Origin of the sequence: Rhizobium sp. MHM7A (genome assembly GCF_005862215.1) — a bacterium.
GTDB classification, from domain to species: domain Bacteria; phylum Pseudomonadota; class Alphaproteobacteria; order Rhizobiales; family Rhizobiaceae; genus Rhizobium; species Rhizobium bangladeshense.
Genome location: NZ_VCHT01000007.1, coordinates 168,157 through 225,827, shown reverse-complemented (window position 1 = coordinate 225,827; position 57,671 = coordinate 168,157). Strand labels below are relative to the sequence as shown.

The window sequence follows — 57,671 nt, the reverse complement described above, 5'->3', positions numbered from 1 at the left end:
CGGGCAGTTCCACCTGCCAGCCGTCGGCCAGCTGCTGGCGGAAAAGGCCGTGGACATAACGAATGCCGTAGCCATAGGCCGGAACGTCGACCGTCGCCATGCTCTCCATAAAACAGGCGGCGAGACGGCCGAGGCCGCCGTTGCCAAGGGCGGCATCCGGCTCCAGGCCGGCGATGACGTTGACGTCGACGCCGAGCGAGGCGAGAGCATCGCGCACTTGTTCCATCAGCCCGAGGTTGGAGACGGCATCGCGCATGAGGCGGCCGATCAGGAACTCGAGAGAAAGATAATAGACGCGCTTGGCTCCGGTCGCATAGACCTCACGCGTAGAGGCCATCCACTTGTCGATGATGCGGTCGCGCACCACCAGGATCGTCGCCGTCAGCCAGTCATGCGGCTTTGCCACTTTGGCGTCCTTGCCGATGCGGTAGGTCAGACGTTCGATGATTTCTTCAGCGAGAATTTCCGGCCTTGAGCTGCGGGGAGCGGGAGAGGGGATAACCGGCTTGGAAACGGTGTTCATGGTCAGATCTCGCCAATTTTAATTTTGTTTCAGGACGTTATGCCTGATTTAATCGATTTGTCGCCTGAGCTTGCGACAGTTTATGCATCGTTAGGAAGCACTTGCAACAAAGGATTTGGGCAAACGAAAATTTTGCGAAAAGCTCATATTCGCACGGCTGGGGAGGGTTGATTTCAATCGCCTTTCCCGATCTGATAGCGGGCAGCAGGAACGAAAAGCCGCGCCGGTTTGTTCCGGCGCGGCTTTTCGTTGTGTTGAAATTCGGGCTGAGCAATCAGTTGGTCAGCAGCGTAACGGCCTTCGTCGCCTCTTTTGCGATGCTGGTAAAGGACGCCACCAGCTTCTCCATCGTTTCGGCTTCATAATAGTTTCCGCCCGGCGAAGCGCAGTACTGGAGCAACTGCTTGCCCTTGTCCGGAGCCATAAAGGCAACGGTGAAAATCTTGATGCCGGCTACTTTGGTTGCGTCGCATTGTTTGCGAACGTTCTGGTCAAATGAATATTGCCATACGCCTGTGTTGCCGGTCATTTCGCCATCGGTCATCAGGATGATGTACCGAGATACAATATTGTTGCCTTTGGCCGCATGTGCTTGAGTTTCAACGTCCGAGCCGTCCGAGGCTTTGGCAATCGAAAGAGTTGCCTGCCTCATTGGTTCGGTGGCATCTGTGCCACCGCTTGCTGTAATCCCGCTCACATAAGTTGCAGTCGTCTCCGTACCCCAAGCCATGCCGCTCATGCTTTTGATCTGGGTCTTTTGCCAATCCTTATAGATGAGCCCGTTGTTGTAAGAATACGCACCTGTGCGTACGAGGCTGTGATCAGGATCGGCGGTGTCCAATGCAGCAAAGAGCGCATTGGCTGCCGCTTTGAGCGCGTCGATCTTCTTAACGTAGGTCTTACAATTTTTGCCGGAATAGGTGGCGCAGGTAGTGGTGTTTTCGCCCATCGAACCGGACTGGTCGAGGACCAATTCCATCGAGAGAGCGGTCTTGGTATCGCTCGTGCCGCTCGAAGTCGAAGTCGATGCGCCAATATTCAGCGTCTTATAGCCGAGAACGTTCATGAATGGCGTGGTGGCGATCCCGTAAGAGGTAGCAACGGTAACCTTATAACTTTTGCTTGTTGCCGTCGTGCTGACGTCGATGTCGACGCTCGTTCCAGCCTTGATGCTGTTTATGGCGTCGGTGCCGACATAATTAGCCATCTGACCGCTTACGAAATTTTTGGCGATAGTCTGGGCGTCAGCAGTGGTCGAAGCCGTTCCATTGGCAAGCGCGGTGGCGGCAGCAAGAGCACCGGCATCGGTTGCTTCCTGCAGCTCGCGCTGGGACAGCATGGCATTGGAGTAATCGATTGCCATGCCGGCGGCGCCGAGAAGAACCGGCGCCATGATCGCCGTCATAATTCCAAAATTACCGCCTCGATCGCTGAACATGCGACGCAGGCAGGGACGCATAAAGGAGGTGCGCATCATGTTCACCCAACTGGAAACCCTGTGAGGTGATTTACGCACGCGGCTTCTTTACGCCATCCTTACGGCGTCAATAGAATTTTAACGAATCGGCGGATTTTTCCAGTTTTGGGATTATTTCAGCGGGACTACGTCGACCGCTTGCGCGGCGCGCTGGCCGCCGTAACTTTTCAACACGCCGATCACGGGAACGACGTCGGAATAGTCGCGGCCGTAGGCGACGACGATGTGGTCCATGCCGGCAGGGATGTTGTTGGTCGGGTCGAGCTCGATCCAGCCGATCGTCTCGCCGCACCAGATCCGCACCCACGCATGCATCGCGTCCGCCCCTTCCAGCCTTTCCTTGCCGGGGGGCGGAATGGTGCGCAGGAAACCGGAGACGTAGCCGGCCGGAATGCCGAGGCTTCTGAGCGCGAGAATCATGATGTGGGTGAAATCCTGACAGACGCCGCGCTTCAGCCTGAACGCCTCAAGCGAGGTCGTGTCCACCGTCGTCGCGTCGGGATCGTAGGTGAAATCCTTGTTGATGCGGGCGCAGAGCGCGTGCGCGATCTGCATAACGGTCAGCTGTGGCGTAACGCAGCTTCGTGCATAGTCGCCAATCTCGCGCGCTTGCGTCAGACGCGGGCTGTTGCCGAGGAAGTGGTGCGGCGAATCCGGCGTCAGCGACCAGACGCCTGAGATTTCCTCCGGCAGGTCGGCAAGCAGCGGCGAGAAATCCGCGGAGATCAGCTGGCTTTCGACCTGCACACGAGCTTGCATGCGGATGTCGAGCGCCTCGTGCGGCGCCCGCAGCATGAAGGAGGTGGCGGGATGTTGAAAGAAATCAACGAAATGCGACTGCTCGTCCGGCGTCGGCGAGATTGTGATCGAGCCGGCGACCAGGCGTTGCCGGTTGGTCAGCGACAGCGGCATCAGTCGCATGATATGCCGAGCGCCGGAGGCCGGCACGTCGTAGCTGTAACCCATGCGGAGCGAAAGATCGTAAAGCACCGCCGTCACCCGAGATAGGTCTGGGCGAGCAGATCGGAAAGCTGCTCCAATTCGCGCTCGAGCCGCTGGTAGACCTCGACCCCCATGCCCTCCGGCGTCATCACCGCCAGACCGGAATGAAGCCGCATCGCCTCGCGATAGAAGGGCGACATCTGGCCGTTAATCAGCGCATTCGGCAATTGCTCGACCTCATGATGGATCTCGTTGACCTGGAAGAGGACCGAGCGCGGATTGAGGGGATCGAGCGCCAGCAAGTCGGTGACGGTCAACCGCGCCGTGTTGACGTTGTAGCGGCGGCGATGGGTCATGACGCTGTCGCCGATCTCCAGCAGCATGTCGAGGGCGCCGTCGGGCGCTTCCGGGCCAGACATGTGGCCGAGCAGGCGCGTCATGTGCAGGCCGCGCTCGATATAACGGCCGAGCGAGAGGAAACGCCAGCCGGTAAAGCGGTACATGTTTTCGTGCACGAGACCGGCAAAGCCCGCGAGCTTGCGCAGGAGGATCGTCATCGCATGGCTGGCATCGTCGCCGGCGGCGACGGTGATGCGGAAGCGGCGGGCTGTCTTGGCAAGATCGTTGAGCGCCAGCCATCCGTCGGGCGAGAAGCGGTCGCGGATGTTGCTTGCCGAATAGACGGCGCTGTCGATGTTGCGCAGGAGCGTTTCGGGCACGGCCTCAGCCGTATCGATATCGACGGCTGCGAGATAGGCCGAGACGTCGGCGAGCAGCGGCTGGCTTGGATCGGCGGCTTCGGCAAAACGGGAATGCCAGGCGCGCAGGATGCGCAGCGCTCCTTCGGCACGTTCGATATAGCGGCCGAGCCAGAACAGGTTGTCGGCCGCCCGGCTCGGGAGACTACCCGGCATGTTGCGGGTGAAGCTGCCCTCCGCCGGCAGCAGCGTGTGGCGCTCGACCGGCTTATCGCTGACGATCCAGACATCGGCCGCCGCTCCGCCGGACTGCATGGCGATGGCCGCGACGTCGGCGCCGGAACCGATGCGGGCAAAGCCGCCGGGCATGATTTGCCAGCCATTTGCCGTCCGGGCGGCGAAAACGCGCAGCGACATCGGCCGCGGCACGAGCTTGCCATCCACCCAGGCCGGCGTCGTGGACAGCGTGACGACCTCCTGGCCGACGAGTTTCGGGCCGTCCGAATTCAGCCAGTCGGCGATGGAATCCTTGGCCGTCGTCCGCAGCGACGAGCCGAGGACCGATTCGCCATTGTCATCAAAGAAGGGGGCGCGGGAATAGGCCGGGCCGATCACCATTTTCTCTATGTGCTTGGCAACATGCTCGCGCTCTTCCTTCTGCCCGCACCACCATGTGGCGATCGAAGGCAGTTTCAGATCCTGCCCCAGCAGATGGCGGCAGATGGTCGGCATGAAGGCCAGGAGCGCCCGGGTTTCGAGAATCCCGGTTCCGAGCGCGTTGACAATGGTGACGCTCTCGGCGCGCAGCGCTTCCACCAAGCCGGGCGTGCCGATATGCGAATTCTGGTTCAGCTCCAGCGGGTCGGCAAAGGCCGAATCGAGGCGGCGCCAGAGCACGCCGATCGGCTTCAGGCCGGCGACGGTACGCACCATGACACGGCCCTTGACGACGGCGAGATCTTCGCCCTCGAGCAGCATTAAGCCTAGATAGCGGGCGATGTAGGCGTGTTCGTAATAGGTCTCGTTGGCGGGGCCCGGCGTCAGGACGGCAATGCGGTCGTCGCCCGAATGTTTCATGCCCTGCAGCGCATCGCGGAAGGCGCCGAAGAAGGAGGCGAGGCGGTGGACCGGAGTTTCAGCGTAAATATCCGAGAAGGCCCGGGTCGTCGCGACGCGGTTCTCCAGGGCAAAGCCGGCGCCCGAGGGAGCCTGGGTGCGGTCTGCCAGCACCCACCAATTGCCGTCAGGCCCGCGGCCGATCTCGAAGGCGCAGAAGTGCAGATAGTAGCCGGATGCCGGCCGGATGCCGGCCAGCGGGCGCTGAAATTCAGGATTGGCGGCGATCAGCGCCGGCGGCAAGAATCCTTCCTCCACCAGCTTGTTCTCGCCGTAGATATCGGCAACGATCGCCTCCAGGAGGTCAGCGCGCTGGACGAGGCCGGCCGACAGCGCCTGCCACTCGCGCTCGTCGATCAGCACCGGAATATGCGAGATCGGCCAAGCGCGTTCGCCGGTTCCCTTGCTGCCATAGGCGCGGTAGAAGACGCCAGCATCTCTGAGGTAGCGGTCGGCACGGGCGAAACGCTCCGCAAGATCTTTTTCCGGCATTGCGCCGAGATGCGAAAGGAAACGCTGCCAGACGGGGCGGACCACGCCTTTATTGTCCACCATTTCGTCTGCTGTGCCGGGAAGCGGCGCATAGGCGAAGGCCGCATCCTTGCCGATGCTGCTCTCAACCTCTTCCCTGCGCTCCACTGCCGGTCTCTTACCCATCAAAACCCAAGCCTTACCCCCTGGCCTCATCCCTCGGCCTCTACCCCAGGCCTCAAATGCCGGCGGGCCGCCTCAGATCCAGCGTCAGCGGGAATTCCGGCGAACCCGTCTCGGCGCGCGGGATATAGCCGCCCGCCGTATGCCCCCACGGCTCGAACCGGGCGAGCCGCCGTGCTTCCGCCTCGTTGCCGTTGACCGGGAAGGTGTCATAGGTCCGGCCGCCCGGATGGGCAACATGATAGATGCAGCCGCCGATCGAACGCTTCGACCATGTATCATAAATGTCAAAAGTCAAAGGTGTGTTGATCGGCAGGACGGGATGGAGGCCGGAGGCCGGCTGCCATGCCTTGTAGCGGACGCCGGCGACCGATACGCCCGAAGTCCCGGTCGGCGTCAGCGGCAGGACGCGGCCGTTGCAGGTGACGGTGTAGCGGGCGGTATTGCTGGTTTCGAACCGCACCTGCAGGCGCTCGACGGAGGAATCGACATAGCGCACCGTGCCGCCGATCGCGCCTTGCTCGCCCATGACATGCCAGGGTTCCAGCGCCTGGCGCAGTTCCAGCTTCGATCCTTCATATTCGACCTCGCCGCAGAAGGGGAAGCGGAATTCGAGCTGGGCCTTGAACCATTCCGGACTGAGATCGAAGCCATTTTCGCGCAGGTCCGTCAATACGTCGAGGAAGTCGGCCCAGACATAATGCGGCAGCATGAAGCGGTCGTGCAGGGAGGTTCCCCATCGCACGAACTTGCCGTCAGCCGGATTCATCCAGAAGCGGGCGATCAGAGCACGCACCAGCAGTTGCTGGGCAAGCGACATGCGGGCATTCGGCGGCATCTCGAAGCCACGGAATTCCACCAGGCCGAGGCGACCTGTCGGGCCGTCGGGCGAGAAGAGCTTGTCGATGCAGATCTCGGCGCGATGCGTATTGCCGGTCACGTCGATCAGCAGATTGCGGAACAGGCGATCGACGAGCCAGGGGAGGGGCTGCAGGCCGCGGCCGGGGGCCGGGATCTGCGCCAGTGCGATTTCCAGTTCGTAGAGGCTGTCGTGACGGGCTTCGTCGATGCGCGGCGCCTGGCTGGTCGGGCCGATGAAGAGGCCCGAAAAGAGGTAGGATAGCGACGGATGGCGTTGCCAGTGCAGCACGAGGCTCTTCAGCAGATCCGGACGGCGCAGGAAAGGGCTGTTATTCGGATTGCTGCCGCCGACGACGACATGGTTACCGCCGCCGGTGCCGGTGTGGCGGCCGTCGATCATGAACTTGTCGGCGCCGAGACGGCTCTGGCGGGCTTCCTCGTAAATAGCTGTGGTGATGTCGACCGTCTCTTTCCATGTCGAGGACGGATGGATGTTGACCTCGATGACGCCGGGATCCGGAGCGACGCGAATGACGTTGATGCGCTCGTCCTGCGGCGGCGGATATCCCTCGATGTGAACGGCGAGGCCCAAGGCGGCCGCCGCTCGTTCGGTCGAGGCGATGAGATCGAGATAATCTTCGAGCGTTTCTGTTGGCGGCATGAAAACGCAGAGCCGGCCGTCACGCGGCTCAATGGAAAGAGCGGTGCGAACATGGCCACCGATTTCGCCGATCGACTGAGGTGCGCTCGGCTGCTGACCGGTGAAGGGCTGGAAGTGTGCTGCCTGAAGCGGGCGCCCGTCATCCTGCCCGAAATCCGGCAGCTCGGGCCGCTCCACGAAAGGATCGAGCGGATTGATGTAGGGATATTGCGAGGGCGGGATATAGGCGAGCGAGCCGAGTGGCAGCCGGTAGCCGACCGGACTGTCGCCCGGTACGAGGAAGATGCGGCCGCGCCGAGTCGACCATTTCTCGCTCGTCCAGGCGCGGCCGCTGGCACGCGCATTCCACGCCTGGACAGGCAGCACATAGCCCGTCGGGCGCGTCAATCCACGATCGAATACGCGGGCGATGCGGCTGCGCGCCTCGGCATCTTCGAGCTTGGAATTCGACGGATCGACATTTTCCGGCAGGCTCGCTTCCTTGACGAGCCATTCGGCAGGGTCTTCGAAGGCTGGCACGACGTGATCGGGCGGCAGGTCGAGCTCGCCGGCGATTGCTGTCAAAAGGCGGCCGGCATCATCCTCCGTTACCTGGTAATCGCGCCCCTCGGTGGCGACGAGATCGTCGTTGGACCAGATCGGCAAGCCGTCCTTGCGCCAATAGAGGGAGAAGGTCCAGCGCGGCAGGCTCTCGCCCGGATACCATTTGCCCTGACCGTAATGCAGGAAGCCTTTCGGAGCAAAACGGCTGCGAAGCCGGCGGATGAGCGTGTCGGCTTTTTCGCGCTTGGTCGGGCCGACGGCTTCGGTGTTCCATTCGGCCGACTGGAAATCGTCAATCGAGACGAAGGTCGGCTCGCCGCCCATGGTCAGCCGAACGTCTTCCGCCTCAAAGACACGGTCGACCCTCTCGCCGAGTTCGTTGAGCTCGTTCCAGCTTTCATCGGAGAAGGGTTTGGTGATGCGCGGATGTTCGGCGACGCGGGACACCTTCATGTCGAAGGCGAATTCGGTCTCCGCTTCGCCGAAATAACCGCCGGAGATCGGAGCGGCGTTGCGGTAATGCGGCGTGGCAGCCAGCGGGATGTGGCTTTCTCCGGTCAGCAATCCCGATGTGGGGTCGAGGCCGACCCAGCCGGCGCCGGGCAGATAGACCTCGGCCCAGGCATGCAGGTCGGTGAAATCGACTTCGGTGCCGGAGGGGCCGTCAAGCGCCTTCAGATCCGGCGTCAGCTGGATTAGGTAGCCCGAGACGAAACGGGCGGCAAGGCCGAGATGGCGAAGGATCTGGACGAGCAGCCAGCTGGTGTCGCGGCAGGAGCCGGTGGCGCTTTCGAGCGTCTCTTCCGGCGTCTGCACGCCGGCCTCCATGCGGATGACATAGCCGATCTGCCGCTGCAGGCGCGCATTCAGGCTGACGACCATATCGATCGTCGGCTGGCCGGGCGACCAGTCGAGCGTCGGCAGCAAGGCCTTCAGGCGCGGGCCAGCCGGTTCCGGCGTCATGTAGATCGACAGATCTTCGCGCATCGCTTCCGGATAATCGAAGGGCCATTTGGTCGCCTCCTCTTCGACGAAAAAGTCGAAGGGGTTGTAGACCGTCATATCGGCAACGAGGTCGACCTCGATCTTGAACTCCGTCACCGGATCCGGGAAGACGTAGCGCGCGAGATAATTGCCGTAGGGATCCTGCTGCAGATTGACGAAGTGGTTGGACGGCGTGACCTTCAGCGAGTGGCTGAGCACCCGCGTCTTCGAATGCGGGGCCGGTTTCAACCGGATGATCTGTGGGCCGAGGCGGACCGGTTTGTCATAGGTATAATGCGTCAGGTGATAGATGCTGGCTTTGATCGACATATTTCTCTTTTTATCCTGCGCGCATCGTCGTGCGGCTTGCTGTTCCCGAAGCCAGTGTGTGCAATGCAGCGAAAGAATGCAAGGGCGGAGGGCCGAGGAACCGGCGGCTTTTACGCCGCCTTGGCGAAGGTGACCGCCGCCTTCAGACCCTTGCCGCCTTCGCCCGGCTCCAGCGTCAGGGCGGCGTTGAAAAGATTGGCGATTTCTTCGACGATCGGCAGGCCGAGGCCGGCGCCGGGCGCACCGGAATCATTGCCGCGCGAAAAGCGCCGGCGGACCGCCTCCAGCTTCTCGCGCGGAATGCCGGGACCATTGTCCTCGACTTCGAGACGAACCGTGTCGGCGGCTGCGATGATGCGGACGGTGACCTCCGCCCCCTTGCCGGCATAGGCTATGGCATTGCCGGCGAGGTTGCGCAGCATCTCGCCGATCAGCAGCGGCTCGGCGCGGATCATAGCCGGGCTTTCGCCCTCGAAGCCGAGATCGATGCCGGCGACGGCTGCTGCCGGGATCTGCTCGCCGGTAATATCCTGGGCGATTGCCGCAAGGTCAATGGCGGAGGCGGTCAGCGCCTCCTTGGCCGTGGCGGCGTCGATCTTCGCCATCAGAAGAAGCTGGGCAAGGATGCGCTCGGCATGCGCCACGGCCTGGTCTCCCTTCAGCGCCGCCGCCTGGGCTTCATCAAGTGTGCCGGCGCGGGCCGACAGGGCAAGCTGGGTGCGGATGATCGCCAGCGGCGTGCGCAGCTGATGGCTGGCATTGCCGGTGAAATTGCGCAACGCATCGAGGGCCGACTGCAGGCGGACCATGAAAGAGTTCACGGTATCGACCAGCGGCTCGACCTCGCTCGGCACGGTTTGTTCGATCGGATGCAGATCGTCAGGACTGCGTTCACCGATGGCGTCGCCGAGCTTGTAGAGCGGGCGGAGCGCCACCGTGACCGATATCCAGACGATGACCGCCGCGCCCAAGATCATGAGGGCGAGACGCAGCGCCGAGCGCACGAGGATCGCCTGCGTCAATTGCCGGCGGGCGATGGTTGTTTCGGCGACGGTCACGACGAAGGGCACGGAGCGGATGCCCGTGGAGGCCGAGCGCTCGAGGGTGGCGATGCGGATCGGCTCGCCGCGAAAACTGTCGTCGGCAAAGGCTGCCACATCGCCGGGCGTCTTGTTGAGGACCGGCAGGGATTGATAGCCGGTGATGAATTGACCCGGAGGGCCGTCGACGCGGTAGAAGACGCGGTCCTGCGCCGCCGAGGTCAACATTTCGAGGGCGACATAAGGAATATCGACCTGCAATGTGCCGTCTTCGGCGACGACAACGCGCTCGGCAATTGCGAGAGCAGAGCCGGCGAGCACGCGGTCGGAGACGATATTCGAGGTCTGGACAGCCTCGCGATAAGTATCGGCGAGCGCCATCGTGCCGATGACGGCGGTAGAGATGAGCAGCCAGAAGAGCAGCCGGCGCCTGAGGGAGTAGGCGGCTTTCATGAGACCTCGGGCAGCTTGTCGAGATAGTAGCCGATGCCGCGGGCGGTCTTGACCGTCAGGCCGTACGGCGAGAGGCGCTTTCTCAACCGGCTGACATATTGCTCGATTGCGTTTGCGGAAATGTCGTCGTCGAAGGCTGTCAGCGACTGGATGATCGCCTCCTTGGCCACGACCTTGCCGGCCCGCATGAACAGGATTTCGAGTAAGCCAAGTTCGCGGGCGGGAATATCAAGAGGAGTGTCGCCTGATGAAAAGGTGCGGGAATTGAGGTCGAAAGAAATGCCGCCGAAGCCGACGGTCGCCGAACGCAGCCCGGCCTGGCGGCGCAGCAGCACGCGCACGCGCGCCTCGAATTCGGCAATGTCGAACGGTTTGATCAGATAATCGTCGGCGCCGAGATCGAGACCCTTCACCCGTTCTTCCGGTGTGCCGCGCGCCGTCAGGATCAGGACGGCCGCCTGGTTCTGCCGGGCGCGCATAGCGCGCAGCACATCCAGCCCGTCCATTTCGGGCAGGTTGAGGTCGAGGATCACGAGATCGAAATTCTCCGCCGCGATGACCGCATTGGCGGATGCGCCGTCATGGACGACGTCGACGGCATGGCCGGTGCCGCGCAGGATCGCCGACAGACCGTCGGCCAGCGCTATATTGTCTTCTGTGAGCAAAATGCGCACGGATGTTCCCTCTGTTTTCTAAGGAGATTACAGAGGTGGCGCAGCGATGTCATAGCGATTTTCAAATTCGGTGAATAGCTGGGAAGAGATTTCAGCTCCCGGTCCTCTCGATCCGTTCACGTTCCGTCATCGCGATGGCCAACAGTTTCCGGAAGCGGGGATCGTCGCGGATGTTGTCGAGATCGGAATCATTGTTGAACCATTTGATGTGATAGACGGAGCTGTGCGGCAGAAGCTTCTCCAGCAGGTCGATCGCTCGGTCGGCGTCGCCGAGGACGGAATAGACGCAGGCAAGATTATACTGGGCGACAATGTCGTCGGGATCGATGGCGATCGCGCGGGCGGCCCAGTCGCGCGCCCGTGTCGCATCGCCCAGATGGGCAAGCGCCAGCGCGCCGCGATGGGCCGGGCCGGAGTTCTCCGGATTGAGATTGAGCGCGCGTTCGGCGCGCAGCAGGCCGAGGCGCGCCCAGTTTTCCGTATCCACCGGACGGCCTAGCGAACGGTAGGCGGACATCAGATGGATCGGCGAGACGTAGTCGTCATGGCGGATTTCGGCAGCACGGGTGAAATATTGGACGGATTCGGCAAAGTTTCCGTGCATGAAGAAGAACCGGGCATAATGGAAATTCGCCTCGAACAGATTCGGGTCGAGCGTGAGGGCGCGTTCGAAAGCGGCCGCCGCCCGATCGTCGTAGCCGCTCTGATGCAGGGCCAAGCCATGCGAGGCATGGGCCTCGGGAAGATCGGGATCAAGCTGAAGGGCGCGGGCGCTCATGTCGAGGATGCGCCTCAGCGGCACATCGTCGGGCGCCCAGTCACGGATCGCCGCGTCGCAATCGGCAATGCCGGCATAGGCGCGGGCATAATCGGGGTCGAGCTCCACAGCCTTGCAGAACATGCGCCTCGCGAGATGCAGGTAGGATTTCGTCCAGGTGTGGGAGAGCTGACGGCCTCTGAGATAGTAGGTGTAGGCCTCGACATTGGCGGTCGGTTCGCTGGCAATCGCCTTCTTTTCCTCCGGCAGCAGGCGCACCTTCAGCTGACTGACGATCGCCTGGGTGATCTCGTCCTGAATGGCAAAGATGTCGGTGAGATCACGGTCGTAACGCTCGGCCCAAAGATGGTCGCCATTGGCGGTGTCGATCAACTGACCGGAGATGCGCACGCGCTTGTCGAAGATGCGCACACTTCCTTCGAGCACATAACGCACGCCGAGTTCCTGGGCGAGCCGCTTCAACTTCACCGATATGCCCTTATAGGTAAAGATGGTGTTGCGCGGCACAACATGCAGGCTCGAGATCTTCGAGAGATCGGTGATGATGTCTTCGGTGATGCCGTCGGAGAAATAATCCTGATCGGCATCGCCGCTCATGTTTGTGAAGGGCAGTACGGCGATGAAGCAGGTGTTGCGGTTCTCAGCGGCCAGCTTGGCGGAGGAGGGCGGCGCCAAGGTGACGGTGTAGACCTGAACGGGCTGCCTGATATTCTTCAGCGTGTGCTCGCCGATGAATTCGAAGCCGAGATTGAGGCGCGAGCCGACCTGGTCGCGCACCGAGGCCGACACGGCGATGCCGCCCGGTGCTGCGATGCGCTCAAGCCTTGCTGCAAGATTGACGCCGTCGCCGAATATGTCGCCATTTTCGACGACGACATCGCCGAGATTGATGCCAATGCGGAATTCAACGCGCTCATCCTTCGGCACGTTCTCGTTGCGGGCCGACATGCTGCGCTGTATTTCTGCGGCGCAGGCGACGGCATTCACCACGCTCTGGAATTCGGCAAGGATGCCATCGCCGGTGAGTTTGACGATTCGGCCCTTGTATTCCGAAATACGAACGTCGACCAGCTCGCAGCGATGGCGGTTCAGCGCCTGCAAGGTGCCCGACTCATCAATGCCCATCAGTCGGCTGTAGCCGACGACATCCGCAGCGAGAATAGCGCTCAGTCGTCGTTCCATGACCCCTCCCATGGATCTCCAGAGTGATCTAGTTTTTTATAGAGTTTTTGTCGCGCAGAGTCGTCCCCCGAACAAGAAAATTCGGGCGGGATTCGACGTTTTGACGCGGCAGCGCACCCTATATCGTCGCCAAACTTCATCAATACTCTAAACGAGCGAAGGATGATGTGAAAGCCATAATCATTTATGATTAAAGTCGTCGCCAGGCCCGCAGCTACGCTGTTGTTGCTCCAAACCAATACTTGCTATTCGCCGGACAATTCCGCGCGCGGCCGCTGTTCATCTCCTGCGCCCTTGCTCCTCCCCCCATGCTCGGGCATTGTTGCGGTATGAGGAGAATTTTCATCTTGCTGCTGGCGTTCTGGCCGGGTGGCGTCCTGGCCGATCAGACCTTCTATCCGGCGAAGTCGGGGAACACAGCCGCACCGGTGCTGACGGTCTATTCTTCGCTCGACGAACCCTTGGCACAGCCGATGATAGGCGGTTTCCAGGAAGCCAATCCTGATGTCGCGGTCAGATATGAGGATATGCTGACTGGGGAGATCTACGACCGGATCGTCAGGGAAACGGATGCTGGTGGCAAAACGGCCGATTTTGCCTTTTCATCGGCGATGGACCTGCAGGTGAAGCTTTCCAATGACGGCTATGCGCAAGTCAGCAATCTGCCGATGAGCGCCGCCTGGCCGAAATGGGCGAACTGGCGCAATACCGCCTACGCGCTCACCTTCGAGCCGGCTGTCTTTGTCTATCACAAGCCAAGCTTTGCGCATGAGCCGGTGCCGAGTTCGCGGGCGGAATTCGTCGATTATCTGAAACGCAAGGGCAACGCAGTCTACGGCCGGATCAGCACTTACGATATCGAGCGCTCCGGTGTCGGCTTTCTCTTCATGGCGCGCGACCAGGAGCAGTTCGGCGACATCTGGTCGGTTATCGGGGCGATGGGCGCGGCCGGCGTCAAGCTATACTCGACGAGCTCAGCGATTCTCGAACGCGTTGCCGACGGGCGTTTCGTGCTCGGCTATAATATTCTCGGTTCCTACGCCGCTGACTGGGCTTCGCGGCACCCCGACGTCGGCATCGTGCTGCCGAAGGACTATACGGTGGTGATGTCGCGCATCGGCCTGGTGCCGCAGGCTGCAGCCGAGCCGGAACTCGGGCGCCGCTACCTTGCCTTTTTCATGTCGAAGGAGGGCCAGACGATCATGGCGCGCGAGCTGCAGATTCCGGCCGTCAGCCCGGAGGTGGCGGGGGAGAATACCGCCAATACGCTGCAGGAGCTGCTCGGCGCCCAACTTCGGCCGGTGCCGGTCAGTCCCGGACTGATGGTCTATCTCGACCAGGTAAAGCGTGCGCGGCTGATTGCGCACTGGAACGAGGTTCTGCGGGCTCAGTGAGAAGGCCAGCTTTCGGCCGTTCATGACCTCAATAACTGTTACATCTCGGCGGGCTGTCGGCCCAATTACGGCAAAAAAGTGTCCTTCCCTTCTGGATATCTCGCCGATGTCAGCTAGATGACAGGTTGTTGTGGTGGCTTTGGCTACTTCTTCTCCGTGGAGGCGGAGAATTGAAGCCTTGGGAGGCATTCCGCTCGTCATTCAGGACAACTGCGTCCACTGGCCGGCCACCCCTCCCGATTCACTCGAGAATAACAGGCGGTTCGCTCAGCCGCCCACGGAGGACACATCGTGAAGCATACGTTCATCGCAACCATTCTTGCAGCCGCCATCGCGCTGCCGGCCTATGCGGCCGACTACACCATCATCGCGCCGGCCGCTCCCGGCGGCGGTTGGGACCAGACAGCCCGTTCGCTGCAGACTGCGCTGCAGCAGGAGAAGATCTCCGGCAACGTGCAGGTCCAGAACGTTCCGGGCGCCGGCGGCACTATCGGCCTTGCCCAGTTCAGCAGCCAGGCGGCCGGCAATCCGAACTCGCTGATCGTCGGCGGCTATGTCATGGTCGGCGCCATCCTCACCAACAAGTCGCCGGTAACGCTTAAGGACGTCACGCCGATCGCCCGGCTGACCGGCGAATATGAGGCCGTCGTCGTTCCCGCCTCGTCCGATATCAAGACGATGGCCGATCTGGTCGCAGCGCTGAAGAAGGATCCGGGAGCGGTTTCCTGGGGCGGCGGTTCGGCCGGCGGCACCGACCACATCACCGTCGGCCTGATTGCCAAGGCGTCCGGCGTCGACCCGACCAAGATCAACTATGTCGCCTTTTCCGGCGGCGGCGAGGCGCTTGCCGCTATTCTCGGCGGCCAGGTCACGGCCGGCGTGTCGAGCTACAGCGAGTTTGCGTCGCAGGTGAAAGCGGGCACGCTGCGTCTTCTTGCCGTATCGAGCGACAAGCGCATTGATGGCGTTGATGCCCCGACGCTGAAGGAAGCAGGCACCGATGTCAGCATCCAGAACTGGCGTATGGTTGCCGCTGCGCCCGGCCTGTCGGCGGAGCAGGTCGCGGCCATCACTTCCGATTTCGAGAAACTGCACAGCTCCGCCGCCTGGCAGGAAATCCTGAAGACCAAGGGCTGGGCCGACACCTATCTGTCCGGCGACGCCTTCAAGGCGCAGCTCGAAAAGGATGTCGCCGCCACTGAAGGCATTCTCAAAGAGATCGGACTTGTTCAATGAGCGGGGATAACACCTCCTCGGCAACCACGCGCCGCCCTGATTGGGCGGCGTTCACCATTGCCGTTTTCCTCTTCGCCGTCGCCGGCGTGATGGCCTGGGATGCACTGCATCTGAAGACGATCGCGCAGTACGACCGCATCGGCCCGGCCACGATGCCCCAGGTGGTGGCATTCGGCCTCTTCTGTCTTGGGATCTGGACCGTCGCCGAAGCCTGGCGTGGCGAGTTTCCGGAACGCGATCGGCAGGAAGTGGCGCCCGTCATCTGGATTATCGCGGGTCTCGTCGGACAGATGCTGCTTCTGCGCCTCGCCGGTTTCTCGATCGCGACCGGCCTGCTGTTTGCGCTCACGGCACGCGGCTTCGGCAAACGCAAGCTCTGGATCTCGCTGCCGTTTGGCATAGCCTTCAGCTTTGTCGTCTGGGCGATCTTCTCGCAGCTGCTGCAGCTGACGCTGCCGGCCGGTCCGCTCGAACGCCTGTTCTTCTGACGGCGCGCGCCGTCAGCACTTTTGATTATTGCGCAGCGCCGGATAGCGTCACGCACGGCCGGAACGCGCTTGGGATATCAAGATGAGCACATTCGAATTCCTATGGCAGGGGATCCTGGTTGCGATGCAGCCGATGAACCTGGTTTATGCGCTGGTCGGCGTGACGCTCGGCACCGCCGTCGGCGTGCTGCCCGGCATCGGACCTGCACTCACCGTGGCGCTGCTGTTGCCCGCAACCTACAAGCTCGACCCCGGCGGTTCGCTGATCATGTTCGCGGGCATCTATTACGGCGGCATGTATGGCGGTTCGACCACCTCGATCCTGCTGAACACGCCGGGAGAAAGTGCGTCGATCGTCACGGCGCTCGAGGGCAACAAGATGGCGCGCGCCGGGCGCGGCGGACCGGCGCTGGCGACGGCGGCAATCGGATCTTTCGTGGCCGGCCTGCTCGCCACGCTCGGGCTCGCCTTCATCGCGCCCTATATCGTCAAGCTGGCGCTGGTCTTCGGGCCGCGTGAATATTTCGCGCTGATGGTGCTCGCCTTTGTCACCGTCTCCTCAGCCTTCGGCGATTCAGCCCTTCGGGGCCTGACCTCGCTGTTCATCGGTTTTGCGCTCGCCATGGTCGGCATCGATCAGCAGACAGGGCAGGCGCGGCTTTCCTTCGGCATACCAGACCTGCTTGATGGTATCGAGGTGACGACGCTCGCGGTGGCAATGTTCGCGATCGGCGAGACGCTCTATATTGCCGCACAGGGCAACCGGCTTGAGGACAAGGTCGAGGCCGTCAAGGGCTCGCTCTGGATGAACGCGCAGGACTGGGCGCGCTCCTGGAAAGCCTGGCTGCGCGGCGCGGCGATTGGCTTTCCGATCGGCGCCATGCCGGCGGGTGGTGCCGAAATCGGCACCTTCCTGTCCTACGCTACCGAAAAGCGGCTGGCAAAGAACCCCGAGGAGTTCGGCCACGGCGCCATCGAAGGCGTGGCCGGCCCTGAGGCGGCGAACAACGCATCTGCGGCCGGCACGCTGGTGCCGCTGCTGACGCTCGGCCTGCCGACGACGGCAACGGCGGCGATCATGCTTGCCGGCTTCCAGCAATACGGGCTGCAGCCCGGACCGTTGCTGTTTGCCACCAATCCGCAGCTTGTCTGGGGCCTGATCGCGAGCCTGCTCATCGCCAACGCGATGCTGCTGGTCTTGAACCTGCCGATGATCGGCCTTTGGGTGCGGCTGCTGACCATTCCAAGGCCGTGGCTCTATGCGGGCATCCTGCTGTTTGCAACGCTCGGAACGATCGGCGCCAATCCGTCGGTCTTCGAGCTCGGCATGCTGCTCGCCTTCGGCCTGCTCGGCTACGTAATGCGCCTCTTCGGTTATCCGATTGCGCCCACTGTCGTCGGCCTGATCCTCGGGCCCCTTGCTGAACAGCAACTGCGCCGTGCGCTAGCGATCAGCCAGGGCGACGTCGCGACGCTTGTGATGTCGCCGATCGCGGCAGGACTTCTCATCGTTGCGGCCGCCGCCTTCCTCATCCCGCTGATCCTGCGCATTCGCGGCAGGGGCCAGGTGCTGTCGCAGTTGGCGGCAAACGAAGACTAGAAGAAAAAGACAACCTTACCCCTGCCTCGAGGCCGGCCATGGAAACATGCGCCGGCCTCTTCTTTTTGCATAGCTGAGGTGATTTTACGTGCATTGTGGATCGGCCCGCGTACTGCCATCTATAGATGGTCTATCGTAGAGAAAGAGGTAAGGACAATGTCCGCAATTCGTAATTCAGTCCGCGCCGGCTTCCTGGGCCGTGCATTTGCTACGCTGAGCGCCGCAAATGCCGTGAGCGCCGCTGTCGAAGCTGGCCGCCGTCCGCGCGCCCGCGATCTCAAGGAACTTGGTATCGACCCGGCCTCCTTCGGTCAGGTCATCCGGTAAGCCTTTCAAAGGCATGCATGAATGAGATAGCCCGCAACCGGATGGTCGCGGGGTTTATTTTTGTCCAAATGACAGCCGCAACGCCGAAACGCGTTGCGATCCTCAAATCGTCATGCCAGGTCAGGCGTGCAGTTCTTCCCGCCGGCCGGCGTGATCTTCCACCTGTGCGCGCCGGTTGTGGCGAATGGACGACCAGAGCGACAGGCCGATCAAGATCGCGCCGCCGAGGCCGGTAATCACCTCGGGAATGTGCACCAGGGTCTGCGCATACATGATCACCGAGAGGATCAGGATGGCGTAGAAGGCGCCGTGTTCGAGGTAGCGATATTCGGCGAGCGTTCCCTTCTCCACCAGCATGATCGTCATCGAGCGCACATACATGGCGCCGATGCCGAGGCCGATCGCGATGACGAAAAGGTTCTGCGTTAAGGCGAAGGCGCCGATGACGCCGTCGAAGGAGAAGCTGGCGTCCAGCACCTCCAGATAGATGAAGGCGCCGAGGCCACCCTTGGCGGCAGCGCTCATCGTCTGTTGCGAGGCATCGAGCAGCTCGCCGACAATCTCGACCGCGAGGAAGGTGAGCAGCCCGTAGATGGCGCAATGGACGAAGACGCTGGCTTCCTCGCCGCCGATCAGCCAGGAGAACACAAGCATCAGCGCCAGCACGAAGGCGATCTCGATGCCCCTGATGGTAGCCGAGCGCGCCATCACCTTTTCCAGGCCGCGAAGCCAGTGGATTTTCTTTTCATAGTCGAAGAAGTAGCTGAGGCCGACCATCATCAGGAAGGTGCCGCCAAAAGCCGCGATCGGCAGATGCGCATCGTTCATGATGCGGGCATATTCCTCGGGCTGGCGGGCAGCGAGCACCAGGGCGTCCCAGGGGCCGATCCGTGCCGCGATCGCGACGATCGCCAGCGGAAAGACAATGCGCATGCCGAAGACGGCAATGATGATGCCCCAGGTGAGGAATCGTTTCTGCCAGAGCGGCGTCATCTCCTTCAGCTTGTTCGCATTGACGATGGCATTGTCGAAGGAGAGCGAAATCTCCAGCACCGCAAGCACGGCACAGATGAAGAAGACGGTTGCCATGCCGCCGATCGTGCCCGTCGTCTGCCATCCGAGCACGGCGCCGAGAACGAGGCCGAGGGCAGTGACGATGAAAGCCCAGCGGAAATAGCTGAGCGAGGATTTATCGGTCCCGGTCTGGTTCATGGCCGCACCCCGCGGCAACAAACATTCCTGGAGAGGGTGAAGAGGGAAAAACGCGGCACACCACAATGGGCATGCGGATAAGGCATGGTGAGCTTTTTCATCGATGAAAAATCCGCCGGCTGAGCTGCAGGCGGTACCGACATCACGAGAGCGCCGTAAAAACTCTCGCCAGAGGGGCCCGGCACCAATGTTCCCCCGTAGCCGATGTCTGGAAGGCTGCGGGATAGGCTCTAGGTAATCAACTTCCCAAACCAGTCAAGGCCAATCACGACAGGGAAATCGGCAAATTTTCGGGAACCATCCGGCACCCTGCCCGTTAGAGCTTGGTTGAGCTTAAAGGAGGCCGATGATGCACACTTCGACCCATATCCCTGACAAACGCACGGAAGCGTCCGACCGCATGAAGCGGGCGAGACCGAACCGTATGCAGAAGGCGCAGGTGCTCCCGCCGCATCATGTCGACCTGACTCTGACGCCCGGCGTCATCCATGACATTCATGTGCCGGCCCATGTCACCGGTGCCGACCTGTCTAAGGGCGGTCCCGACATCAAAAGCAAGAAATGAAGCTGTCCTTTTGCACTTCGACAATAATTGAGGATGAGAAGCATATGACCGTGAACTTTGTGCCCCGCGATATCTTCATCCGGCACGAAAACGAATGGAAGGCAATCCGTGAGGCGGCCGACGAACGCATCAATATCGGCAGGCATCAGAAACAGCCCACTACATCCATGATTCACCCGGCATCGGTCGGGAAAGGTGATGCTTCGGCCGCACGCCCCGAATAGACAGCACACAATTATTCAGCATGAGCGCCCGGCATGATGCCGGGCGTTTTGCTTATCGACGCTCATCCCCATCGACACGTTGCCCGGAATTATAGCCGAGCCACTGCTCCAGCTTGCCGAAGGCGAAGAGGACGCAAATTGCGGCAAGCGTCGTGAAGAAGGCAACCGGCCAATAACCGAAGCCCATGGCGAGCCCGATCGCGCCGGAGAGCCACATGCCTGCGCCTGTTGTGAGCCCGTGGATGCGACCTCTGGCAAAGACGATCATGCCGGCGGCCAGGAAGGCGACACCTGCGGTCACCGCTTCGATGACGCGCAGCGGATCGATGCGGACCTGCTGGACATCGACGAAACCCGGCATATGAACGGCCTCGATCGAAATGATGGCGAAGAGGGCAGCGGCAAGGCTGATCAGTATGTGAGTACGGAAGCCTGCGGGGCGATCGCGCGCCTCTCGTTCGAAGCCGATAAGGCCACCGAAGACAACGGCGCCCAGCAGGCGGGCAAAGATGACGGGATAGTGGATACGCGATGCCGGTATCATATCGGCGATAATAAGATCCATGGACTCTCCTTCAGGGACGTCGGATTCTTCGCTGGCTAACGTCTGAGCCTGGGATTTGTTCGGCGTTTGCCCGCCATGCGTTTCGACCTCTGCGCTGGTCCCTGCGATCGGACCTGGCCGCTCGAGGGAAGGAGCGGTGGAGGAATGATCATCCTTTCGCCGCGCCAACCTTTCGGAAAGGATTAGGCGGCGATAATCCCGGCCTCAAGGGATTCGGACAAATGGCCAAGACAGCGACACGCGGCCGCCGCAAGGCGCCGGCGAGAGGAAAGAGCAGGGCGCGAAGCGGCGGCGGACTGCTGCCTTGGATGGTGATCGGTATTGCCGCATTCGCGGGCATCGCCGCCCATGACAATTGGAAGAATATCAAGCCGATGCTCGCCAAAGAGCCGGCTGCGACGATCCGGGAGATCGCGGAGACGAAGCCCGCGGTCAGAAAGGATTCGCCGCCGAAACAGGTGGCGCTTGCCGCGCCGGCGCCAAAAGTGGCGCTGCCTGCGCAGCTGTCGCCACCGGCGGCCATTCCCACGCCGACTGCTCAGCCGGTAAAGGCCACGCCGGCGGCTTCTTCTCCCGCGACCTCGGAAACCGGGACGGCCGCCTTCGGCTATTGTGGTCAGGGTGCTCACATCAACTGCGTCGGCGACGGCGGCGTCTTCTGGTACAAAGGCGAAAAGATTGTCATTGCCGACATGGCAGGCCCGGTGGCCCACCAGGCCCGCTGTGACGACGAACGCAGGATAGCCTTTGCCGCCAAATTGCGTCTGCTGGCGCTTCTGAACGCCGGCCCCTTCACCATGAATGCGGCTGGAAAGACCGATCCCTCAGGCGCCCCGCGGATCGTCTCGCGCGACGGGCGCTCTTTCGGCGCGCAGCTGATCAAGGAAGGGCTAGCCCGCAAGCCGGGGACGGCCGGCGGCGCATGGTGCGCCGCCTGACGGGAGCTATTTTCCCTTTTTCACTAGCTTGCCGCCGGTGCGGAAGCTGCCGGTGAAGGAGGAGTCCTTGCTTTCCGCGGTGCATTCGATCGCGATCGGCTTGCCGGCATAGGGATTGCCGAAGGTGCAGAAGCCGGCGACCTTGACCTGGCCGGTCATCCTGTTGCCGACGCCCGTTGTGACGAGGCTCAACGGCAGGCGGGCATTGCCGTTGGAGGCTGGCTTGATGCCGCTGCCATCGCCCTGGAAGCCGAGCGCCTTTCCATCTGAAGTGAAGATGAAGGTTACCGAACCGTTGGCCAGCGTGACGCTGGCAAGCTCGTTTTTGCAGCCCTTGGTCGCGTCGAACTTTGCGACGACCAGTTTGGCGCATTTGCCGGAAAGCGTGATGACGCCAGTGGCGCCGGGAAATGTCTCACGCGGGGAGGCCGGCGCGGCAGAGGCTGGCAATGCGAAGACCGCGGCAACAAAGCCGGCGGCAACAAGCGCGGATAACTTCATTTCGATCTCAAATCCCATGTCCTGGCGAGGCGAATCACCGCCTCACCTGCGATTCGCCATGGCATGGCTCTGTGTCCGAATTTGGTTCCGCTGTTGCTGCGGCGCAAAAGATTTCGCCAGGCTGACACACCGATCGGCGGCAGATGAGCGGAATATCGGTTGGACTTGCCGGCAATAGATCCAGCAACGGCCTAAGCCTGCGAACATCTGCGACGTAGCGACGTGAAGTGTCAGCGCATCGGTCCGAAAATCGGAATCGATTTGGGAAGTGCGATGCGTAGATTCATGGTGTTGGAGCGTCCTTTGTGCGTCCGACAGGATGCACGTCTGCTCAAGGGGAATGGGCCCAGGCAGGGAAGTCCAGGCCCATTCTTTCCCGATCGGAGGTCAGTCAGATCAGGAATTTACAGCTGCCGGTCCAGCCGGCAGCCTCTATTAGAACGCGCGCTGCAGGCGGAAGAAGCCCGAGGTTACGTCTTCAGCATTGTCCGGATCGAGGTATTGAACTGAAACCTTCGTCGAGAGGTTGTCAACGATCTGGTAGTCGATCGTTACGCCGGCCTTCCAGGCGCTGACGTCGTCGTTGAACTCGCCAGCGGTGACGCCATAGTTGTCGTAGTACTGAACAGCCGGAGTGATTTTCAGCTTGTCAGTCGCCTTGATGGCGTATTCGGCAGCGATCGCCCATTCAGCCTTGGTGTAGTAGGCATTCGGGTTGGATGCGTAGACAACTGCGAGGCCGAGGGTGCCCGGACCGACAGCAACCGTACCCATTGCACGGACGGCGCCTTCTTCGTTGTCGGTGTCGTAACCAGCGGTGATCTGATAGCTGAAGATGCCCGCCTTGCCGCCGAGACCGATTGCAACGCCGACATTGTTGGGGGTTTCGCCATTGTAGAACGGGCCGTCTTCCAGCTCGTCGACGCTGATGCCAGCGTAGAAAGCGTCGGTTTCGTACTGATAACGGATGGAGTTATGCAGCGTGACCGGAGAACCGATATCGTCGGTTTCGCCGGAGAGGCCGTCGTCCCACCAGCTGTAGAACAGACCAGCGCGGAAGCCCGCGATGTCAAGGTAGGCGGAGTCAAGGATAGCCTTCTGGGCCGAAGCGTTGTCAGCATTGAACTGCATGACGATGACGCCGGTCAGAGGACCATATTCGGTGTCGCTCTTGGCGGTGAACTGAACCTGGCCGCGAGTACGGGCGTCCCAGTCCGAGTCGTTGGGGACAGAACCGCCGCCACCAGCGCCGATCGAGCTGGCGTTCGGAGCAACGTCAACCTGGAAACGGATGTAGCCGTTGATCTTCAGGCAGGTCTCGGTGCCGGGGATGTAGAAGTAGCCGGTGCCGTAAGCGTCGCAGACGCGAACATATTCAACAGGTTCCGGTTCGGCGGCAACGATAGCGTCAGCAGCCTGAGCGCCGGATACTGCTGCGAGAGCAGCAGCGGAGCCGAGAAGAAGGCTCTTGATGTTCATGGAATAACCTCCAGTTCAGATGCAGAAGGATGAAGAGCGTTGCCATCGGCAGTCCCTACGGATCTTCACCCCGTGTGATCGAGGCGGCACCTTCTTTGCTCGGTGCCTGCCTCGCCGCGGAAGTTACATAAGCGATGTTGCACCGCAACGTCATTGTCGATCATGACAGCAGTCTGCATCGGCTATGTTGCTGAAATAACACGCGTTTTGTCACAAACCCGTCATCTGTTCGTCACAAAACCGCAGCTTCGGGATAGGTGGGCAACGAGGGGCTGAGCACTTAGCAATCGCATGCAATTGATGCTCGAATGAGCGCGTTCTTATATGCGAGCGCGCCACAAATGTGCACGAGTCAAAGCAAGGTCAGTAAAAAGACTGCCTGGACATGCCGATCGATCGGTGCACCGATCGCGATGATTGCCACACCCTCAACCTCGGGCGCAAAACTGTGCAGGTAAACGAAACCGAAGAGGCCAACCCAGCCCAGGGCGAGGCGATCGATTATGGATATCGCCTTACGTGTCCGCGTCCTTTCATCTGCCCCTGCTACCTGCGTGGATGGTCATCCCACAGCCGATCGATATCCCGCCCGATCTGGTCGGAGCAAATCACGCAACCCCTTTAGGATAAAGGCTGGATTCAGGCCACGCAGTCTCGATGAATGAAAATCCTCGAGTCGGAGATCTGTCAATGATGTCAGGGAGATCGGATGGTGGGCGTGACAGGGATTGAACCTGTGACCCCTACGATGTCAACGTAGTGCTCTCCCGCTGAGCTACACGCCCATCCGATGGCGGCGCATAGATCACAAAACCTTCGGAGCCGTCAATAGGCTTTTTTCAGTTTTGTGACGCGCTGCCCGGCAAGCCTTATGCGGCAAGCATTTTATTGACCTCGTCGACGAGGTCGCGGAGGTGGAAAGGCTTGGAAAGGACCTTGGCATCCTTCGGTGCCTTCGAATCGGGGTTCAGCGCCACGGCGGCAAAACCTGTGATGAACATCACCTTCAGATCGGGGTCGAGTTCGGTGGCCCGGCGCGCCAGCTCGATGCCATCCATCTCGGGCATGACGATATCGGTCAGCAGCAGGGAAAACGGCTCCTCGCGCAGCCGGTCATAGGCGCTGGCGCCATTGTCATAAGAAAGGACCTTGTAACCGGCCTTTTCCAGCGCTTTCACCAGGAAGCGGCGCATGTCGTTGTCGTCTTCGGCGAGAAGTATCTTCTGAGTCATCAATCCAGACCGCTGATCAATAGGTTTTTGGTGGGCTGCCAGCCGTTTACACTAGTCTTTGCCCGGTAAACAACCGGTGAATTGCCTGTGCGTGATCGTCATCCCTCCTACATAGTATGGACTTGAGGGCGGGCAACTGGCAACATGGACGAAGCAGCCAGTTCATGACATGGTAAAGAGGGCCGAAAGTGCCGGAAATCCGCGAATACGAGCTTTTCGAAGTCCATGAGCCCGTGTCGCAGACCATCCCCTTCGTCTACAACTCCCCCCATAGCGGCCGCGTTTATCCACCGGAATTCATCGCCCAGTCGAGACTGGAAGGCATTGCCATCCGCCGTTCGGAGGATCATTACGTCGACGAGCTGTTCGGCTCTGCCGTCGAACTCGGGGCGCCACTGCTCGCCGCCAATTTTCCTCGGGCCTATCTCGACGTCAACCGTGAGCCCTACGAGCTCGATCCCAGGATGTTCGACGGGCTGCTGCCGCCCTATGCCAACGTCAATTCGCTGAGGGTCGCCGGCGGGCTCGGAACCATTCCGCGCATCGTTGCTGAGAACATGGAGATCTATGCGCGGCGGCTGCCGGTGCAGGAGGGCCTCGATCGCGTCGAAGCGGTCTACAAGCCCTATCATGCGGCGCTGCGCCGGCTGATCGCCCGCACCCATGTGCAGTTCGGCTTCGGCGTTCTGATCGACTGCCACTCGATGCCTGGCAATGTGCGCGTCGCAGGCTGTACCGGGCGGCCCGATTTCATCATCGGTGATCGCTACGGCACCAGCGCCTCGGCTGAACTTTCACGCGTCGCCATCGCCATCCTCGAGGAAATGGGCTTCGCGGCGATCCGCAACAAGCCTTATGCCGGAGGCTTCATCACCGAACATTACGGCCGGCCCTCGCGCGGGCTGCATGCGCTGCAGATCGAAGTGAACCGGGCGATTTATGTCGACGAGGTGACGCTGGAGAAGCGCGAGGATTTTGCCGCGGTGGCCGGGGCCGTCACGGATTTCATGCGGCAGATGGCGGAATATGTCGACAAATTCGCCGGTGACCGGGCGCTGGCCGCCGAGTAAAGGCTTCAATCCTCAGAACTCGGACGGTCTCCCCGGCCAAAAAAAACCGCGCTTGTCAGCGCGGCTAAGTCTAGGGAGGAAACACCCAAGGAGGGTATTTACAGTCAGAAGACTGTAATGACGACGCTACTATTGCGTTGCACAAATGTCAAGCAATATATTGCGCTGCGATATCTTTGGGCAGTTTTCATGAAGTTGCCCGCTCCGTTTGCATTCCCGCCAGTTTTCGCTATGAAAAGCCATTCCCGCCAGCCAAACGGTGCCACCATGCTTCCTGACCGTTCATTCTTCAATCGTCTGGCGGAGGTCGCCCGCGCCGAGACGCTGCCCCGCTTCCGCTCCGGCCTCGACGTCACGAACAAACTTTCGTCCGGGTTCGATCCGGTGACGGAAGGTGACCGGGCCGCCGAGTTCGCCATCCGGGCGCTTATCGAGGAGAATTTTCCCGAGCACGGCATTCTCGGCGAGGAGCACGGCGATGTCGGGCTCGACCGGGACTTTGTGTGGGTGATCGATCCTATCGACGGCACGCGCGCCTTCATATCGGGCGTGCCGGTCTGGGGAACGCTGATCGGCCTGCAGAGGCAAGGCCGGGCGATCATGGGCATGATCGAGCAGCCGTTTACCGGCGAACGCTATTTTGCCGACGAGAACGGCTCGATCTATACCGGACCGGAGGGCGAGCGGCGGCTGGTGACGCGCCAGTGCGAGGCGCTTTCGAGCGCCGTCCTGTTCACGACCTCGCCACATCTCTTCGCCGGCGGCGAGATGGAGAAATACCGGGAGATCGAGGGCCAGGTGCGGCTCTTCCGCTATGGGTGCGACTGCTACGCCTATGCGCTGCTTGCCGCCGGCCATATCGACCTCGTCATCGAGAACGGGCTGAAGCCTTATGACGTCGGCGGCATCATTCCCGTCATCGAGGGGGCGGGCGGCATCATCACCACCTGGGACGGCGGACGGCCGGAAAATGGCGGCTCGATCATCGCTGCCGGCAGCCGCGCGGTCTATGAGCAGGCAATCGCCATCCTGCAGCGCTGACTCGGCTGATCCGGCTCACGTGCCGAGGGCGGCGACATCATGGTTTTCCTCGGCATCGCTGCCGGGAATGAAGGCGTGGAAGGCCGCCAGCGCCGCGGCGCGGTAGATATCCCGTTCTTGGAAGATCTCATGGCGAGCGCCGTTGATCGGCACGAGCTGGCCGGCGCGGAAATAACGCGAGAGCCGCTCCTGTGCCGTGTAGGGCACGACACCGTCACGCGTCGGGGCGATGACGATGGTCGGTATGGTGATCGAGAAGAGATGGTTGGGTGAGGTAACACGGTCGATCGTCCGGAAGGCTTCGGTCAGCCAGCGAGCCGTCGGCGGCCCGAGCGTCAATTCCGGATGGGCGTTCATCATCGCAACATTGCGCTCGAAGCGGGTTTCGTCCGAAGTCAAAGGATTGTCGCGGAAGTCCGGCTCCCTGAGCCTCGCGGTCAGCGGTATGAAGCCGAGGCCGGCGGCGGTCAGCGTGCCGGCAAGGGTGCGAATAACGCGGGGCGAGGCCGACTGGCCGGTCAGCCCGATGAAGGGGGCCGACAGCACCATGCGATCGATGCGGGTGGTGAGATAGGGGGCGGCCGACAGCGCGATCAGTCCGCCTGTGGAATGGCCGAGCAGGTAGAAAGGCAGGCGAGTATCCGGCAGCACTATCTTCTTAAGGAAGGTGTCGAGATCGCGCTCGTAATCGGAAAAGCGGCGGATATGGCCGTGATTGCGCCGCTTCAGGAGCCGCGATGAACCGCCCTGGCCGCGTAGGTCGAAGGTCGCGACCCAGAGGCCCTTGGCGGTCAGGTCACGGACGGTCTCAAAATATTTTTCTATATATTCGTTGCGGCCATGGATGATGACGACCGTGCCCTTGGCGACAGGCGCGCCGGAGCGAAAAACGGCATAACGCAGCCGGTGGCCGTCGTGGGTTTCGAAGAACCCTTCGGTACGGTTTTCCGGGGCAGGATTGTCCGGCGTCGAATAGAGAACCTGTTCCATGGCTTGCCAATGCGCCGCTGCTGAATGCTTCGCTAATAAAGCGCCGTGCGTTCGGACGCACAAAGGACGCTCTAATATTTGAATCTACGCATCGTGCTTTCCGAAACCGATTCCGCTTTCAGAAGGCACGATGCGTTAGGGATAGCGCATGGCGCCGGCCTTGGAAAGCGGGGGAAAAAGGGCCGGCGGGAGCGTGAGGGCGCTCACGGCCGGCCCAAGTCTAGACTGAAGAAGAAGGGACGATGCACTTCAGCCATCGGGGCCAGTGTCACCCGACACCATCATGTTTAGGCCGATATGCCTGAACGCGTTCCGAACCGGCCGTTCATGCGCGGTTCACGGCCGTTTGAGGTGATTTCGAAATGGTCTTGAACTCCACGAATCCCATCACCATCTCCATTCTGCGGGTGCCAAAGAGGGCCCGCGCAACCGTCCCGAGACTGCCGAGATGGGGTTTCAGGGCATTTTACCGCAACACGTCGCTTCCCTAGGAGGACATCATGCGTCACGTTGACTTCTCTCCCCTTTATCGCTCGACGGTCGGTTTCGACCGGCTCTTTACCATGCTCGACAGCCTTGCACAGCCGGAGCAGGCGCAAACCTATCCGCCCTATAATATCGAGCGCACCGGTGAAAACACCTATCGCATCACCATGGCGGTCGCCGGTTTCGACGAGACCGAGCTTTCCATCGAAGCCCACGCCCATGTGCTGTCCGTGAAGGGTGAAAAGAACGAGGAAACCGCTGAAGGCGGCGAATTTCTCTATCGTGGCATTGCCAAGCGCGCCTTCGAGCGCCGCTTCCAGCTCGCCGATCATGTCGAGGTGACCGCCGCGTCGCTGAAGAATGGCCTGCTGCACATCGACCTTCTGCGCAACATTCCCGAGGCTATGAAGCCCCGCAAAATCGCGATTGCCGCTGAGCCGGTCGAGGCTCCGAAAGCGATCGAGGCGCAGGTCATTAACGGTTAACAGCTGCCCCTCGGGGACGATAGACGGCGCCCCGATCGGGGCGCCGTTTTTTTGCCGTTCGTTTCATTGCCGTTCAGGCCGGACTGGCGGCGTCCTTTATCTGCTGTTCCGTCGCGCGCCGGGCTGCTGCTGCGGCATATTTCTGGGCGATAACGGCACAGACCATCAGCTGAATCTGGTGGAACAGCATCAGGGGAAGCACGATTGCACCGATCGACTGGCCGGCGAAGATGACGTTTGCCATCGGCACGCCGCTCGCCAGGCTCTTCTTCGAGCCGCAGAAGGTGATGGTGATCTCGTCGGCCTTGTCGAAGCCCAGCCAGCGGCTGCCGAACATCGTCAAAGCAAGGACGAGTGCCAGAAGCACGATATCGGCGACGATGACAACGGCGATGTCGGCGATCGAGAAGGTATGCCACAGTCCCTCGATGACGGCCGTGCTGAAAGCGAGATAGACCACCATCAGAATCGAGCCGCGGTCAACCGGCATCAGGACCTTCTTCTTTGCGCGAAGCCAATTGCCGATCCAGGGCTGCAGGATTTGGCCGACGATAAAGGGTGCAAGCAGCTGCAGCAGGATCTGCTGAAGCGCGTCGAAGGAGAAGCCGCCATGGCCGCCGACGGAGAAGAGCAGGCCGACCAGCAGCGGCGTCAGGAACATGCCGAAAATGTTGGAGGCCGAGGCAGCGCAGATTGCGGCGGGCACGTTGCCGCCCGCCATCGAGGTAAAGGCGATCGACGACTGTACCGTCGACGGCAGCACGCAAAGGAAGAGGATGCCGAGGTAAAGCGGCTTCGGCAGAACGGTGTCGGGGATGAAGCCGAGCCCGAGGCCGAGCAGCGGGAAGATGCCGAATGTCGTCAGCAGGATAGCGAGATGCAGCCGCCAGTGCAGCAGGCCTGATATGACGACATCACGCGATAGGCGAGCGCCGTGCAGGAAAAACAGCAAGGCGATGGCAAGATCGGTGGCGATGCCGAAATAATCCGCAAAACTCCCGCTCGCCGGAATCAATGAGGCGAGAACGACGGTGCAGACCAGCAGGATCGTGAACGTATCGGGCAGAAGGCGGCGCATGGCGGTCTCGCGACAACAATATTCGTCATTGTTCTGTCGCCCATTATGATACAGGATGCAAGGAATAACAGTTATCGAGATATTGGATTACCTATGCTGGATCTCTCGCAGTTGCGCAGCTTCGTCGCCGTCGAACAGATGGGCAGCTTCACGCTTGCCGCGGATAGGCTGGGCCTCGGGCAATCGACTGTCAGCCAGCACATTCAGCGCCTGGAGGCGGCCCTCGGACGCAAGCTGCTCGCGCGCGATACGCACAAGGTCCTGCTGACCGGCGACGGCGAGGCGCTGCTTTCGCATGCGCGCGCCATGCTCTCGATCGAGGGGCAGGTGCAGGCGCTCTTCAAGAGTAACAGCTTGCGCGGCAGCCTGCGGCTCGGCGTGTCGGAGGATTTCGTCACCAGTCAGCTGCCGGCGGTGCTGGAGGATTTCGTTCGTTCGCATCCGTCCGTCGACCTGGAGCTGACGGTGGCGCTTTCAGGCGTGCTTTATGAGATGCAGGACAATGGCGAAATCGATCTGGTACTCGCCAAGCGCCGGCTGGGGGATGCGCGCGGAAAACTCGTCTATCGCGAGCCGCTCGTCTGGCTGGCCCGCGATCCTGATCGAGTGCTCGCCTCCGGCCCGCTGCCACTGATTGCCTTTCCGCCGCCAAGCGTCACGCGGGTGATCGCTCTGGAAGCGCTCGGGCGAAACCGTGTGCCGTGGCGGATCGTCTGCACTTGCGGCAGTCTGAGCGGGCTGACGGCAGCAGCGCGGGCGGGAATGGGCGTGCTGGTGCAGCCGCGCAGCATGGCTCCATCAGGACTGAAAGAGATCGCTTCGGGAAAATTGCCGGTGCTCGAGGATGTGGAATTCGTATTGGTGCCGCGCAAGGGTGCGGATCAGGCGCTGGTGTCGGCGCTTTCCGACGATATTCTGCAAAAGGTGAGGGGGCTGAGGACGGCTTGAGTCATCCCTGTCACGGAGCAGCCCGCCCGCGATGCCCGCCTTGCCAGTCGACGATCAGGCGGCCAGGCACCTCAGGAAACCATCCACGTCCGCTTCCGTCGTCGCGAAGCTGGTGACGAGGCGGATCAGAGTTTCGCCTTCGGAAACGAGTTCCGACGTCGCCGCCGGCACCGGCCACTCGTAAAACTTCGCGCCTTTTTCCTCCGCGGTTTTTGCAGCACCCTTGCTGATGACGGCAAAGACCTCGTTGGAAGCGGTCGGCCAGGCGAGGCGGGCGGCATTGCTGGCGCCGATACCGGCGCGCAGACGGTCGGCCATGGCGTTCGAATGGCGGGCGAGATCGAGCCAGAGGCCGTTTTCGAAATAGGCGTCGAACTGTGCGGCGATGAAACGCGACTTGGAGAAGAGCTGGGCGGCGCGCTTGCGGATGAAAGGCATTTCCCGAGCCCGCTCCTGATCGAAAATGACGATCGCTTCCGCACACCAGCAGCCGTTCTTCGTGCCGCCGAAGGACAGCATGTCGACGCCGCGTTTCCAGGTCATCTCAGCCGGGGTGGCGCCGAGCGCGACCAGTGCATTGGCGAAGCGGGCGCCGTCCATGTGCAGCGGCAGATTGCGCCTGGCAGATATGGCGGCGATCTCGCCGATCTCAGGCAGGGAATAGACGGTGCCGATTTCGGTCGCCTGAGTGATGGTCACGGCACTGGCCCGGCCATGATGGACGGCGTCTTCGGGAAAGCCAGCGATTTTGGCCGAAAGCTTCGCCGGATCGATCTTGCCGGCTTCGCCGTCAACGGCAACGAGGCGGGCGGAGCCCGAGAAAAATTCCGGAGCCCCGCATTCATCCTCGATTACATGGGCTTCCGAATGGCAGAAGGTGATGCCGCCGGGGCGTTGAACACTCGCCAGCGACAAGGAATTGGCAGCCGTCCCGGTTGCGACGAAGAAAACCGCGACCTCACGCTCGAAGATTTCGGAGAAACGAGCCTCGACCTTCCTGTCGAGATCACCGGCGCCGTAGGCGGCAGCAAAGCCGCCCGATGCCGCCAGCAGACGCTCGGCAATGGATTTATGGGCGCCAGCCCAATTGTCTGAAGCAAAGAACATGGGAAACCGTGGCAGGAAAGGTTGGCGGGTTTGCAGCGGACATTACGCCAAAGCTTCACGGGATCAAGGTCGCCACTGGCGATACATCACAAAATTTGAACTGCGCAATCAATGAAAAAAATACGTCACTGATCGGTAATTTTATTTCCCTTGAGCGACCGATCCGGTAATCTTCCTTCGCAAATTGACGGTTTTTAACACGACGCTCTTGCGGAGCCCCATGGTTTCTGGCATAGAACGGATGAATTAGGACAGTGTTGCTGTCCTATTTTGGCCCTTGCGGCCGAAGAGGCGCCGAAAGCCCTGGCACGGGCCGGCTTTCACGCTATAGTTCTTCCGAGCGCCGACTTTCGTGGGTGGCGCGCGGAGGCGAATGGCAGGCGCGGAACGCGACGGTTTGCTTTCCTTTAAGCAGATGTCTGCGGCCGATCTTCACAATGCAACAGCGCTGTCACGTGCCGAACCTATTTTTCAGGTCGCGGCACAGGACGAAAAGCCGCCCGCGGCCCGCGGGCTTCGACAGGAGGAAAGACGATGACGAAGACGCCATCCATAGAATTTGACCGGGTTGCTGCTGCAGAGGTGCGCGCAACGGTCAATGCGTCCAAATCCGCCTCCGGCCTGCCGAAGAGACAGGGCCTCTACGATCCCCGCAACGAGCATGATGCCTGCGGCGTAGGTTTCGTCGCGCATATGAAGGGCGAAAAGTCGCACCAGATCGTCAAGGACGGTCTCTTCATCCTCGAGAACCTGACGCATCGCGGCGCCGTCGGCGCCGATCCGCTGATGGGCGATGGCGCCGGTATCCTGGTGCAGATCCCGGACCGGTTCTTCCGCGAAGAAATGGCCGCGCAGGGCATTACCCTGCCGCCGGTCGGTGAATATGGCGTCGGCCATATCTTCATGCCGCGCGACGAAAAGCAGATCGAGCACTTCAAGAAGGTGATCAAGGACGTCATCGTCGAGGAAGGGCAGGTCTTCATCGGTTTCCGCGACGTGCCTGTCGACAATTCCTCGCTCTCCAAGGCACCTGATATCGCCGCGACCGAGCCGCATCACGTGCAGGTCTTCATCGGCGCCGGTGAAGATGCCGAAAATAACGATGAGTTCGAGCGGCGGCTGTTCACGCTGCGCAAGGTCATCTCCAACCGCATCTATGACGAGTTCGACGGCGAGGAGAGCAATTTTTATCCGGTATCGCTTTCGTCGGCGACCGTGGTCTACAAGGGCATGTTCCTCGCCTATCAGGTCGGCGCCTATTATAAGGATCTGTCGGACCCGCGTTTCGAAAGCGCGGTCGCCCTGGTGCATCAGCGCTTTTCGACCAACACCTTCCCGTCGTGGAAGCTCGCGCACCCCTATCGCATGGTCGCCCACAACGGTGAGATCAACACGCTACGCGGCAACGTCAACTGGATGGCGGCCCGTCAAGCCTCGGTCTCCTCGCCGCTGTTCGGCGAAGATATCTCCAAGCTCTGGCCGATTTCCTATGAGGGGCAATCAGACACGGCCTGCTTCGACAACGCGCTCGAATTCCTGGTGCGCGGCGGCTATTCGCTGGCGCATGCGGTGATGATGCTGATACCAGAAGCCTGGGCAGGCAACCAGTCGATGGCGGCTGAACGCAAGGCCTTCTACGAATATCATGCGGCCCTGATGGAGCCTTGGGACGGGCCGGCTGCCGTCGCCTTCACCGACGGCAAACAGATCGGCGCCACACTCGACCGCAACGGCCTGCGGCCAGCGCGCTATCTCGTGACCGATGATGACCGCGTCATCATGGCGTCAGAGGCCGGCGTTCTGCCGGTTCCGGAGGAGAGAATCATCCAGAAGTGGCGCCTGCAGCCGGGCAAGATGCTGCTGATCGACATGGAAGAAGGGCGCATCATCTCCGATGACGAGGTGAAGTCGAAGCTTGCAACGGCGCATCCCTATCGCAGCTGGCTCGATCGCACCCAGCTCATCCTCGAAGAGCTGAAGCCGGTAGAGCCCCGGGCGCTGCGTCGTGACGTGTCGCTGCTCGACCGCCAGCAGGCCTTCGGCTACACGACCGAGGACACCCGCATCCTGATGTCGCCGATGGCGACGACCGGTCAGGAAGCGATCGGCTCGATGGGCACGGATACGCCGATCTCGGCGATGTCGGAAAAGCCGAAGCTGCTCTATACCTATTTCAAGCAGAACTTTGCGCAGGTGACGAACCCGCCGATCGATCCGATCCGCGAGGAGCTCGTCATGAGCCTGGTTTCCTTCATCGGCCCGCGTCCGAACATCCTCGACCATGAGGGCATGGCAAACGCCAAGCGTCTCGAAGTGCGCCAGCCGATCCTGACCAACGGCGATCTCGAAAAAATCCGCTCGATTGGCCATACGGAAGACCGTTTCGACACCAAGACGCTCGATTTCACCTATGACATCGAGCGCGGTGCGGCCGGCATGCCCGAGATGCTCGACCGGCTCTGCGAGCGTGCCGAGGCGGCCGTCAAGGGCGGCTACAACATCATCGTGCTCTCCGACCGCCAGATCGGGCCTGATAGGATCGCTATTCCGGCACTGCTCGCAACGGCTGCCGTCCATCATCACCTGATCCGCAAGGGGCTTCGTACCTCGGTCGGTCTCGTCGTCGAGACCGGGGAACCTCGCGAAGTGCATCATTTCTGCCTGCTCGCCGGCTATGGCGCCGAGGCGATCAACCCCTATCTCGCCTTCGACACGCTGCTCGACATGCATGCCAAGGGCGAGTTCCCGAAGGAAGTGGATGCCTCCGAAATCGTCTACCGCTACATCAAGGCAGTCGGCAAAGGCATCCTCAAGGTCATGTCGAAGATGGGCATCTCGACCTACCAGTCCTATTGCGGCGCCCAGATCTTCGATGCGATCGGCCTTTCGTCGGAACTGGTCGACAAGTATTTCTTCGGCACCGCGACGATGATCGAAGGCATCGGTCTGGAAGCGATCGCCGAGGAGACCGTCGCACGCCATAAGGCGGCCTTCGGCAAGGATCCGCTGCTGGCGACTACGCTCGATATCGGCGGCGAATATGCCTACCGCATGCGCGGCGAAAGCCATGCCTGGACGCCGGATGCAGTTGCCGCCCTGCAGCATGCCGTGCGCGGCAATGCCGAGGACCGCTACCGCGAATTCGCCGAGATGGTGAACAATTCGGCTTTGCGCATGAACACGATCCGCGGGCTCTTCAAGATCAAGAGCGCCGAGGCACTCGGCCGCAAGCCGGTGTCGATCGACGAGGTCGAGCCGGCGGCCGATATCGTCAAGCGTTTCTCGACGGGGGCAATGTCCTTCGGCTCGATCTCCCGCGAGGCGCATACAACGCTGGCGATCGCCATGAACCGGATCGGCGGCAAGTCGAACACCGGTGAGGGCGGCGAGGAATCCGACCGCTACATGCCGTTGCCGGACGGTTCGATGAACCCGGAACGGTCGGCGATCAAGCAGATCGCATCTGGCCGCTTCGGCGTCACCACCGAATATCTCGTCAATGCCGACGTATTGCAGATCAAGGTGGCGCAGGGCGCCAAGCCCGGCGAAGGCGGCCAGCTGCCGGGTCACAAGGTTGACGCGACCGTTGCCAAGACCCGCCACTCGACGCCGGGCGTCGGCCTGATCTCGCCGCCGCCGCACCACGACATCTATTCGATCGAGGATCTGGCGCAGCTGATCTACGATCTGAAGAACGTCAACCCGACGTCCGACGTCTCGGTCAAGCTCGTCTCGGAAGTCGGCGTCGGCACGGTTGCCGCGGGCGTCGCCAAGGCGCGCGCCGACCACATCACGGTCGCCGGTTTCGACGGCGGCACGGGCGCCTCGCCGCTGACCTCGCTCAAGCATGCCGGCAGCCCTTGGGAAATCGGTCTTGCCGAAACCCAGCAGACGCTGGTGCTGAACGGTCTGCGTTCGCGCGTTGCGCTGCAGGTGGACGGCGGTCTCAAGACTGGCCGCGACGTCATCGTCGGGGCACTGCTTGGCGCCGACGAGTTCGGCTTTGCCACCGCGCCGCTGATCGCGGCCGGTTGCATCATGATGCGCAAGTGCCATCTCAACACCTGTCCGGTAGGCGTAGCGACGCAGGATCCGGTGCTGCGCAAGCGCTTCAAGGGCACGCCGGAGCACGTCATCAACTACTTCTTCTTCGTTGCCAACGAAGTGCGCGAAATTCTCGCCTCACTCGGCTTCACCCGGCTCGACGAGATCATCGGCGCATCGGAGCTCCTGGAGAAGGACGAGATGCTGGCGCACTGGAAGGCTAGGGGTCTCGACTTCAGCCGCATCTTCCACAAGGTCGACGCCGCCAAGGAGGAAACCTTCTGGACGAGCCGGCAGCAGCATCCGATCGACGATATTCTCGATCGCGCACTGATCGAGCAGGCGCAGCCGGCGCTGACTGCCAAGACGCCCGTTGCCTTCGAGGTAGGTATCAAGAACGTCGACCGTTCGGCCGGCGCGATGCTCTCCGGCGAGGTCGCCAAGCGTTACGGCCATCGTGGCCTGAAGGAAGACACGGTCAACGTGACGCTTCGCGGCACGGCGGGACAGAGCTTCGGCGCCTTCCTGGCGCGTGGCGTCACCTTCAACCTTATCGGCGACGGCAACGACTATGTCGGCAAGGGCCTCTCAGGCGGCAAGATCATCATCCGGCCGCCGGAGAACTCGCGGATCGTGGCTGAGAACTCTATCATCGTCGGCAACACCGTGCTTTACGGCGCAACCGAAGGCGAATGCTATTTCCGCGGCGTGGCCGGCGAACGTTTCGCCGTCCGCAACTCGGGTGCGATCGCCATCGTCGAGGGCGTCGGCGACCATGGCTGCGAATACATGACCGGCGGTGTCGTGGTCGTGCTCGGCGCCACGGGCCGCAACTTCGCGGCCGGCATGTCCGGCGGTGTCGCTTACGTGCTCGATGAAACCGGCGATTTCGCCAGCCGCTGCAACATGGCGATGGTCGAGCTCGAGCCGGTGCCGGAAGAGGACGACATGCTGGAGAAGCTGCATCATCACGGCGGCGATCTCATGCACAAGGGACGCGTCGATGTCTCGGGCGACATGACGCGCCATGACGAGGAGCGCCTCTACCAGCTAATCTCCAACCATCTGCACTACACGGGCTCCGCCCGCGCCAAGCAGATCCTCGATAACTGGGCCGACTACCGTCCGAAGTTCCGCAAGGTCATGCCGGTCGAATACCGTCGTGCGCTCGAGGAAATGGAACGCAGCCGGATGGGCATCGCCGCGGAGTAATTGCGCCGGGACATCGGCCGCCTGCCGAACGCAGATCGCCGATGTCGGAAAACTTCTCGATGACCCGTGACGATCGTGCCGGCGACAGGCCGTCCACATCGCCCGGATGTTTCAGGGGATTTGTTCCGATGACGGTAAAGACAAGCAACCCGCCCGGGATACCGGGACTGACGACAGACAACTGGCCGCGGGTGAGGCGGTCATGAGGGTAAGGGACGAAGAAATGGGTAAGGTAACAGGATTTCTGGAAATCGACCGGCAGGTGGCGAAGTACCAGCCGGCGTCGGATCGCATCCGTCATTTCCGCGAGTTCACGATCCCGATGTCGGACCCGGAAGTGCAGAAACAGGCGGCGCGCTGCATGGACTGTGGCATCCCTTATTGTCACGGCCCCACCGGCTGCCCGGTTCACAACCAGATTCCTGACTGGAACGACCTTGTTTACAACAACAACTGGGAAGCGGCGATCCAGAACCTGCATTCGACCAACAACTTCCCGGAGTTCACCGGCCGCGTCTGCCCCGCGCCTTGCGAGGAAGCTTGCACGCTGAATCTCGAGGATGCGCCGGTCGCGATCAAGACCGTCGAACAGGCGATCGCCGACAAGGCCTATGAGCTCGGCTTCATTCGACCGCAGCCGGCCACCGTTCATACCGGCAAGAAGGTTGCCGTTATCGGCTCCGGCCCCGCAGGCATGGCGGCAGCCCAGCAGCTCGGCCGCGCCGGTCACGAGGTGCATGTCTATGAGCGTGAAACCAAGCCGGGCGGCCTGCTGCGCTACGGCATTCCGGATTTCAAGATGGAGAAGAACTTCATCGACCGCCGCGTCGAGCAGATGAAGGGCGAGGGCGTCACTTTCCATTGCGGCGTCAATGTCGGTGTCGATGTCAAGGTCGAACAGCTGTTGGCCGATCACGATGCCGTCCTTTACTGCGGCGGCTCGGAGACGCCGCGCGAGGCTGGCATCCCGGGTACCGATCTCGCGGGCGTGCATGATGCCATGCCCTATCTGGTGCAGCAGAACCGCCGCGTCGGACGCGAGAATATCGACAGCGTCGGCTGGCCGTCGGATCCGATTCTTGCCGGCGCCAAACACGTCGTTGTCGTTGGCGGCGGCGATACGGCTTCCGACTGTGTCGGCACGGCCTTCCGTCAGGGCGCCGTCAAGGTCACCCAGCTCGACATCCGGCCGCAGCCGCCGGAGAAGGAAGACAAGCTTGCCGTCTGGCCTTTCTGGGCGACGAAGATGCGCACCTCCTCCTCCCAGGCCGAGGGCGCTGTGCGCGAGTTTCAAGTGGCGACGCTCGAATTCATCGGCGAGGATGGTGTGCTGACGGGCGTCAAATGCTGCGAGGTCGACGAGCGGCGGCGGCCGATTGCAGGCACCGAGTTCGTCATCCGCGCCGATCTCGCCTTCATCGCCATCGGATTCCGCGGTCCGTTCACAACAAGCGTGCTCCAGGAGCTCGAGGGCAAGCTGACGCTAAACACCGACAAGCGCGGCTCGACCAATGTCGTCGCGAATGATCGCGACTACAAAACGTCGATCGAGAAGCTCTGGACCGCGGGCGACGTGCGCCGCGGCCAGTCGCTGGTGGTCTGGGCGATCCGAGAAGGCCGCCAGGCGGCACGCGCGATCGACGAAGCCTTGATGGGCTCGACTGTCCTGCCGAACTGATCGGGGCCTGATGGGCCTAAGATAAACGAGCTCCGCCCTCCCGGCGGAGTTTTTATTGCAGGCGGCCTGCGCCTCGCTTCTCTCCAACATGCACTGTCGAGGCGGCTCGACTGGCCTTCCTCCAGAAACGACACGTCCGACGAGAAAACACGACTGACTGCAGCGCTGATGTGACCAGCGCTTCCTTCATGCGGATGCTGAAGCAGCAGTTGCAGGATGCGGTCGCGGCCGAAGGCGAGAGCGGCAAAGCTCACGACATGCTGGCTCCACTCGAAGCGGCACGCTCACCGTCTCCGATCCGACTCCGGGTGTGTCGGTTGGCGCCTGGAATGTCGATGATGCCGATGAGGCGGACACTGAAAACAAGGTCGGCAAGGCGATCGACGTCAGCGGCTGGAGCGACTTCCTCGATGCACATCTGGAGCGCAGCAGCGCCGGCGCCTTCGTCTGGGAGAATGGCAGCTATGTCGACCGGACGAATGGCAGCAACGCCTTCTTCGGCGTGATTGGTTCGAACCATCATAATCTGAGCTGGCTACAGGCGACGGAAAGGGAAAGGGCGTCGGACAGTCTCACTCTGCCTTTTTCATTTCACGGAGACTTCGGCCGGCGTCTTGGCCGCCGGCATGCGGTAGTCGTCGACGCGTCCGACAGGCGCCGGGCTCATCTCACCCTGCTCGACCAGAAGATCGCGCGGCGATTTCGTCAGTGTCACAGGTGGCGGCCTTGAGCCGAGAAGCTCGGTGCCGCCATCGAGATTGGGATCGGAGAGGCTGATCGGCACGGTGTGTTCAACCGGATTGGTGGGAAGGCCGAGACCAGGCAGGTTGCTTTCGTCAAGGCGCACGAGGTCCGGGCTTGCCTGGGTGCCGAGAATGCGGCGGGCGGGCTTTTCCACGTAAAAGGCAAGCTTGCGCCGGCCGGCCTGGGTCAGATTGACGCCATCGGAGGTGCGCAAGCGCACCTGCTGGCCATTCACGTCAGAACCGGTAACGATGAAGTTGCCGTTTTCATCGACGAAGCCATCCCAGATGTCCACGAATTCGCCGCCAATGCTCTCGACCTGGTTACGATAGAGCTGGTTCATTTGGACGGCATCGGCTGTCATCTGATCGGATTCGAAGGCGGGAAGACCGACCCACAGCAGCGGAATCTTGCGGCTGGTGACTTCCTTGCCGAAAGAAAGGACACGGCGGCGATATTCGGCAAACCAGCCATCGGTGCGGAACTTCTCCTTGGCAGTATCGGTCACCATCTGCTGGCGGTCATTGGCGCCGATCATGACGACGACCATTGCCGGTTTCAGCTCGTCGATCATCTTCGGCAGCTGTTCCGGCCAGTCGTAATAATCGTCGCGAACGAGACCTGAGGAGACGTTCCCGCGAGCTTCGACCACAACACCCGGTGAGGTTTCGAAGGCGGCGGTCAGTCCGTCGCCGAGACCGCTGGCAAGGAAATCACCGACGATCAGGATCTTTCGGGCGTCGCCAAGCTTCTGCACAACCGGCTCTTCCTGCACGGGCGGTCGCGCAGGCGATGCGGTGCGAGCGTTGATCACTGCCTTCTGCGCCGGTGGGCGCTTGCGCTGCTGGCGTCTTGGCTGCTGGACATCAGGGGCCGGCGGCGGCGCGTCGTCGAGATAGCGACGGCCAAGAAAGAAATCGAGGATCGAGCGACGCTGGTAACGCTGCTCCTGGGCTTCGGCACGCACCGGCGCAAGCGTGCCGAGGCATAGCGCAACCGCTGTCAAGGTGAACACCAGCCAGCGGATATTACGGGTCCAATCAGTTTTCGTCATAGGCAGTTCCGCATCTGCCGGCACCTTGCACACAGGGTAGGCCAGCGTCCACTCCCGCTTATAATTTAGGTCACGGTTCTGCCGCGTCCAATCAGTTATGTTCCGGAGTCGTGCTCTAGCGACGAAGGGCGTTCAGAAGCGGCAGCGAGGGTTCGCCGTCCGGCGGCATGCCGATGCGCTCCTGCACCGCCGATATCGCCGCTTTCGAACCCGACCCGAAATTGCCGTCCACCTCGCCATTGTAATAGCCGAGCGTCTTGAGGCGGGTCTGCAGCTCGAATTTCTCGGTGATGTCGAGAGCGCCGTCAGGACGCGGCCAGCGCTGCTGCATGCCGCCATAGCCGGCGATCTGGTCGGCCAGTAGCCCAACGGCAAGCGCATAGCTGTCTGACGCATTATAGTTCTTGATGGTGAAGAAGTTTGCGGTCATCAGGAAGCCGGGGCCGCCGGCCCCGGCCGGCATTTTCAGCACGGCTTTGGTTCCGCCATCGCGAAAGCCCTTGCCATTCGGACGTTTCACGCCGAGCTCCGCCCATTGAGCCAGAGTGTGGGTCTTGCCGGCTTGTTTGGCTGCTGCCGCGGGAACGACGACTTCATAACCCCAGGTCTTGCCGGTATCCCAGCCATTCTTCATCAGCAGGTTGGCCGAAGTCGCAAGCGCATCCGGCACCGAGTTCCAGATGTCGCGATGACCGTTGCCGTCGGCATCGACGGCATAAAGCAGGTAGCTCGTCGGGATGAATTGGGTGTGGCCCATGGCGCCCGCCCAGGAGCCGGTCATCTCACGCGCCGGCACATCTCCGTTCTGCAGGATCTTCAGTGCGGCGACCAGCTGCTTCTTTGCGAACTTGGCCCGGCGCGGATCGGCATAGGCGAGCGTTGCCAGGGCGCGTGGAACGTAATGCAGCCGGTCATCCTTCTCCAGGATCGCGCCGTAATTCGATTCCATTGACCAGATCGCGAGCAGAATGCTCTTGTCGACGCCGAAGCGCTGCTCGATCGCAGCAAGCGTCCGGGCGTGTTTGGCGGCCATCTCGCGGCCGATCTTGACCGTATAGGGATTGACGCGCGAATCGACGTAGTCCCAGATTTTCGAGGTGAATTCCGGCTGATAGGCCGCTTTTTCGAGCACGGTGGGGTCGGGCTCGCTCACCCCGGAGAAGGCCTTTTGATAGGTTGCCTTACTGATGCCACTCTGAGCGGCTGTTTGGTAAAAATCCGCGATCCATTTCTGGAACCGGGAATCAGCTTTCGCGTTGTCGGGGACCAGGCCTACCTGGGCGGCGACAACGAGGGCGAGAGCAAGACCTCGAAGGGAGTTTTTGTGATTCTGGATCATCGACAGTCGTATCCGTCATCTTCAGTTTTCGGTGCAGCAGGGGCATCATGTCCGCCCAGACCCGAGACTACAGGAACGGAGTCAACAAATTCTTTACCATGGCGGTCCGCTGCGGTCACCATTGCAAAACAGTAGCAATTATATACTAAGTCAGACGTGAACGGCTTTATTTAAAAGGCGATTTAGTCAAAGCAGGAGGCCTGTGTGGCGCATCACAATAAAGTTCGTAAGGCAGTTTTTCCGGTGGCAGGGTTGGGAACGCGATTCCTGCCGGCAACGAAGGCTGTTCCGAAGGAAATGTTGACCGTTGTCGACAAGCCAATCATTCAATATGTCGTCGATGAGGCGCTGGAAGCAGGAATCGAGCATCTGGTCTTCGTTACCGGACGCAACAAGCACATTATCGAAGACTATTTCGACATTCATTTCGAGCTGGAGCAAACGCTGCGCGAGCGCGCCAAGGAGGCGGAAATCACCCTTCTTGCCGAGCAATTGCCGAAGGCGGGAACGGTTAGCTTCACCCGCCAGCAGGAGCCACTCGGCCTTGGCCACGCCGTATGGTGCGCCCGCGAAATCGTCGGCGACGAACCTTTCGCGCTGCTGCTGCCCGATATGATCATGAAGGGCGACAAGGGCTGCATGAAGGGGATGATCGACCTTTACGGCCAGAGCGGCGGCAATATCATCGCCGTCGAGGAGTGCGCGCCCGACCAGGCGCATAAATACGGCATCGTCGGCGTCGGCGAAGCGATCGGCGATGGCTTCCGCATCACCGGCATGGTGGAAAAACCCGCCAAGGGCACGGCGCCTTCCAACTTCTTCATCAACGGTCGTTACATTCTGCAGCCGGAGATCTTCAACATCCTCGAAACGCAGGAGCGTGGCGCCGGCAATGAGATCCAGCTCACCGACGGCATGCTGAAGCTGCTGAAGGAACAGGATTTCGCAGGCTACCACTTCCGCGGCACGACCTACGACTGCGGCGCCAAGGACGGCTTTATCCTGGCAAACGTCGCCTACGCCCTCGAACGCGCCGATATCCGCCCGTCGGTCGAAGGCGGCTTCAAGGAATTGATCGCAGGGCTGAAGTAAGGCCTCCCAATCCTATCCGTGATAAACGCCGCGCCTCCCATCGGATGCGCGGCGTTGTCGTTTTTTTGCTTTATGCATGCCGTTGTCCCAAAACCGCTGCACACTGTTGGGCGACATGCTTTAGCGTTTCAGCTTGAGGCCGACGCCGGCGCGCCATTGCTGCGAGTCGTCGCCGTGCTTGCGCGTCGTCAATTCGTAGCCGAGGGTGCTGGTGAGATCGAGGTAGCGGTTGATGTTCCAGATCAGGCCGGTCGCCGCAGTATAGACGATCTCATCGTTGACGGTGCTGTCGGTCGGATAATCGCGCCATATGACGCCGCCGATCATGGTTCCGACGAGATTGTCTCGCAGCTGGTGGGTGACCGTCGTCGTCAGCGCATGCGAGACATAGCCGCTCTCGCCGGCAGTGGTCGAGGGTTGGATGCTCGTCTGCAGGTCAAGATTGACGTCGGTGCCACGAATCGGCGACCAGAGCAGGCTCGCATCGAGCGTGGCCGTGTCGATCGAGGCGAGCCGGGTATCTTCGAAATCCGCCATCTCGTAGCCGACGCCGACCTCACCCTTCAGCTTTTCGCCGAGGTCGACCTCGACGCCGGCCTTGGCGCCGTAGCTGTGGCCTGAGCGTTCGTAACCGGCGAAATCGCGCGTCTCGTCATAAACCGTGCGACCGATCGTGGCCTCGACGAAGGGGATGAGCGCGGGCGACAGTTCGTAGCCGACGCGGCCGCGCAGTGTGCCCGTCGTCTGGTCGCGATCGCTCAAGGTTACAGTCGTGCCGTTCGCAAGAGTGGCGTCGGAATAGATCGATCGGCTCAGCGCCAGCGCCGTCGTGCCGCGAAGGATGCCGAAATCGCGCTGCACCGAGGCCCCAGCGGTGAACTCCTGCACATCCGACTGCTGCGTGGCATCGGCGATGGCGTCGGGATCGTCCGTATCCTCGCGATAGAAATTGTAGCCCGCCGTAAGGTGCGCGACCGTGTCGTCGGGAAGGTCCAGCCGGAGATCGCCGTTGACCTTGAAGGACGGCTGCTCCTCGCCTTCGCCGCTGATATTCCTCTGCCAGGCGCCTTCAGAGGTGACGGTCAGCTGGTGCCGTCCCCAGTCGGAGGTGAGCGTTGCGGCTGCATCCGTTTCGAGGAAGGCGCGCCGTTGCCTGGTATTGCCGTCCTTGGTGGTCTCGGTGTTGATGCTTTGGGTCACGCTCGGGCGAAGCACGAAGGTGCCGATTGGAATGCCGGGCGTTTCTGCCGTCGAGGCACTTTCGGCAGCCCTGCGAGGCGGTAGCGTTTCGTCGATCCGCGCTTCACGGGTGTTCAGCCGTCGCATGTCCTCATCGAGGATGGAGCCGGTAATGTCGTCGTCGGGTTGCGTGGCCGGTATGGCGGGCCTCTGCCCGGTATCGCTCGAGTTTCCTGCGGTGCCCGTTGCCGCAGGAGCGGTGGCAACGTCGGCTTCGTCATCGAAGCCGGCAGTTGAGGCATTGTTCGTGGTGAGATTGTCCTGGCTGGTGGAGCGGCTATTTGCAGGCTGCCGTGATGTAGACTGTGCGAGTGCCGCAGTCTGGCAAAAAAGCAGGGTGCTGAACGCAGTAAAGCAGACGACACGCCTCATCGCGCGGAGCGGCGTCACACTGCTCTTCTGTTTTGGCTGGCCCATTAAATCGCCTGACATGCTTTCGGTTCTTACTCAAAGGTAAAGCCTTGTGGTTAACCATTCGTTGCCGCCGGCGAGTGCTGTTCACAACTCGGAAATGGCGCAGGGTGGACTTGGAAAGTGAAAAGGTCTAACGCATCTGCATGAACAGAAGAGCGATCAAACTCGTTGAAAATAGCGTGCTCGAATCGGCAAAACGCACGATAGAGACCGAGAAACGCGGTCTTGAAGCGCTTGAACGCGCTTTTGACAACGGATTGGCCGGTCCTTTCACCCGCGCCGTCGAAGTCATCGGGGACATCTCCGGGCGTGTCATCGTCACCGGCGTCGGCAAGAGCGGCCATATCGGTACCAAGCTGGCGGCGACATTCGCCTCGACCGGCACCCCTGCCTTTTTCGTGCACGCGGCCGAAGCCAATCATGGCGATCTTGGCATGATCGCGCGCGACGACGTCGTCCTGGCGATTTCCAAAGGCGGCGAGAGCGCCGAGCTCAAGAGTATCATTTCCTTTACGCGGCGTTTCTCGATTCCTCTGATTGCGATCACTTGCAGCGAAGGCTCATCGCTTGCGACGGCCGCCGACATCGTGCTTCTTGTGCCGAACGAACAGGAAGCCTGCCCCAACGGGCTCGCGCCGACGACCTCGACGCTGATGCAGCTTGCACTCGGCGATGCATTGGCGGTTGCCCTCCTGGAGGCAAGGGGCTTTACCGCCACCGATTTCCACGTCTTCCATCCCGGCGGCAAGCTCGGGGCGAGCCTGACTCATGTCGCCGACATCATGCATACCGGCGAGAAGCTGCCGCTCGTTGCCAAGGGCACGCCGATGCCGGAGGCGATCACGGTGCTGTCGCGCAAGCATTTCGGCTGCGTCGGCGTACTCGACGAGGATGGACGGCTCTGCGGCATCGTGACTGACGGCGACATGTCGCGCAACCTGACCCGCAATCTTGCCGAGCTTGCGGTCGACGACATCATGACGAAGACCCCGAAGACGGTGAAGCCGACCATGCTGGCGACGGCGGCCCTGGCACTGCTCAACCAACACCACATCGGCGCCTTGATCGTCATCGATGAGGACAGCCGGCCCGTAGGGCTGGTGCATTTCCACGATCTGCTGCGGATCGGCGTCGCCTGATCAGGCTCGGTTGTGATCAGATTGGCTCGACTCTCAGGTCGCGGCCGTTGCTCGAGACCACCTTCACCCGCGTTCCCACAGGAAGATCAGGTCCCATCACCTGCCACAGCGTATCATCGAGGCGGATGCGGCCGCGGCCCTCGCGGATCGGCTCCTGCAGCGTCGCCGTGCGTCCGACGAGGCTCGCGCCGCGCTGATTGAGGAAGGGCTCGTCGGTCTCGGCGCTGCGCAGCGTCAGCCGGCGGCCGGCAAAGGTCGTGGCGACGGCGAGAAGCGCAAAAAGGATCGCCTGGAGTTCCCAGACCCAAAAGGCGCTGTCCCAGAAGAGCAGCGACAGTGCGCCGACGATCAAGGCGGCGAGGCCGATCCAGACCAGGAAGAAACCAGGCACGATCATTTCGGCGGCAAGCAGCACAAGGCCTGCAACCCACCAGCTCCACGGACCGAGTTCGGCGATGATCTTCGCCAGCATGGCTTATCGCTCCTGATCCGGATTGAAAGGATTGGGCGCCGGCGGATTGATCGGCGGCGTCGAGCGGACCGGCGCGGGACGCGGACGCGGCGGAGGCGGCGACGGATTGCCGGCGTCACCGAAGACTTCGCGGGCGATGGCGCCGATGCCGCCGAGCGAACTCAGGATGGAAGAGGCTTCCATCGGCATCAGCACGATCTTGGAATTGGGGGCCGAGCCAACCGAGGCGAGAGCTTCGGTGTATTTCTGGGCAACGAAATAGTTGATCGCCTGGACGTCGCCGGCAGCAATCGCTTCGGAGACCATCTTCGTCGCCTTGGCTTCGGCCTCGGCCAGGCGCTCGCGGGCTTCGGCGTTGCGGAACGCGGCTTCGCGCTGGCCCTCTGCCTGCAGAATGGCGGATTGCTTGGCGCCCTCGGCCCTGAGGATCTGCGCATTGCGCGCGCCTTCGGCTTCCAGCACCTGGGCACGCTTCTCGCGCTCGGCCTTCATCTGGCGGGCCATGGCATCGACGAGGTCGCGCGGCGGCTGAATATCCTTGATCTCGACGCGGGTGACCTTGATACCCCAGGGCTGGACGGCCTCGTCGACGACGCGCAGCAGCCGGTCGTTGATCGCATCGCGGTTGGAAAGCAGTTCGTCGAGATCCATCGAGCCCATGACCGAGCGGATATTGGTCATGGTGAGATTGAGGATGGCGTTTTCGAGGTGAGAGACCTGGTAGGCGGCTTGGGCGGCGTTCAGCACCTGATAGAAGGCGACGGCATCGGCGGAAACCGAAGCATTGTCCTTCGTGATCACCTCCTGGGTCGGTACGTCAAGCACCTGCTCCATGACATTCATGCGGGCGCCGACACGCTCGATGAAAGGGGTGATGAGATTGAGGCCCGGCTCCAGCGTGCGGGTGTATCGGCCGAAGCGCTCGATTGTATAGCGATAGCCCTGCGGCACGGTCTTGATCCCGGCAAAGAGCACCAGAATAACGAAGATTACCAGCACGATCACGACGATGTCGAAGCCGCCCAACAGCATGAAGAATTCCTCCCATCGGCGCGTGCATGCGCGCCTCACAACTGATGTGGTGAGTTAGCATGTTCTTCGCGAGGAAGAAATGACGTAGGGAAGTTCCACCTAAGAGCGAAAAGGAGGTCGGGCCGCCGCAAGATTTTCGACGGCCGCTCGACGCCGCTTCCGAAAAAGCTTCTCAGATCCAGCCCTGCAACTCGCGGCGAACGACCTTTTCCAGCACCTTCATGCCATCTTCGCTGTCGTTGAGGCAGGGAATATGGGTGAATTTCTCGCCGCCGTTCTCGTGGAAAGAATGCGCGGCTTGCTCGGCGATTTCCTCCAACGTTTCCAGGCAGTCGGAGACGAAGCCGGGATTGATGACTGCTATGCGCTTGACGCCGTCCTGAGCGAGCTTTTCCACCGTCTTATCGGTATAGGGTTGCAGCCATTCCTCCGGCCCGAAACGGGACTGGAAGGTGACCATGAAGTTTTCCTTGGTGAGCTCGAGCCTTTCGCGCAGCAGACGGCCGGTCTTCTGGCACTGACAGTAATAGGGATCGCCCTGCTTGAAATAGGACATCGGAATGCCGTGGAAGGAGGCGAGCAGCACGTCCGGCTTCCAGTCGAGCGTCGAAAGATGTCTTTCGACGGACCGGGCGAGGGCTTCGATGTAGGTCTCGTCGTCGTGATAATCGGGCACCGTGCGCAGAGCCGGCTGCCAGCGCATGGAGAGCAGCTTCTGGAAGGCCTTATCGTTGACGGTGGCCGTCGTTGCCGCCGCATATTGTGGATAGAGCGGGAAAAGCACGATCCGGTCGCAGCCTGCTTCCTTTAGCGCGTCGATACGCGAGGCGATCGACGGCGTCCCGTAACGCATCGCCCAATCGACTTTGACGTCGGCGAGATCCTGCAGGCGCTCAGCCATCAGCTCTGACTGGTTACGCGTGTAGGTGCGGAGATAACTTTCGTTCTTCTCCTTGTTCCAGATCAGCTCATAGGCCTTGCCAACCTTCTGCGGGCGTCTGTTGAGCACCACGCCGAACAGGATTGGGTACCACTTCCAGGGCGACCATTCGATGACGCGGCGATCGGTCAGGAACTCCTTGAGATAGCGGCGCATCGACGTGTAATCGGTGCCGTCGGGTGTCCCGAGATTGACCAGCAGCACACCGATCTTGCCTGATCTTATGGCCGGATGGTCCGCCGGACGAAGTGATATATCTGCAGTCATTGTGATCCCAACGCTTTGTGTCCGTCGGCTTATACGCAGCCTCGGGATCTTGGTTCACCCTATAGAAAGAAAAGCCGGCCCGGGAAACCCCGGACCGGCGGATGGCATCGGGACAAATCGTCTTACTTGGCTGGAACCTCGATTTCCTTGCCGATCGTCAGCTGGCGCGGGTTCGGGCTGCCGTTGGCCTCCGAGAGCTTCCGCCAGAGTGTGCCGTCGCCATAGAAGCTGACGGCAAGATCCCAGAACGTGTCCCCGGCCGCGATCACGTGAGTGGAAGGCGTCGTTGCGGCGGGCGCGGAGGCTGCCGGAGCCGGTTCCGCGGCGGGAGCGGGAGCTGCAGGTGCCGGCGCGGCCGGTGCCGCAGGGGCAGGCTCGGTGGCGGGTGCGGGTGCAGCCGGTGCCGCGGGGGCAGGAGCGGGCTCAGTGGCCGGCGCAGGCGACGCCGGCGCGGGAGCAGGAGCTGCCTGTTCGGCAGCAGGCGCCTGTGCCACAGTCGCGCCGATTTCGGTGACGCGGCCATCGGTATAGGGCTTATACGGCGAATGAGCGGCCAGGTATTCGGCGGTCACGTCGGCAAGGTCAGGGCCGAAATCGTAAGCGTTCTTGCCTTCCTTGAAGATCGAATAGCCGTCGCCCCCGGCCCGCATGAAGTTGTTGGTGGCGATCTTGTAGGTTTTGGCCGGGTCGATCGGCGCCAAGCTGTCGCCGTCCTTCACATGAACATCGCTGACGCGGCTGCCGACAGGCTTCGACTGGTCGAACGAGAATTTCAAGCCGGCGACCTGCGGAAAGCGGCCGGCGCCCTGGTCGATCTGGCTGACACCGTTTTCGAGCGCCTTGACGATATCCGCGCCCGTCGCCTCGAAGGTGGCGAGGGTGTTCTGGAACGGCAGGACGGTGATGACTTCGCCCTGGGTGACATCGCCGCTGTCGATCGAGGCGCGCAGGCCGCCGCCGTTCTGGAAGGCAATGGTGACGCCCTGGTTCTTGGTGCGGTCCAGCATGGCGTCGGCCACCAGATTGCCCATCGAGCATTCCTTGACGCGGCAGACCTTGCGGTCGCCCTCTATTGGACCCTCGGAGGAGCCGATCACTTTCTTGCGCAGTTCCTCGATCGGTTTTGCCAGTTCGGTGACGCGGGTGACGACGGCCGGATCGGGCGTGAAGGACGAGTCGATCAGGATCGGATCGCCCTTGGCATCCTTGACGACGCCATTATCGTCGAAATTGACGACGATGTCGCCGAGATACTTGCTGTAGGAAGCGGCCTGGACAACCGGCACCTTGTAGCCGCCGGGATTATCGGCCATCGTCGGATAGGGACCTTCAGCCTTCGGATCGGTATTGGAGAGCAGGCTATGGGAGTGGCCGCCGACGACGACATCGACGTCCGGAATCTTCGCGATGATAGCGAGATCACGGGGATAGCCGACATGGGTCAGCGCGATGATCTTGTTGACACCCTGGCCTTTCAGGTCCTGGACGGCTGACGTGATGGTCTCAACGTCGTCGGCAATCGTGACATTCGGGCCGGGGGAGGAAAGCTCTGGCGTATCATTGGTGACGGCGCCGACGATGCCGATCTTCTGGCCGCCGACATCGAGCACGAGCGAGGGCTTGATGCGGTCACCGAGCTTCGAGGCGGTGCTTGCCTTGACGTTCGCTGTGACGACAGGGAATTGCACTTTGTCGAGGAAGGTCGCAAGCCCGTCCTCGCTATCGTCGAATTCATGATTGCCGACGGTCATGGCGTCGAACTTCATCATGTTCAGGAATTCGGCTTCGGCCGCGCCCTTATAGGTGGTGTAGAAGAGCGATCCCTGGAAATTGTCGCCGGCATTCAGGAGAAGGACATTCTTGCCCGATAGCGCCTGACGGCGCTGGTCGATCGCGGTCTTCAGGCGGGCGGCGCCGCCGAAGCATTCCTTCTTGCCTTCCTCTTCGGCCGAGCAGGTGGAATCGAATTTGTTGATCGATTCGATGCGGGAATGGAAATCGTTGATATGAAGGATATTGAGTTCAAAATCTGCAAAGGCGGCGCCCGCGCTCAGCGCCAGCATGGACGCGGTCAAAAGACCGAAGCTAAAAGACTTCGTCATCCCTGTTCTCCTGATTGACGCGAGAGATCCCCCTGATCCCCGCGATCCCTTCCATAGTCTGCCGGGATCAGTTTCCCGACACTCAGATGTTCCATGACACGGCATATGACTGCAAGGGAAAGCTGGGCCAGGCGGCACGCTTTCCAAGGGGGATGGGACAAAAAAGCCGGCTGCCGGCAGGGCTAAGATCAATAGCTGCAGGTGGCAGTCGCCACCGGCAGCGGCGATGCCCTGGGCACGATCGAGATTGGCGGGCAGAACGACGGCAAATGCGGCAAGCGGTATTGCGCACAGCAGAGATGTAACCGGCGAAGGCCCGCATGCTTAGCCTATTGCCTTATCCTTCAGCCGCGGCGGGAAAGCGTGAACTGGGCGCCGGAATCAGAGGTGCAATTGAGCTGGCTAGGATTGACGAGGGCACAATTGACCTTCGATTGGGTCTTGCGCACCAGCGAGGTCATATTGATCTCTACCAGCGTCGGCGATGTATTGATGTAGGTCCCTGAGGCGAGAAGTTGGTTGCTGTCGGTGGTGCGGGTTGTGAACGTACCACCCTGGAAGGTGGAAACGATACCGTTCGGATCGCTCCAATTGCCTTCGACGCCGGTGGTGGCAGGCGCGGCCGCAATCGGCATGGGGCGCGGCTCCGGTGAAACGCAGGCGACAAGAATGGCCGCTGCACCGACAAGAACGAGACCAGTTCTGATTTTCATGAGGCTTCTCCCGGGGAATCGGCGTGGCGGTCACCCGCCAAGTTCGGGCAAAACATGGCGTGCACCCGCTCTGATGGCAAGGCTTGGAGCTGCGGCGTCGGCATTTATACAGCCAGCGTTACAAAAATGCCCGCCTTGCGGCGGGCATTGTCCAAATCCCCTGCGGGCGATCTCAGCGAACGAGAATATTCTTGAACTGCCAGGGATCCTTGGTGTCGATATCCTCGGGGAAGAGGCCGGGACGGCCGTCGAGCGGGGTCCAGTCGGTGTAGTGTCCTTCGACCGGACCGAGATAAGGCATCTGCACTTCGAGGCAGCGCTTGTAATCGATCTCGTCCGCTTCGACGATGCCGGCGGTCGGGTTTTCCAGTGCCCAGACCATGCCGGCGAGAACGGCGGAGGTCACCTGCAGGCCGGTGGCGTTCTGATAGGGCGCGATGCGGCGGGTTTCTTCCAGCGACAGGCGCGAGCCATACCAATAGGCGTTTTTCTCATGGCCGTAGAGCAGGACGCCGAGTTCATCGATGCCGTCCTCCAGCTCGTCCTCGTCGAGAACGTGGTGGACCGGCTGCGAGGTGCCGCCATTGCCGAACATCTCGTGCAGCGAGAGCACGGCGTCGTTCGCCGGATGGTACGCATAGTGGCAGGTCGGCCGGAAGGTCACTTCGCCGTCCTTGTCACGGACCGTGAAGTAATCGGCGATCGAGATCGATTCGTTGTGGGTGACGAGGAAGCCGTATTGCGGGCCGGGGGTCGGGCACCAGGTGCGCACGCGGGTGTTGGCGCCCGGCTGCTCCAGATAGATCGCCGCCCTATTGCCCTTCTTGTGCTTCTTGGCGTTCTTCGGCATCCACTGCTCGTGGGTGCCCCAGCCGAGTTCAGCCGGCTGCATGCCCTCGGAGATGAAGCCTTCGACGGACCAGGTGTTCCAGAACACGTTGAGCGGCTTCGGGTGCTTGGTGCGCTGGGTGTCGCGCTCGGCGATGTGGATGCCCTTGACGCCCAGCTTCTTCATGAGCTTGGCCCAGCCTTCGCGATCGTGCTGATCCGGTTCCTCGAATTTGAGGCCGATATCATGGCCAAGGTTGACGAGCGCCTGCTTGACGAACCAGGAAACCATGCCAGGATTTGCGCCGCAGGTGGAGACGGCGGTGGCGCCGCCCGGGTTTTTCGCCTTTTCCTTGCGCACGGTCTCGCGCAGCGCATAGTTGGTGCGCTCGGCGTTGCTCATGCCCTTGTCGAAATAGAAGCCGAGCCAGGGCTCGACGACCGTATCGATATAGAGAACGTCGAGCTTGCGGCAGAGCTTGATGATGTCGAGCGAGGACGTGTCGACCGAGAGGTTGACGCAAAAGCCCTGGCCTTCGCCTTCCGTGAGCAGCGGCTTCAGTAGCTCCTTGTAATTATCCTTGGTGACATATTCCTTGATGTGGCGAACGCCGTGCTTCTTCAGGATCTCCATATCGGAGGGCTCTTCGCGCGGGTCGATGACGACCATCCGGCTCTTGTCGAATTTGAAGTGGCGCTCGATCAGGGGCAGGGTGCCGCGGCCGATGGAGCCAAAGCCGATCATCACGATCGGACCGGTAATTTCGGCATATACCGGATAGTTCTGTTCCGTCATTCTTTTCTCCTGAGGAAGGGGACGAAGGCGCGAGGCCCGAAGAATTCTTTTGAAATTGCCGCAGAAATTGCGAGGTGACCGGCTCTAATCATAAAACGACGTCACAATAAAGGGTGTTGACGGGGAAAGGCCAAATATCAGGCGACGAGATCAACCAACTGGAAATCAACGCTTCAGAATTTCCAGACCTTCGGCGGTTGTCGTCACGGCGATCTCTGTAATTTCGTATTCGGCGACGCCATGGATGGCGAAGGGATCGGCGGCGACATAGGCTTCGATTGCGGCGCGGTCGCCGATGGCAAGAATGGCGCCGCCGGTGCGCGGCACCTTGCGGCCGGAGGCGAGGAACCAGCCCCTCGCATATCCCTCCTTCACCCAGGCCATGTGCGGATCCATGTGCCTGTCGGCTTCGTCGTTGGATTTCACGTAGGTGAGGGAGAGGATGAACATAATCAGCTCCTGAGGAGATTTGCGCGGATCAGCCCGCGCAGCGAGTTGCCGAGGTAAAGCGTGCCGGTATCGAGATCAGCGAGCGTCAGTCGGCCGACACGCGCCCTACGCCCGCAGATGAGTTCGGTACGCAGTACGCCGGCGAGCAGGCCGCAGGAGATCGGCGGGGTCCGCAGGATGCCGGATCCGTCGTCCAGGAAGATGGAGGTGATGGTGCCCTCGCAGACTTCGCCGCGCTCGTTCAAAAGGATGACTTCATCAGCTTCGGCAGGCGTATATTCGGCGCGCGCAGCTTCATAGACGGTGCGGCGCGTTGTCTTGACGCGCAGCAGTCTGTCGGTGGAGTCGAGGCAGGTTTCGGCGGCGCGGACGGTCCAGATGGTTTCGGATAGCAGCGGGACGAAGGCGGCGCTCGACACCTCGATGCGACCTTGCGGATCGAAGGTCAGGCGGACGCGCAACGGGCCGCCAGCGCCGGCAACGGCTGCTTCGAGCTTCGTTTGCGCATCGGTCGGTTGGGGAAAACCGAGGCGGCGAGCGGAGCGCAAAAGCCGGGCGAGATGCAGGCGCAGGCGGATGAAGCCGTCGCCGGGCTGCCAGCGCAGCGTCTCGATCAGCGAGAAATCGATCATTGCGCGATCCACTTGTCGCCGACCGCAAAGCGGGCCTTGAGCAGGCATTCCTCATATTCGGCTTCGGCTGTGGAATCGAAGACGATGCCGCCGCCGACATTGAATATCGCCCTGCCGCCGTCGAAAAGTGTGACGGTGCGGATGGCGACGGAAAAACGCATTGCGCCAGTGGGCGAGATCATGCCGATTGCACCGCAATAAGCGTCACGTGGGTCATCCTCGAGGGAGTGCAGGATTTCCATCGCCCGTATCTTAGGCGCACCGGTGATCGACCCACAGGGGAAGAGGGCGGCAAAGATGTCGCGGATCGATAGGCCGGGTCGAAGTCTTGCCTGCACATGGCTGACCATCTGATGAACGGTCGGGTAGGTCTCGATCTCGAAGAGCTTCGGGACGTCGAGCGTGCCGACCTCGGTGATGCGGGAGATATCGTTGCGCAGAAGATCGACGATCATGCGATTTTCCGCCTGCGTCTTGATATCGGCACGCATCGCATCGATGATTTCGGCATCCTCGGCCGCTGTCGCGCCGCGTTTTGCCGTACCCTTCATCGGATGAGTCTCGATCCAGCCCCGCTCGTCGGTGCGGAAAAACAATTCGGGCGAACGCGAGAGGATGACGGGACCGCCGAGATCGACAAGCGCGCCATATTTGACCGGCTGGCGCTCGATCAGTGACCAGAAGGCGGCGCGGGGGTCGCCGCTCCAGCGTGCCTCGACCGGCATGGTGAGATTTGCCTGATAGGCGTCGCCGAGCCGCAGGTGCTCATGAAGGCGGTCGAAGCGCTCTTTATATATAGGGAAATCCCAACGGGCCTTCGGTGCGGTGAGGAATTCCTCGTTTTCGAGACGCCGTTCGGGCTGGGCGAGCGGATGCGTGTTCGACTGCGGAGCATCGAATATGCCGAAACAGAGGAGCGGTGTTTCGCGACCTTCCGCGGCGAAGGAAGCGAGTTTTTCCTCAAAGAGATATCCGGCCTCGTAGGACATATAGCCGGCAAGCCATTTGCCCTCGGCCTTAGCCTCTTCCATCCTGATAAGCCCGGTAAAAAATTCGGCGCGCGTCTTGGCAATGATGATCTCGGCCGGCTGGGCGAAGAGCATCACCTGGCCGGTAGTGTCGTCACGGAAGAGAATATAGGGGTCAGACATGGTTGCCCCGCGCATCTTGTTTGTTATCCGATGCTGGCAAGTGTTTTGTTTTTTTCGCGGCAGGCCGAGACATCGGCAATCACAGAGGACAGGGATGAGGGAGAGGGGGCTGCCGTCATGGTTCCTCGTGGACGTTGCAGAATGCGGCTGGCGGATCAATAGCCTACCATCACATTCGCTCTTTCTGGTCTTGGCTGAGCCTTACGCTCGGTCCAAAGCTTCCAACTCGTCGATCAGCCCTTCGATCATCGACAGGCCCTGGCTCCAGAACGACGGATCGGTGGCGTCGAGGCCGAAAGGCTTCAAGAGTTCCGAATGATGCTTGGTGCCGCCGGCCTTCAGCAGTTCGAAATATTTCTCCTGGAAACCCTTCTCGGCCTTTTGGTAGACGGCATAGAGCGAATTGACCAGGCAATCGCCGAACGCATAGGCGTAGACATAGAAGGGCGAATGGATGAAGTGCGGGATATAGGCCCAATAGGTCTCATAGCCCTCGGAAATGTTGATAGCCGGTCCGAGGCTTTCCGATTGGACGGAGAGCCAGAGTTCGCCGATGTCGTCGGCGGTGAGTTCGCCTGCCTTGCGGGCAGTGTGCAGCTGGCGCTCGAACTCATAGAAGGCGATCTGGCGCACGACCGTATTGATCATGTCCTCGACCTTCTGGGCGAGCATCGCCTTGCGATCGCGTCTGTCGGTCGTCTTTTCCAGGAGCGCGCGGAAGGTCAGCATCTCGCCGAAGACGGAAGCGGTTTCGGCAAGTGTCAGCGGCGTCTGGCACATCAGCGCACCCTGCGCACCGGCGAGAACCTGGTGGACGCCGTGGCCGAGTTCATGCGCAAGCGTCATCACGTCGCGCGGCTTGCCCATATAATTGACGAGCACGTAAGGGTGGGCGGAGGGAACCGTCGGATGGGCGAAGGCGCCGGGCGCCTTGCCTGGGCGAACCGGGGCATCGATCCACTGCTCGTCAAAGAAGCGCCTGGCAATATCAGCCATTTCGGGGGCGAAATTGCCGTAAGCCGATAGCACCGTGTCCTTCGCGTCGGCCCAGGAGATCACGGCGCTCGACGTTTCCGGAAGGGGCGCGTTGCGGTCCCAGAAGTTCATCTGCTCCATGCCGAGCCATTTCGCCTTCATTTTATAATAACGATGCGACAGGCGGGGATAGGCTTCCCGAACGGCTGCGGCCAAGGCGTCGACAACCTCGCGCTCGACGCGGTTTGCCAGATGCCTGGAGTCGGCGATATCTTCGAAGCCGCGCCAGCGGTCGGAGATATCCTTGTCCTTGGCAAGCGTATTGGTGATCAGCGTGAAGATGCGGATATTCGCCCTGAAGGTTTCGGCGAGCGCCATGGCCGCCTTGCGGCGCACCTCCGGATCCTTCTCCTGCAGCATGTTCAGCGCCACCTCGAGCGGCACTTTCTCGCCATCGATCTCATAGCGGAGCTCCGCCATGGTTTCATCGAAGAGGCGGTTGAAGGCGGAGGACGATGTCATCGACTTTTCGAGGAAGAGCTGCTCCAGCCTGTCATCGAGCTGGTACGGCTTATCTTTGCGGAGGTCGATCAGCCAGGGGCGGTAATGACCGGCATCGGGGTCATTGGCGATGCAGGCGTCGATCACGGCGTCGTCGATCCGGTTCAGTTCGAGCGCAAAGAACAGGAGATGGCCTGAGAATTCGGTGATCTTGGCCTGCACGTCGCCGTAGAGCTTGCCGTTTGCCGGATTGGTGGTGTCGGAGAAATAAGTAAGGCCGGCAAAGGAGCCGAGGCGGCCCATGATATCGTCAAGCGCCTCATATTCTTTCAGCGCTGTGCCGATGCCTTCGGCGCCGGTCTTTGCCGCAGCTTCGGCGAGCTTGCCCTTCCACTTTTCTTCGAAGGCGATTGCGGCCTTGCCGGCCTTTTCCATGTCGGCGACGAAGGCGGTCGAGGTGGCGGAAGGATAGAGATCCTGCAGCTTCCAGACCGGCAGGTCGCCGAGCGCCGGATCGGCCGCCGCCCCGGCTGGCGCTGTTGGCGAGAAAAAAAAGCCGGCGTGCGGGAGCTCGATTTTCATGGGCGCAATTCCTCTCCACTTTATAACAGGTCTGTTTGAATAAGCGTGAGAGGGCCCGGCATCAAGGGCTTTTCGGCGCATAAAAGGCCTCGCTTCGGCACGAAATCGCGCTCTCGCAATCGTTAAAATGCAATTATTTCTCAAAACTGGATGTTCAAGCCTTTCTGCCAGAGTGCGCTCCAGGGTTTCGCATGAAGTGAGGCGACAATGACCGGTTACAATGAGCTCAAGGGAGCAGGGCAAATCCTCGTGGTCGAGGACGACCCGGTGCAGCGGCGCCTGCTCAAGAACGCAATCGAGCGTCACGGCCATGTCGTGCACCAAGCGGAAAACGGCCGAATCGGCCTGGAGATGGTCAAGCGTGACAGTGGCCTCTTCAATGTCATCGTGCTC

At 61.3% G+C, this 57,671-nt stretch carries 46 protein-coding genes, 1 tRNA gene and 1 pseudogene (2 of these 48 only partly in view); 18 read left to right on the top strand and 30 right to left on the bottom strand.

Annotated features, from left to right (window positions below):
* The 8 genes from FFR93_RS23030 to FFR93_RS22995 form a co-directional block, all read right to left on the bottom strand.
* A protein-coding gene (locus tag FFR93_RS23030) for a glycogen/starch/alpha-glucan phosphorylase (protein ID WP_138394898.1) crosses the window boundary here: on the bottom strand, nucleotides 1-523 show its 5' end (the start). 1,940 nt of this gene lie to the left of the window's left edge; only the first 523 of its 2,463 coding nucleotides appear in the window; it begins with the start codon at nucleotides 521-523; the stop codon falls past the left edge of the window.
* A gap of 274 nt (nucleotides 524-797) precedes the next feature.
* Nucleotides 798-1,997 carry a pilus assembly protein gene (locus FFR93_RS23025; protein WP_138394897.1) on the bottom strand — a complete coding sequence of 400 codons (1,200 nt, stop codon included), beginning with the start codon at nucleotides 1,995-1,997 and terminating at the stop codon, nucleotides 798-800.
* A gap of 114 nt (nucleotides 1,998-2,111) precedes the next feature.
* Nucleotides 2,112-2,999: a transglutaminase family protein gene (locus tag FFR93_RS23020; RefSeq protein ID WP_064708706.1), complete on the bottom strand. Its 888-nt coding sequence runs from the start codon at nucleotides 2,997-2,999 to the stop codon at nucleotides 2,112-2,114.
* Nucleotides 2,996-5,413 (bottom strand): circularly permuted type 2 ATP-grasp protein, encoded by a 2,418-nt coding sequence (locus FFR93_RS23015; protein ID WP_138394896.1) that lies wholly within the window; start codon nucleotides 5,411-5,413, stop codon nucleotides 2,996-2,998. The genes FFR93_RS23020 and FFR93_RS23015 overlap by 4 nt, the downstream gene beginning before the upstream one ends.
* 52 nt (nucleotides 5,414-5,465) lie before the next feature.
* Nucleotides 5,466-8,789 carry a transglutaminase family protein gene (locus FFR93_RS23010; protein ID WP_138394895.1) on the bottom strand — a complete coding sequence of 1,108 codons (3,324 nt, stop codon included), beginning with the start codon at nucleotides 8,787-8,789 and terminating at the stop codon, nucleotides 5,466-5,468.
* A gap of 110 nt (nucleotides 8,790-8,899) precedes the next feature.
* A complete protein-coding gene (locus tag FFR93_RS23005; RefSeq protein ID WP_138394894.1) occupies nucleotides 8,900-10,282 on the bottom strand; it encodes a sensor histidine kinase in 1,383 nt (460 codons plus the stop codon).
* The gene (locus tag FFR93_RS23000) at nucleotides 10,279-10,956 is read right to left on the bottom strand and encodes a response regulator transcription factor (protein ID WP_064708710.1); all 678 of its coding nucleotides are present in this window, start codon (nucleotides 10,954-10,956) and stop codon (nucleotides 10,279-10,281) included. Before FFR93_RS23000 ends, FFR93_RS23005 begins: the two co-directional genes overlap by 4 nt.
* A 91-nt stretch (nucleotides 10,957-11,047) precedes the next feature.
* Nucleotides 11,048-12,916, bottom strand: a complete 1,869-nt coding sequence (locus FFR93_RS22995) for a tetratricopeptide repeat protein (RefSeq protein WP_138394893.1) — start codon at nucleotides 12,914-12,916, stop codon at nucleotides 11,048-11,050.
* A 347-nt stretch (nucleotides 12,917-13,263) separates the two neighbouring features.
* On the opposite strand from FFR93_RS22995, the gene FFR93_RS22990 reads away from it, so the two are divergent.
* From FFR93_RS22990 to FFR93_RS40995, 5 genes are all read left to right on the top strand, one after another.
* The gene (locus FFR93_RS22990; protein WP_064708712.1) at nucleotides 13,264-14,310 is read left to right on the top strand and encodes an ABC transporter substrate-binding protein; all 1,047 of its coding nucleotides are present in this window, start codon (nucleotides 13,264-13,266) and stop codon (nucleotides 14,308-14,310) included.
* A 291-nt stretch (nucleotides 14,311-14,601) separates the two neighbouring features.
* The gene (locus FFR93_RS22985; protein ID WP_064708713.1) at nucleotides 14,602-15,546 is read left to right on the top strand and encodes a tripartite tricarboxylate transporter substrate binding protein; all 945 of its coding nucleotides are present in this window, start codon (nucleotides 14,602-14,604) and stop codon (nucleotides 15,544-15,546) included.
* A complete protein-coding gene (locus tag FFR93_RS22980; protein WP_064708714.1) occupies nucleotides 15,543-16,034 on the top strand; it encodes a tripartite tricarboxylate transporter TctB family protein in 492 nt (163 codons plus the stop codon). The genes FFR93_RS22985 and FFR93_RS22980 overlap by 4 nt, the downstream gene beginning before the upstream one ends.
* A gap of 82 nt (nucleotides 16,035-16,116) precedes the next feature.
* Entirely contained in the window at nucleotides 16,117-17,634 is a 1,518-nt protein-coding gene (locus tag FFR93_RS22975) for a tripartite tricarboxylate transporter permease (RefSeq protein WP_064708715.1), read from the top strand.
* A 156-nt stretch (nucleotides 17,635-17,790) separates the two neighbouring features.
* The gene (locus FFR93_RS40995) at nucleotides 17,791-17,961 is read left to right on the top strand and encodes a hypothetical protein (protein ID WP_092751668.1); all 171 of its coding nucleotides are present in this window, start codon (nucleotides 17,791-17,793) and stop codon (nucleotides 17,959-17,961) included.
* Between the two features lie 120 nt (nucleotides 17,962-18,081).
* Here FFR93_RS40995 and FFR93_RS22970 read toward each other — a convergent pair whose 3' ends face one another.
* Nucleotides 18,082-19,173, bottom strand: a complete 1,092-nt coding sequence (locus FFR93_RS22970) for a DUF475 domain-containing protein (RefSeq protein WP_138394892.1) — start codon at nucleotides 19,171-19,173, stop codon at nucleotides 18,082-18,084.
* Nucleotides 19,174-19,519: 346 nt separating this feature from the next.
* On the opposite strand from FFR93_RS22970, the gene FFR93_RS22965 reads away from it, so the two are divergent.
* Nucleotides 19,520-19,738, top strand: a complete 219-nt coding sequence (locus tag FFR93_RS22965) for a hypothetical protein (protein WP_171049242.1) — start codon at nucleotides 19,520-19,522, stop codon at nucleotides 19,736-19,738.
* Between the two features lie 44 nt (nucleotides 19,739-19,782).
* Nucleotides 19,783-19,962 carry a hypothetical protein gene (locus FFR93_RS22960; protein ID WP_138394891.1) on the top strand — a complete coding sequence of 60 codons (180 nt, stop codon included), beginning with the start codon at nucleotides 19,783-19,785 and terminating at the stop codon, nucleotides 19,960-19,962.
* Nucleotides 19,963-20,014: 52 nt separating this feature from the next.
* Here the strand turns inward: FFR93_RS22960 and FFR93_RS22955 are convergent, their stop codons facing one another.
* A complete protein-coding gene (locus tag FFR93_RS22955) occupies nucleotides 20,015-20,527 on the bottom strand; it encodes an MgtC/SapB family protein (protein ID WP_138394890.1) in 513 nt (170 codons plus the stop codon).
* 221 nt (nucleotides 20,528-20,748) lie between these two features.
* Here FFR93_RS22955 and FFR93_RS22950 point away from each other — a divergent pair, with 221 nt between their 5' ends.
* On the top strand, nucleotides 20,749-21,465 hold the full coding sequence (locus FFR93_RS22950; protein ID WP_138394889.1) for a hypothetical protein: 717 nt from the start codon (nucleotides 20,749-20,751) through the stop codon (nucleotides 21,463-21,465).
* 6 nt (nucleotides 21,466-21,471) lie between these two features.
* Here FFR93_RS22950 and FFR93_RS22945 read toward each other — a convergent pair whose 3' ends face one another.
* The 4 genes from FFR93_RS22945 to cpdR1 form a co-directional block, all read right to left on the bottom strand.
* A complete protein-coding gene (locus FFR93_RS22945; protein WP_138394888.1) occupies nucleotides 21,472-21,966 on the bottom strand; it encodes a hypothetical protein in 495 nt (164 codons plus the stop codon).
* 435 nt (nucleotides 21,967-22,401) lie between these two features.
* Complete coding sequence (locus tag FFR93_RS22940) at nucleotides 22,402-23,445, bottom strand: porin (protein WP_138394887.1); 1,044 nt, start codon at nucleotides 23,443-23,445, stop codon at nucleotides 22,402-22,404.
* Nucleotides 23,446-24,155: 710 nt separating this feature from the next.
* Nucleotides 24,156-24,230 (bottom strand) — tRNA-Val (locus FFR93_RS22935).
* An 84-nt stretch (nucleotides 24,231-24,314) separates the two neighbouring features.
* Nucleotides 24,315-24,677 carry a response regulator CpdR1 gene (cpdR1, locus tag FFR93_RS22930; protein ID WP_003542883.1) on the bottom strand — a complete coding sequence of 121 codons (363 nt, stop codon included), beginning with the start codon at nucleotides 24,675-24,677 and terminating at the stop codon, nucleotides 24,315-24,317.
* A 188-nt stretch (nucleotides 24,678-24,865) separates the two neighbouring features.
* On the opposite strand from cpdR1, the gene FFR93_RS22925 reads away from it, so the two are divergent.
* Nucleotides 24,866-25,747, top strand: coding sequence for an N-formylglutamate amidohydrolase (locus tag FFR93_RS22925; RefSeq protein ID WP_138394886.1), 882 nt, complete (start codon nucleotides 24,866-24,868; stop codon nucleotides 25,745-25,747).
* Between the two features lie 267 nt (nucleotides 25,748-26,014).
* Entirely contained in the window at nucleotides 26,015-26,788 is a 774-nt protein-coding gene (hisN, locus tag FFR93_RS22920) for a histidinol-phosphatase (protein ID WP_064708723.1), read from the top strand.
* Between the two features lie 15 nt (nucleotides 26,789-26,803).
* On the opposite strand, the gene FFR93_RS22915 is transcribed toward hisN, so the two are convergent.
* Nucleotides 26,804-27,778, bottom strand: coding sequence for an alpha/beta hydrolase (locus FFR93_RS22915; protein WP_064712188.1), 975 nt, complete (start codon nucleotides 27,776-27,778; stop codon nucleotides 26,804-26,806).
* Nucleotides 27,779-28,278: 500 nt separating this feature from the next.
* Between FFR93_RS22915 and FFR93_RS22910 the strand changes: the two genes are divergently transcribed.
* Nucleotides 28,279-28,749: an Hsp20 family protein gene (locus FFR93_RS22910; protein WP_064708725.1), complete on the top strand. Its 471-nt coding sequence runs from the start codon at nucleotides 28,279-28,281 to the stop codon at nucleotides 28,747-28,749.
* Nucleotides 28,750-28,822: 73 nt separating this feature from the next.
* Here the strand turns inward: FFR93_RS22910 and FFR93_RS22905 are convergent, their stop codons facing one another.
* Nucleotides 28,823-29,827, bottom strand: a complete 1,005-nt coding sequence (locus FFR93_RS22905) for a bile acid:sodium symporter family protein (RefSeq protein ID WP_138394885.1) — start codon at nucleotides 29,825-29,827, stop codon at nucleotides 28,823-28,825.
* Between the two features lie 93 nt (nucleotides 29,828-29,920).
* Between FFR93_RS22905 and FFR93_RS22900 the strand changes: the two genes are divergently transcribed.
* Nucleotides 29,921-30,775, top strand: a complete 855-nt coding sequence (locus tag FFR93_RS22900) for a LysR substrate-binding domain-containing protein (protein WP_064712187.1) — start codon at nucleotides 29,921-29,923, stop codon at nucleotides 30,773-30,775.
* A gap of 54 nt (nucleotides 30,776-30,829) precedes the next feature.
* Here the strand turns inward: FFR93_RS22900 and FFR93_RS22895 are convergent, their stop codons facing one another.
* On the bottom strand, nucleotides 30,830-31,882 hold the full coding sequence (locus tag FFR93_RS22895; protein ID WP_064708728.1) for a low specificity L-threonine aldolase: 1,053 nt from the start codon (nucleotides 31,880-31,882) through the stop codon (nucleotides 30,830-30,832).
* Nucleotides 31,883-32,416: 534 nt separating this feature from the next.
* Between FFR93_RS22895 and gltB the strand changes: the two genes are divergently transcribed.
* The 3 genes and pseudogenes from gltB to FFR93_RS41580 form a co-directional block, all read left to right on the top strand.
* Entirely contained in the window at nucleotides 32,417-37,138 is a 4,722-nt protein-coding gene (gltB, locus tag FFR93_RS22890) for a glutamate synthase large subunit (protein WP_138394884.1), read from the top strand.
* 223 nt (nucleotides 37,139-37,361) lie between these two features.
* Nucleotides 37,362-38,816 carry a glutamate synthase subunit beta gene (locus tag FFR93_RS22885; RefSeq protein WP_138394883.1) on the top strand — a complete coding sequence of 485 codons (1,455 nt, stop codon included), beginning with the start codon at nucleotides 37,362-37,364 and terminating at the stop codon, nucleotides 38,814-38,816.
* Between the two features lie 19 nt (nucleotides 38,817-38,835).
* Nucleotides 38,836-39,369: pseudogene (locus FFR93_RS41580) on the top strand (hypothetical protein); the annotation flags it as partial.
* A 33-nt stretch (nucleotides 39,370-39,402) separates the two neighbouring features.
* Here FFR93_RS41580 and FFR93_RS22875 read toward each other — a convergent pair.
* Nucleotides 39,403-40,638, bottom strand: a complete 1,236-nt coding sequence (locus tag FFR93_RS22875) for a DUF459 domain-containing protein (protein WP_171049240.1) — start codon at nucleotides 40,636-40,638, stop codon at nucleotides 39,403-39,405.
* Nucleotides 40,639-40,729: 91 nt separating this feature from the next.
* Nucleotides 40,730-41,953: a lytic murein transglycosylase gene (locus FFR93_RS22870; protein WP_064708733.1), complete on the bottom strand. Its 1,224-nt coding sequence runs from the start codon at nucleotides 41,951-41,953 to the stop codon at nucleotides 40,730-40,732.
* A gap of 204 nt (nucleotides 41,954-42,157) precedes the next feature.
* Here FFR93_RS22870 and galU point away from each other — a divergent pair, with 204 nt between their 5' ends.
* The gene (gene galU / locus FFR93_RS22865) at nucleotides 42,158-43,045 is read left to right on the top strand and encodes a UTP--glucose-1-phosphate uridylyltransferase GalU (RefSeq protein WP_138394881.1); all 888 of its coding nucleotides are present in this window, start codon (nucleotides 42,158-42,160) and stop codon (nucleotides 43,043-43,045) included.
* A 120-nt stretch (nucleotides 43,046-43,165) separates the two neighbouring features.
* Here galU and FFR93_RS22860 read toward each other — a convergent pair whose 3' ends face one another.
* Nucleotides 43,166-44,701, bottom strand: coding sequence for an outer membrane beta-barrel protein (locus FFR93_RS22860; RefSeq protein WP_138394999.1), 1,536 nt, complete (start codon nucleotides 44,699-44,701; stop codon nucleotides 43,166-43,168).
* A 140-nt stretch (nucleotides 44,702-44,841) separates the two neighbouring features.
* On the opposite strand from FFR93_RS22860, the gene FFR93_RS22855 reads away from it, so the two are divergent.
* Complete coding sequence (locus tag FFR93_RS22855) at nucleotides 44,842-45,837, top strand: KpsF/GutQ family sugar-phosphate isomerase (RefSeq protein WP_064708736.1); 996 nt, start codon at nucleotides 44,842-44,844, stop codon at nucleotides 45,835-45,837.
* Nucleotides 45,838-45,853: 16 nt separating this feature from the next.
* Here FFR93_RS22855 and FFR93_RS22850 read toward each other — a convergent pair whose 3' ends face one another.
* From FFR93_RS22850 to FFR93_RS22805, 10 genes are all read right to left on the bottom strand, one after another.
* Complete coding sequence (locus FFR93_RS22850; protein ID WP_064708737.1) at nucleotides 45,854-46,309, bottom strand: NfeD family protein; 456 nt, start codon at nucleotides 46,307-46,309, stop codon at nucleotides 45,854-45,856.
* A gap of 3 nt (nucleotides 46,310-46,312) precedes the next feature.
* A complete protein-coding gene (locus tag FFR93_RS22845) occupies nucleotides 46,313-47,341 on the bottom strand; it encodes an SPFH domain-containing protein (RefSeq protein ID WP_064712181.1) in 1,029 nt (342 codons plus the stop codon).
* A 172-nt stretch (nucleotides 47,342-47,513) separates the two neighbouring features.
* On the bottom strand, nucleotides 47,514-48,548 hold the full coding sequence (gene hemH / locus FFR93_RS22840) for a ferrochelatase (protein WP_138394880.1): 1,035 nt from the start codon (nucleotides 48,546-48,548) through the stop codon (nucleotides 47,514-47,516).
* A gap of 122 nt (nucleotides 48,549-48,670) precedes the next feature.
* Nucleotides 48,671-50,650, bottom strand: coding sequence for a 5'-nucleotidase C-terminal domain-containing protein (locus tag FFR93_RS22835; protein ID WP_138394879.1), 1,980 nt, complete (start codon nucleotides 50,648-50,650; stop codon nucleotides 48,671-48,673).
* Between the two features lie 344 nt (nucleotides 50,651-50,994).
* Nucleotides 50,995-51,363: an outer membrane lipoprotein Omp10 gene (gene omp10, locus FFR93_RS22830; protein ID WP_064712179.1), complete on the bottom strand. Its 369-nt coding sequence runs from the start codon at nucleotides 51,361-51,363 to the stop codon at nucleotides 50,995-50,997.
* 172 nt (nucleotides 51,364-51,535) lie between these two features.
* Nucleotides 51,536-52,987 carry a homospermidine synthase gene (locus FFR93_RS22825; protein ID WP_138394878.1) on the bottom strand — a complete coding sequence of 484 codons (1,452 nt, stop codon included), beginning with the start codon at nucleotides 52,985-52,987 and terminating at the stop codon, nucleotides 51,536-51,538.
* 165 nt (nucleotides 52,988-53,152) lie between these two features.
* A complete protein-coding gene (locus FFR93_RS22820) occupies nucleotides 53,153-53,437 on the bottom strand; it encodes a YciI family protein (RefSeq protein WP_064708742.1) in 285 nt (94 codons plus the stop codon).
* Nucleotides 53,438-53,439: 2 nt separating this feature from the next.
* Nucleotides 53,440-54,069: an aminotransferase class IV family protein gene (locus tag FFR93_RS22815; RefSeq protein WP_138394877.1), complete on the bottom strand. Its 630-nt coding sequence runs from the start codon at nucleotides 54,067-54,069 to the stop codon at nucleotides 53,440-53,442.
* Nucleotides 54,066-55,220: an aminodeoxychorismate synthase component I gene (locus tag FFR93_RS22810; protein ID WP_138394876.1), complete on the bottom strand. Its 1,155-nt coding sequence runs from the start codon at nucleotides 55,218-55,220 to the stop codon at nucleotides 54,066-54,068. Before FFR93_RS22810 ends, FFR93_RS22815 begins: the two co-directional genes overlap by 4 nt.
* Nucleotides 55,221-55,421: 201 nt before the next feature.
* Nucleotides 55,422-57,278 carry a M3 family oligoendopeptidase gene (locus tag FFR93_RS22805; RefSeq protein ID WP_138394875.1) on the bottom strand — a complete coding sequence of 619 codons (1,857 nt, stop codon included), beginning with the start codon at nucleotides 57,276-57,278 and terminating at the stop codon, nucleotides 55,422-55,424.
* Nucleotides 57,279-57,485: 207 nt separating this feature from the next.
* On the opposite strand from FFR93_RS22805, the gene FFR93_RS22800 reads away from it, so the two are divergent.
* Nucleotides 57,486-57,671, top strand: partial view of a sigma-54 dependent transcriptional regulator gene (locus tag FFR93_RS22800; RefSeq protein ID WP_064708745.1) — the 5' portion only. Its footprint extends 1,359 nt past the window's final position; the window shows 186 of its 1,545 coding nt (coding positions 1-186); it begins with the start codon at nucleotides 57,486-57,488; its stop codon lies beyond the right edge, outside the window.

Bases quoted from the DNA above. Each gene is read 5' to 3' on its own strand.
- FFR93_RS22835 (WP_138394879.1), bottom strand. From the start codon at position 50,650: ATGACGAAGTCTTTTAGCTTCGGTCTTTTGACCGCGTCCATGCTGGCG.
- hemH (WP_138394880.1), bottom strand. From the start codon at position 48,548: ATGACTGCAGATATATCACTTCGTCCGGCGGACCATCCGGCCATAAGA.
- FFR93_RS23015 (WP_138394896.1), bottom strand. From the start codon at position 5,413: ATGGGTAAGAGACCGGCAGTGGAGCGCAGGGAAGAGGTTGAGAGCAGC.
- FFR93_RS22810 (WP_138394876.1), bottom strand. From the start codon at position 55,220: ATGTCTGACCCCTATATTCTCTTCCGTGACGACACTACCGGCCAGGTG.
- FFR93_RS22825 (WP_138394878.1), bottom strand. From the start codon at position 52,987: ATGACGGAACAGAACTATCCGGTATATGCCGAAATTACCGGTCCGATC.
- omp10 (WP_064712179.1), bottom strand. From the start codon at position 51,363: ATGAAAATCAGAACTGGTCTCGTTCTTGTCGGTGCAGCGGCCATTCTT.
- FFR93_RS22910 (WP_064708725.1), top strand. From the start codon at position 28,279: ATGCGTCACGTTGACTTCTCTCCCCTTTATCGCTCGACGGTCGGTTTC.
- FFR93_RS22980 (WP_064708714.1), top strand. From the start codon at position 15,543: ATGAGCGGGGATAACACCTCCTCGGCAACCACGCGCCGCCCTGATTGG.
- FFR93_RS22975 (WP_064708715.1), top strand. From the start codon at position 16,117: ATGAGCACATTCGAATTCCTATGGCAGGGGATCCTGGTTGCGATGCAG.
- FFR93_RS22960 (WP_138394891.1), top strand. From the start codon at position 19,783: ATGACCGTGAACTTTGTGCCCCGCGATATCTTCATCCGGCACGAAAAC.
- FFR93_RS40995 (WP_092751668.1), top strand. From the start codon at position 17,791: ATGTCCGCAATTCGTAATTCAGTCCGCGCCGGCTTCCTGGGCCGTGCA.
- FFR93_RS22905 (WP_138394885.1), bottom strand. From the start codon at position 29,827: ATGCGCCGCCTTCTGCCCGATACGTTCACGATCCTGCTGGTCTGCACC.
- FFR93_RS22870 (WP_064708733.1), bottom strand. From the start codon at position 41,953: ATGATCCAGAATCACAAAAACTCCCTTCGAGGTCTTGCTCTCGCCCTC.
- FFR93_RS22815 (WP_138394877.1), bottom strand. From the start codon at position 54,069: ATGATCGATTTCTCGCTGATCGAGACGCTGCGCTGGCAGCCCGGCGAC.
- FFR93_RS22885 (WP_138394883.1), top strand. From the start codon at position 37,362: ATGGGTAAGGTAACAGGATTTCTGGAAATCGACCGGCAGGTGGCGAAG.
- FFR93_RS22820 (WP_064708742.1), bottom strand. From the start codon at position 53,437: ATGTTCATCCTCTCCCTCACCTACGTGAAATCCAACGACGAAGCCGAC.
- FFR93_RS23005 (WP_138394894.1), bottom strand. From the start codon at position 10,282: ATGAAAGCCGCCTACTCCCTCAGGCGCCGGCTGCTCTTCTGGCTGCTC.
- FFR93_RS22900 (WP_064712187.1), top strand. From the start codon at position 29,921: ATGCTGGATCTCTCGCAGTTGCGCAGCTTCGTCGCCGTCGAACAGATG.
- FFR93_RS22950 (WP_138394889.1), top strand. From the start codon at position 20,749: ATGGCCAAGACAGCGACACGCGGCCGCCGCAAGGCGCCGGCGAGAGGA.
- FFR93_RS22845 (WP_064712181.1), bottom strand. From the start codon at position 47,341: ATGCTGTTGGGCGGCTTCGACATCGTCGTGATCGTGCTGGTAATCTTC.
- cpdR1 (WP_003542883.1), bottom strand. From the start codon at position 24,677: ATGACTCAGAAGATACTTCTCGCCGAAGACGACAACGACATGCGCCGC.
- FFR93_RS23025 (WP_138394897.1), bottom strand. From the start codon at position 1,997: ATGCGCACCTCCTTTATGCGTCCCTGCCTGCGTCGCATGTTCAGCGAT.
- FFR93_RS22965 (WP_171049242.1), top strand. From the start codon at position 19,520: ATGATGCACACTTCGACCCATATCCCTGACAAACGCACGGAAGCGTCC.
- FFR93_RS22805 (WP_138394875.1), bottom strand. From the start codon at position 57,278: ATGAAAATCGAGCTCCCGCACGCCGGCTTTTTTTTCTCGCCAACAGCG.
- FFR93_RS22955 (WP_138394890.1), bottom strand. From the start codon at position 20,527: ATGGATCTTATTATCGCCGATATGATACCGGCATCGCGTATCCACTAT.
- FFR93_RS22895 (WP_064708728.1), bottom strand. From the start codon at position 31,882: ATGTTCTTTGCTTCAGACAATTGGGCTGGCGCCCATAAATCCATTGCC.
- FFR93_RS22940 (WP_138394887.1), bottom strand. From the start codon at position 23,445: ATGAACATCAAGAGCCTTCTTCTCGGCTCCGCTGCTGCTCTCGCAGCA.
- FFR93_RS22995 (WP_138394893.1), bottom strand. From the start codon at position 12,916: ATGGAACGACGACTGAGCGCTATTCTCGCTGCGGATGTCGTCGGCTAC.
- FFR93_RS22945 (WP_138394888.1), bottom strand. From the start codon at position 21,966: ATGAAGTTATCCGCGCTTGTTGCCGCCGGCTTTGTTGCCGCGGTCTTC.
- FFR93_RS22860 (WP_138394999.1), bottom strand. From the start codon at position 44,701: ATGGGCCAGCCAAAACAGAAGAGCAGTGTGACGCCGCTCCGCGCGATG.
- FFR93_RS23010 (WP_138394895.1), bottom strand. From the start codon at position 8,789: ATGTCGATCAAAGCCAGCATCTATCACCTGACGCATTATACCTATGAC.
- FFR93_RS22855 (WP_064708736.1), top strand. From the start codon at position 44,842: ATGAACAGAAGAGCGATCAAACTCGTTGAAAATAGCGTGCTCGAATCG.
- FFR93_RS22970 (WP_138394892.1), bottom strand. From the start codon at position 19,173: ATGAACCAGACCGGGACCGATAAATCCTCGCTCAGCTATTTCCGCTGG.
- FFR93_RS22915 (WP_064712188.1), bottom strand. From the start codon at position 27,778: ATGGAACAGGTTCTCTATTCGACGCCGGACAATCCTGCCCCGGAAAAC.
- gltB (WP_138394884.1), top strand. From the start codon at position 32,417: ATGACGAAGACGCCATCCATAGAATTTGACCGGGTTGCTGCTGCAGAG.
- FFR93_RS22850 (WP_064708737.1), bottom strand. From the start codon at position 46,309: ATGCTGGCGAAGATCATCGCCGAACTCGGTCCGTGGAGCTGGTGGGTT.
- hisN (WP_064708723.1), top strand. From the start codon at position 26,015: ATGCTTCCTGACCGTTCATTCTTCAATCGTCTGGCGGAGGTCGCCCGC.